Consider the following 55546-nt stretch of genomic DNA (forward strand, 5'->3'; position numbering starts at 1 on the left):
CCGCCGGCGGTCGGCCCCTTGAGGACGAGCGGCGCCTGTCCGTTCCCACGGGTGCTCTCCGCGCGACCGCCGAGCGCGTCGAGGGCGTCGAGCAGGGGCCCCTGCGGTCGCGAGCGCAGGGAGCCGTCGCCGGTGAGCACCGTGATGCCGTCGGCGAGGCCGGCACAGCCGGTGACGAGACGCATCGTCGTCCCGCTGTTGGCGCAGTCGATGACGTCGTCGGGCACGCCCGGCCGGCCGTCGAAACCGGTCACGTCGAGCGCCGTCACGTCCCCGTCGCCGTCGGCGTCGGTCGAGCGCTCCACGGACCCACCGAACGCCTCGACCGACCGCATCGTCGCCTCGGTGTCGGCGGAGACGAGCGGGTTCAGCACCCGTGCCCCGTCGGCGTAGCCGGCGGCGAGAATCGCTCGGTGCGTGTAACTCTTCGAGGGCGGGGCCCGCGTCCGGCCCTCCACCCACGACTTCGAGATGACGGCGTCCATGCGTCGACGGTTCGGCGCCCGTGCCATGAGGCTACCGGAGGTGGCCGTTTTTCGCGGGACGGTCCGGAGACGAGTCGAGGGCGTCGTCGACGACGACACGGTCACGGCGCACCGGGAGGACAATCGTTTTGCCGGCCCCCCGTCAGGGTCACGCATGGACCCGGACCTCTCCGCGCTCGACGAGTTCCTCCGCGAGGAAGGGTACGACGGCTACCTCGTACAAGCCGCGAGCGACGACTCCGACCAGCGGTACCTCTCCGGCTTCGACGCCCCGGACCCGTTCACCACCCTCCACACCCCCGAGGGCACCCACCTGCTCGTCTCCGGGCTGGAGTACGGGCGGGCGACCAAGGAGGCCCGGGCCGACTCGGTCGCCCACAGCGCTCGCGTCGACGCCGAGGCGGACACCCGAAAGAGCGAGGACGACGACGGGACCGACTCCCTCGCCGACCGCACCTCGACGCTCGCCGCCTTCCTCGACAGCCACGGTGTCGAGCGCGTCACGACGCCCTACGAGTTCCCGCTCGGCGCCGCCGACGGCCTCCGGACGCACGGTGTCGGCGTCGACGCCGACCCCGAGGACCGCATCGAACGCATCCGCGCGGTGAAGACCGACGAGGAGGTCGAACACGTCCGTGCCGCCCAGAAGGCGAACGAGGCGTCGATGCACGCCGCCGAAGACCTGATTCGCGCCGCCGACGTCGGCGACGACGGCGTGCTCCGCTACGAGGGCGAGACGCTCACCAGCGAGCGCGTGAAAGAGGAGATCGAGGTCGCGCTCCTACGCGAGGGGTGTGCGCTCGACGAGACCATCGTCGCCTGCGGCGCCGACGCGGCCGACCCCCACGACCGGGGGAGCGGTCCGCTCCGCGCGAACGAGGGTATCATCGTCGACATCTTCCCGCGCTCGAAGACGACGAAGTATCACGCCGACATGACCCGAACGTTCTGCAAGGGCGAGCCGAGCGACACCCTGCGGGAGTGGTACGACCTGACCCACGAGGCGCTCGACGCCGCCCTCGACGCCGTCGAACCGGGGGTCACGGGCGAGGCCGTTCACGACGCCGCCTGCGACGTGTACGAGGAGGCCGGGCTCCCGACGCTACGCTCCGACCCGACGACCGAGACGGGGTTCATCCACTCGACGGGCCACGGCGTCGGTCTCGACGTCCACGAGAAGCCGCGCGTCGCCCCCGACGGCGAGGAGCTGGAGTCGGGCCACGTCATCACGGTCGAGCCGGGACTGTACGACCCCGCCGTCGGCGGGGTCCGCATCGAGGACATCGTCGTCGTCACCGAGGACGGCCACGAGAACCTCACGGAGTACCCGGTCGAGTTCGTCGTCGAGTAGCCGGGCTCGTCCGGAAGTCCGAGAGGTGAAGAGCGGACGCGGACGGGGAGTGAAAGAGGGTGCGAGACGAAGAGGGCAGAACGCGGCTCGAGCCGTCTCAGCAGCCGAGGATGTCGCGCAGCTCCGCCTCGGTGTCCTCGGTGGCGGGGCCCGTCGTCGTCCACCGGACGTCGTCGCCGTCGAGCAGCATCGTGTACCCGTGGGTTTCGTCGCCGTCCAGCGAGAGCGCCGCGCGGAGGCCGCGTTCGTCCGTGTGGAGCGTCAGCGCCGAGGAGTCGTCGGCGTCGGCGGCCCGAACGGCGGGGCCGCCGTCGGTCACCGGTCGTCCGCCGTCCCGGCCGCGCTGGTGGACCTGGACCTCGTGCCACCCCAACTCCGGAGAGTCGCCGGCGAGACTGTCGACGAGCGAGCGCCACGTCGAGGCGTCCTCCGGGTCCGAACCGAACGAGACGTGCACGAGCGACGGCGTGCCGTCGAGGTCGTCCGGGAGGTCGTACCGACGCCCGTCTGACCCGACAGCTGACACGAAGGGGAACTTCACAGCGACACGACGCACGGCGGACGGTTAAGTAAGTGGGCCGATAGCACGTCACCCTGTGGGTAACGTGTCCTTACAAAACGTTCGTGACTGTCGCGGGTCGCGACCGACTTCGGCCTGTAGAGGCCTCGATTCTACCGGTTATTCGATTCGTACTCGGGGTCGAACAACCGAGCCGAGCTCGGACCGGGCTCCTCGCCCTCGACGACCGCGTAGTCGTCGAACGTCTCGGCGCCGGCCTCGCGCAGCACGTCCTCGTCGTACAGCGCGTGTCCGGTGAACTCGTCGGGGTCCCGCGAGAGCACTTCGAGGGTCGCGTCCGCGACGATTTCCGGCGTCCGCCAGTCCTCCGGTTGGCCGAGTTCGAAGTGGCGGGTCGCCTCCGTCTCGATGGCCGCGACCGGCCAGAGCGCGTTGGCGGCGACCCCCTGTCCCGCCAGCTCTCCCGCGAGGGACTTCGCGAGGAACGTCATGCCGAGTTTCGACAGCGCGTATGGGGCCTTCCCGGGTGCGGCGTCGATGGACTGCGGCGGCGACATGTTGAGGACGTGCCCACCGTCGCCATCGAGTAGGTGGGGGAGCGCGGCGTGAGTCGTCGTGTACGCTCCGCGCGCGTTGACGCCCATGAGGAGGTCGAAGCGCTTCGGCGGCGTGTCGGCGACGTTGCCGAAGTGGATGGCGCCGGCGTTGTTGACGACGAAGTCGAGCCGACCCCACTCGTCGACGGTCCGGTCGACGGCGGACTGGACGCTCTCCTCGTCGCGGACGTCGAGTTCGACGTAGATGGACTCGCCGCCGCGCTCGCGAATCTCCTCGGTCGTCTCGACGATGGTACCCGGCAGTCGGTCGTGGCCGTCGACGGTCTTCCCCGTCGAGACGACGCGGACGCCGTGGTCCGCGAGCGCGAGCGCGAGCGCCTTCCCGATGCCGCGACTGGTCCCGGTGACGAACGCGACGCGGTCCTCGAAGTCGAGCGGTCCAGTGGGTGTGTGGCTCATGTCCTCGCGTTGCACGGGTGGGGTCTTGATGGTTCGTCAACGCCGGACACGGTGTCGGGGGTTCACGCCGAGGGCTGGGCACTCGGAGTCGAACCCGATGCTTTTTCCTCGTCGGACCGGATGGACGACACGCCTGCATCACGCAGGCACCTCGTGCCGGAATGCCAGTCCCCACCCGGGACACGGCGTTCCGGCATGGGGACACTCATACCGACTCCACGACCCGGAGCCACGGCCACGTCGGTCCGCTCACCCGCTCGCATCGAACTCCTTTTGGAACGCGACGGGCTACCCGAGCACCATGCAACTGCTGATCGTCGGCGCCGGCGCGATGGGTCGATGGGTCGCCCGCACCGTCGACGCCGACGTGACCTTCGCCGACGTGGAGGCGGCGGCCGCAGACGAGGCCGCCGCCGACTGCGGCGGGTCGTCCGCCCCGGTCGACACCGACCGCCGGTTCGACGCCGTCTGTCTCGCCACACCCATCTCGGCGGCCGCCGACACCGTCGAGTCGTTCGCGCCGAACGCCGAGACGGCGATGTTCGACGTGACGGGGTCGATGGCCGCACCGGTCGCCGCGATGCGCCGGGCGTTCGACGGTGAACGCGTCTCTCTCCACCCGCTGTTCGCCCCCGAGAACGCCCCGGGCAACGTCGCCGCCGTCACCGACGAGGCCGGTCCACTCACGGACGGAGTTCGAGCGGACCTCGAGGACGCCGGGAACCACACCTTCGAGACGACCGTCGACGAGCACGACCGGGCGATGGAGACCGTCCAGTCGAAGGCTCACGCGGCGACCCTCGCCTACGCCCTCGCGGCCGAGGACGTGCGCGAGGAGTTCGCCACGCCCGTCTCGGCCGCGCTCGACGACGTGGTCGAAACCGTCACCGACGGCACCCCGCGCGTGTACGCGGAGATTCAGGAGACGTTCCCCGGGAGCGACGCGGTCGCCGACGCCGCGGCCCGCCTCGCAGACGCCGACCGCGAGGGGTTCGAGGCGCTGTACCGTGAGGCGAGCGAGCGTCGTCGGGGGGAGTCTCCGGCCGACCGCCAGTCGCGAGGTGAGGACCGATGATAGACCGCGACTCCGTCCGCTCGAACGCGAAGTACCTCCGGAACGTCCGCCCGGTCGACCCCGACGAGATAGCGGAGTACGTCGAGGGCCACCCGCATCCGGGCGTCGTCCGCACCGTCCTGCGCGAAGAGGCGTTCGACCTCGGTCTCGTCGAACGCGAGGACGGCACCTTCGTCCCCGTCCCCGAGGAGCCCGTCTCGCCGCCGAACTGGCGCCCCGAGGCGTTCCCGGACGCGTACGCCTTCGCCGTCGAGGACTTGCTCGTCGGCCGTCACGGCGCCAACTGGCACCTCGGGGAATCCGGTGACGCCCTCCGCGAGGCGGTGCGCCGGCTGAAGACCGACTACCTCTACGGCAACGACGTCGAGTACGACGAGACCGCCGCACTGGGCTACGCGCTCTATCACCTGCCGGACTACTACGCGACGACCGGCTACGTCCTCGACGACCTCGCCGAGAACGGGCTCCTGCCCCGCAAACTGCGGGTGCTCGACGTCGGCGCCGGCGTCGGCAGTCCCGCGCTCGGTCTCCACGACTACCTGCCCGAGGACTCGCTGGTCGACTACCACGCCGTCGAACCCAGCGCCGCCGCCGACGTGCTCGACCGCCTCGTGGAGGAGACCACTCGGAACTTCCACACGACGGTCCACCGGACGACGGCGGAGGAACTCGACCTCGACGAACTGGTCGGTGGCGAGGGCGGCGACGCCGCGAGCGCCGACGACGGGGGAGCCGACACCGACGCCGCCGCCTTCGACCTCGTCCTCTTCGGCAACGTCCTCTCCGAACTCGGCGACCCGGTCGCCGTCGTCGAACGCTACCTCGACGTGCTCGCCTCGGACGGGTCGCTCGTCGCAATCGCCCCCGCCGACCTCGAGACGAGCACCGGCCTTCGGGAGGTCGAGCGCGCGGTCGCCCCCGTCGGCGGCGACGTGACGGTCTACTCGCCGACGCTCCGATTGTGGGACGGCGAAACCCCGAGCGACCGCGGGTGGTCGTTCGACGTGCGCGACGACCTCGCCGTTCCGGGGTTCCAACGCCGCCTCGACGAAGGAGCCGGGATGGCCGGGCAGGATGCGGGCTCGGACGCCGACCACGAACCCGGCGAGTTCGTCAACGTCGACGTGCAGTTCTCCTACTCCATCCTCCGCCTCGACGGCGCCCGCCGGCTGGACGTGCGCGCCAGCCCCGAGCGCCACGCGAAGATGGCCGAGATGGAGCGCCACGTCACCGAGCGCATCGACCTCGCCGCGGTGAAGTTGAGCCACGACTTGGCGGCGCGTCGACGCGAGAGCGGCGGGAACCGAGGCGACCGCGACGACGACCCCAATCCCCTGTTCAAAATCAGCGACGGGAGCGAGTCGGTCGAACACTACGCCGTCCTGACTCGCGAGTCGGCGCTGAACCGCGACCTGCTGGAGGCCCCCTACGGCGCCGTCCTCGCCTTCGAGAACGTCCTCTGTCTGTGGAACGACGACGAGGAGGCGTACAACTTGGTCGTCGACGGCGAGACGGTCGTCGACCTGGTGGCCGTCTGAGAGGAGTAGGGGGAGGAGCGCTCGGTCGCTCAGGCCATCCGACCCGCCGTCCGCCCCGTGACGACCCGAGCCGCCCCGTAGCCGCCGACCGCGACGACGACGGCGACGGCGACGACGGCGAACACCGCGGGCGTGGCGCTTCCGACCGCGAGCCGGGCGGCCGCGTTCGACGGGCCCACCGGCAGCAACGTGGCGCCGCCGAACAGCCCCAGCACGCCGACCGAGTAGACGAGTTGGGCGACCTGCCGGTCCGGCGCCGTGAGGGCGACGACCGCGCCGAGTGACGCGACCAGCAGGCCGACGGCCGCCGACAGCAACAGGAGGGCCGGGAGGTTCGCCACGGGCGTCCCGTTCAGTCGGAGCAGCAGCATCCAGAGCCCGGCCTGCAGGGGGACGAGCCCGGCCGCCGCCGCGAGCTTCCCGTCGACGATGCCCGCCAGCGAAATCGGCGCGACCCGCAGGAGTTCGAGCGTGCCGCGGTCGTACTCCTCGGTGATGGAGTCGACCGTCACGGAGCCGGCGATGAACGCCGGGAGGAAGAGGAGGAGGGGAAGGAGCACGGTGTAGGTGAACCCGAAGTAGGGACTCGACGTCGATTCGGGGGGCAGCGAGAGCGGCTCGAAGTCGAGGGCCGCCGAGCGCTCCTCGCGTTCGGCGCGCTCGAACTCCCGGAGCGCGTCGCGAAGCGAGACGACGACGACGGTCGACCGGACGCTCTCATCGGGTGCGACGGCGGTCACGTGGACCCGCCCGTCCCGCACCGCGGTGTCGAGGACGGCGTCGACGCGGCCCTCTTCGAACGCGAGCGTCGCGCTCCGGCGGTTGGGGTAGGGCACCGCGTCGATGCCGGACTCCGTGCCCGCCGCGCGCAGGAGGTCGTCGGTCGCCTCACCCGTCACGGCCACGTCGGCCGTGTACCCCTCGACGCTCCCCGGGTCCGACAGCGAGACGAGGCCGACGACGAGGAAGGAGGAGAAGGAGGCGACGAACAGCTGGATGAGCAGGGCGAGCACGATGGTCTTCTCCGACCGGAGCGAGGCGATTTCGCGGCGGGCGACCGTGACCCGGGGGTCGCGGTAGGCGTCGCCGACGGCGTCGCGGGCGGCGGCGAGCCGACCGCGGACGCGCTCGGTCGCCGAGGGCGACTCAGACAAGGCCGCTCACCACCGTGGCGACCGCGAGGTTGTACCCCGCGTGCAGCAGCGTCGCGAGGACGAACGCGCCCGCGAACGCCTCCCGGCCCCGGCTGGCGCCCGTCGCCGTCGTCGCCGCCGTGACGACGTGGAGCGCGAGCGGCGCGAGCAGGAGCGCCAGTGCGGTCGCCGGCGAGACGGCGGGGCCGATTCCGGCTCCCGCGGACTCGAAGGCGGCGCGACCGACCGTCAGACTCGGGAGGCCGACCACCTGCACCACGGCGAAGAGTTTCTCGCCGAGGAAGAAGCCGGTTCCCGAGAGCGCGCCGAGGACGAGCGCCGTCGGGACGGTCCGGGCGAAGCGGGCCTTCGCGAAGCCGGCGTACACGTGGAGGCTCTTCGCCAACTCCTCGACGGCGGCGATGGCGACGAAGAGGACCGGCAGCGAGAGTTCGAGCGGGAGGACGAACAGCACGGCGACGACGAGCAGTTCGGCGACGAGGACGAACGGAATCGACAGCGCGGCGAGGGTGAGCATCGACCGCTTCCCCCGAATCCGGGCGTCGAGCGCGTCGAGCGCCTTGAGGGGGACCGCGCGCTGCGTGAACATGTCCTCCTCGCGGTAGACGCCGACGCCGAGGAGGAAGAGGACGGCGGCACAGCCGACGAACGGGCCGGCCGAGAAGAGGTACTGCCCCAGCGTCGCGCCGGTGCCCTGGAGGTCCCGGACGACGAGCGTCAGCGGCGAGATGAGCGAGATGGGCGTCACGTCGGCGAACACCGCCGGGACGAACGCGTAGCTCGTGAGAAACACCGACACCGTCACCGTGAGGAACGTCAGCTCCTTGAAAGACCGCGCGAACATCGCCGCGAGGAACGTCGCCGCGAGGTACAGTAGCGCGATTGGAACCACCGCGGCGACCGAGAGGGGGCCGCCGCCGACGAGGAGCGCGACGAGCGCCGAGACGGCTGTGAGCCCGAGCACGTAGGGGAGCGTCTTCCCGGCGACCACCGTCCCGGGGCCGACGGGCGTGACGAGCAGGGGTTCGCCCCGCCGGTTCACGCGTTCGTTGAGGACACTGCCGCCGTACGCCTGCGCGACGAAGTTCATCGGCACGAGGAAGGCGAAAGCGAGCACGAGCGAGCCGAAGGGGAACGGCGGGCTGATATCCGCCGGCGACCCGGTCGACTCGGTACGAAGGACGCCCGAGCCGAGTCCGGGGACCTCGAAGCCGCCGTCGGCACCGGAGTCGGCGGCTGTCCCGCCGCTCTCGGCGTCGTCGGAGTCAGCCGAGCCCGACGCACCGGAGCTCCCGTCACCACCCGAGTCTCCCGAGGCACCCGGCTCGCCCGCGTCGCTGGAGTCTGACGACGCCTCCGACCCGGAACTCCCGTCGTCGACCGACCGACCGCCGGCAGAGGCGAGCGTCGGCGCCGAGTCGCGCTCGGCGTACCGGAGCGTGACCAGCACCGGGAACGCCGCTCCCCGGTTCGGCTCCTCGCCCAGCCGCCGGTCGTTGTAGCGAGCGACCGCGTCCCGGAACGTCGACAGCGCGGCTTGGCCCTTCTGCGAGTCGGCCACGAGCACCGCACCGTCGCGGACGAGCAGGTCGACGCCGCCCCGGAGTTCACCATCGACGACTTCCGCTTCCGCGGGCGGACGCGCCGCGAGCGCCGACGTGTCCGCGACGGGGTCGTGGTAGGGGCTGTCGGCGGCGACGCCGACGCGGTAGAGCCCGCTGTCGACGCCGACGCTCCCGACGCCCGAGGCGACCAGCCCGCCGAAGACGCCCCCTGCGACGAGGAGGACGACTACGGTGACGGCGGCGGTTCGGCGGTCGAACGAGTTCGTCCCCCGGGACACTTCCCAGCGGGCGATGCGCAGGAGGGCGCGGGTCTCCCGCCGGAGTCGACGGCCGGCGCTTCGGCTCCGACTCCGGAGCCTATCGAGCCGCGAGGTGCTCACCGACGGGCCTCCGGCGCGTCGGGGGTGTGGTCCGACGGCGCCCCGTCGGGTGTCCCCCTTTCGGTCTCACCGTCGACCGTCCGCGGGCCGAGCGCGTCGCCGTCGGCGGCGATGTCGAGGAACACCTCCTCCAGCGAGGGTTCGCGGGTACGGATGTCGTCGACGATCCCGCCGGCGCGTTCGGCGGACTCGCGGACGATTTCGACCGCGTCCATCGACTCGACGACGGCGCGGTGGCGTTCGCCGGCCGGCGCCGTCTCCGGCGTCGGCACCGTCGTGTAGACGTGGTACTCGGTGATACCGTACTCCTCGCGAATCTCGGGGACGGTACCGCGGGCGACGACGGCGCCGCGGTTCATCACCATCACGCGGTCGCAGACGTCCTCGACGTGATAGAGGTTGTGCGCCGAGAAGACGACCGTCTTGCCCGCCGCGGCGAGTTCCTTCGTGAACTCGAGCACGTAGTTCGTGGTGAGCGGGTCGAGTCCGGAGGCGGGTTCGTCGTAGATGAGCACGTCGGGGTCGTTGACGAGCGACCGGGCGATGGCGACCTTTCGTTTCATCCCCTTCGATACGTCGCCGAGGCGGCGGTCCCGGTGTTCGAGTTCGAGGCGGTCGAGCGTGTCGGCGACGCGCTCGTCGGCCACCTCGCGGGGCACCTCGTAGAGGTCCGCGAAGAACCGCAGGTAGGAGTGGGCGGTCATGTCCTCGTACAGCGGCGACTCCTCGGGGAGGAAGCCCAGATGCGAGCGCATCGCGGGGTCGGCGGCGTCGTAGCCGGCGACGGTCGTCTCGCCGCTGGTCGGCTCGACGAGTCCGGCGAGCGTCTTCAGCGTCGTCGTCTTGCCCGCCCCGTTGGGGCCGACGATGCCGAATATCTCCCCCGGTTCCACGTCGAAACTGCTCCCCCGCACGGCGACGAACTCCCCGTACACCTTGCGGAGGTCGGTCACGGAAATCACGCTCGCCGGGTTCGGCCACTAAAGGTTAAGTTTGGTGACTGTACTAGAATTTTTAGTGTCGGCGCGGTCGACGGCCGTCGCTAACGCGTCGATTGCGGGAGAATCGTCGGTCGGCGCGACGGTAGTCGTGTGAGTACCGGTAGGTTCAGAGGAGTCGTCGGTCGCGAGACGCCCCGTCGGTCACGTCGCTCGAATCAGTCCGAAGCCTGCGGTTCCTCGCCCGTCTCCGGCTCTCGACCTCGTTGCCAGACGTTGGTGACCGGTGCGCCCGACGGTGGTGTGTGGCTGACGTCCTTCATGGTCCGCTTGTCTGCGTTCATCGTGGGACTCCGTAGCACATTCCTCCTCTTAACGTTTACTACGGGAAGGAGTAAGAAGTCATTATCAGTTCAAAGACCTAATACACCTCTAGGCAGGCGCCACCTACTCGGGAGACCGGCTCTAGAAGACGGGTATGGGACTTCGAATCGGGCGGACCCCCGACGGGCGGCGCCTCGAGGTCGACCGCGTCGTCGCCGCCGACGTCGACGCGGCGTGGGAATTGCTCGTCGACACCGAGCGTTGGCCGGAGTGGGGGCCGAGCGTGCGCGCCGTCGACTACGACGGGGAGTCGAACGATGGAGGGGTAATCGGCCCCGACGCGTCCGGCCGCGTTCGCGTCGGCGCCGTCTGGGTCCCGTTCCGAGTCGAGACGTTCGAGGACGGAACCGGGGACGTCCACGGGTCCGGCGGGAGGGAGAGGCGCCGCTGGACGTGGCGCGTCGCCGGCGTTCCCGCGACCGGCCACCGCGTCGAATCCCTCCCGGACGGGCGCTGTCGAATCGTCTTCGAGGTGCCGCTCGTCGCTGCCCCGTACGCGGCCGTCTGTGAACGGGCGCTCTCGCGTATCGAGTCGTTGCTGACGACGGCGGACGGGAGGGGAAACCCTTAGTCGGGCCGTTCGAGGGCGAAGCGCTCCCGGGTCGTCGCGTAGAGACTGCCCGAGAGCCGCCCGACCGCGTCCAACTTCTCCACGTCGAGTTTCCCGTCGGTCGTGGTCTCGTCGGCGACGTGCGCGTAGACGACCTCGCCGAGCACCATCGTCGACGTGCCCACTTCGAGCGTCTCGTACAGTTCACACTCGAAGGCGACTTTCGCGGCGGCCACGCGCGGAGGGTCGACTGCGACCGACTCGGCCCGGTCGAGTCCGGCGTGGTCGAACTCGCTCTCGCCGTGGGGGAGCGTGGCGCTCGTCTCGTTCATCGCCTCGGCGAGGTCGCGCGTGACGACGTTGACGACGAACTCCTCCGTCTCGATTGCGTTGCGCGGCGAGTCCTTCAGGTCGTCGCCGACGCCGACGGGCGCGAACATGACGACCGGCGGGTCGTAGGCGACGACGTTGAAGAAGCTGTACGGCGCCAGGTTGTCCACGCCGTCGGGCGAACGGGTGCTCACCCACGCGATGGGCCGGGGGACGACGCTTCCGGCAAGGAGCCGGTAGGCGCCGAACTCGTCGGGGGTCCCCTCCATTCAGGCGTCCCCCTCGTGTTCGGGGCCCGACTCGCCACGCCAGTCCTTCGCCGACCCGACCGCGGCGTCGGGCAGGTCGTTCGGCTCGACGGGGAGACCCAACTCTTCGAGGGCCGCCTCGAGGTGGTCGCCGTCGACGAACTCCGCGCCGGCCTCGACGCGGAGCCGCTGGGCGGTCGAGAGCACCTCGCCGCGGCGGTCGTCCGGAATCTCGTACTTGTCGACGACGAGTTCGACGACGAGCCCGTTGTGGTCGCGGGTGTACAGCGAGTGGAACGCGCCGCGGTCGAACTCGGAGAACCGGTGGTCGGCCTCCCGCAGTCGGTCCTTCGTCGCCTCGAACTCGTCGGGGTCGAGCGAGAACGCGAGGTGGTGGACGGCGCCGATACCGGGGCGCTGGGGCCCCTCGTGGCTGTCGCGGTCGTCGCTCACGAAGAACGTCACGACCCGCCCGTCGCCCGAGTCGAAGAAGAGGTGCGTCGCGCTCGGGTCGTCGAGGTTCGGCTGGCGCATCACGAGGCGCATGCCGAGGGTGTCGCGGTAGAACGCGACGGTGTCCGCCTCGTTGCTCCCGACGAGCGTCACGTGGTCGGTGCCGGTCGTCCGGATGACGCTGTCGGGGAACTCGGCCGTCACCTCGGCCTCGCTGGGGGCGTCGTCGTCGGATTCGCTCACACCTCGGGGTACGGACGGGAGGGACATATCTCCCCGGTAACGGTGGTGTCACCGGCACTCCTGCCCGATTCGGGGAGGGTGTCAGGAGTCTCGGCAACCGGTTCCGGAGAACACGGGAACTGTTTGTAGAAATTTACAACACCTTATTAGGGAGCCGTCCGGAGGAGGGGACGAGCGGTGGCTTCGAGCCACCCGAGAGCCAACACATGAGACGCAACCAGCTACTGACGATACTGCTCGTCTGCCTACTCACGGTGCCGACCGTCGCACTGGCGGACACGAGCGGGAGCCCCGACCTGAGCGCGACCGTCCAGAACGGGACGCTCGCCGCCGGCGGGGAGACACAGTTGACCGTCGTGCTCCAGAACAGCGGCGAGGTGACGGAGAGCTCCAACCCGCAGTTCAACGCGGAGGTGACGACGGCGAAGGGCGTCAAAGCGACGCTCCAGTCGGACGACGCACCGGTCACGGTGAAGTCCGGGACGCAGTCCGCCGGGTCGATTCCGAACGGCGGGCTGGCACAGGTGCCCTTCACCGTCACCGTCGACCAGGACGCCGAGCCGGGGACGTACACGCTCCCGGTGAAGGTGCGGTACACGTACACGAGTGAGGTGGACCAAGTCGGGCAGAGCCAGTCTGCGCCCACCTACGACTACGACACGGAGACCGAGACCGAGACCCTCAACGTGAGAGTCACCATCGAGGACCGTGCGCGCTTCCAGGTCGTGAACGCGAGCACCGACGCCCCCGTCGGCGACCGCGGGCCGGTGTCCGTCGCCATCGAGAACGTCGGGAGCGAGCCCGCGCGTAACGCGAACGTCGCCATCGAGTCCTCGAACGGCGACTTCACCTTCTCCGGCACGCCCTCCGCCTCCAGCTACGTCGGTCGCTGGGAGCCCGGGGAGGTCCGCAACGTCACCGTCGAGGGGACGTTCGCGGAGGGCGCCGCGGTGCGGAACTACGCGCTCGGCGCGACGGTGAGCTACGAGAACACGAACGGGGCGGCGACGCAGTCCGACCGGCTGAACTTCGGCGTGACGCCGACGGCCGAGCAGTCCTTCGAGGTGGAGAACGTGCAGTCGTCGCTCCGCGTCGGGAGCGAGGGCGCGCTCGAAGGCGAACTCGTCAACACCGGCGAGACGACGGCACGGAACGTCGTCGTCAGCTTCGACCCCGAGAACGGCAACGTCAACCCGCTGGAGACGGAGTACGCCGTCGGCAATCTGGCGCCCGGCGAACGCGCGAACTTCTCGTTCGACACCGAAGTGACCGACTCCGCCGACGCCGGTCCGCGACTGTTCTCGCTCGACGTGCGCTACCGCAACGCCGCGGGCGAGCGGCGTGAAGGCGAGTCGCTGGACGTGAGCGCGGCCGTCGAACCCGCGCGCAAGAAGTTCCTCCTGCAGGGGGTCAACGCCTCCTTCGAACCCGGCGAGAACGGCGAGTTGCTCGTCGAGTTGACCAACAACGACGACGAGACCGTCCGCGACGTGTCGGCGAAGCTGTTCGTCGACGCGCCGATAACGAGTTCGAACAGCGAGGCGTTCGTCTCCGAGCTCGGCCCCGGCGAGACGACGACGCTGAAGTTCGGCGCCGGCGTCGCCGGCGACGCCCTCGCCGGGAAGACCTACCCGGTGAGCATGGACTTCCGCTACGAGACGCCCGACGGGGACGCGCGAATCTCCGAGACGTACCAGGTACCGGTGCAGGTGACCGAACCCGAGGACGACGGTGGCTTCCTCGACGCCTACGGGCTGATCGTCGGCGGCGGGCTCCTGCTCATGGTCGTCGGCGGGGTCGTCCTCTACTTCCGGAGAGAGTAGATGCGGTATCAGCGGCTGATCGACTGGGTCGACGACCGCATCGTCGAGAGCCCGGGGAAGGTCATCGTCGCGTTCCTGCTCGTCACCGGGGCGATGGCCGTCGGTCTCGGTAACGTCTCGACGGAGTCGGGCACCGCGCAGTTCGCCGCCGGCATCCCGGCCGAGGAGGCGCTCCAGGACGTGAACCGGGAGTTCAGCCCGGCGTTCGAGGAGGATACCGGGAGCACCCAGCTCATCCAGCGCGGCGACAACGTCCTCGCGAAACCCCAACTGCTGTACATGCTGGAGGCACAGGAGGCGATAGAGGAACGCGAGGGGCTCCGGGTCACGTCGACCTCCTCGGCGGCGAGCGTCGTCGCCCGGTCGCTGGACCCGAACGCGACGACCGTCGACCAGCAGATAACCGTCATCGAGGGGACGACACCGACGCAGATCGACCGAGCCGTCCGGCAGGCTGCGCCCCGACTGGAAGGCCTCCTGAGTAACGACTTCAACGAGAAGTCCGCGTCGGCGTCGGCGACCATCGGGGTCGTCACCCACGAGGTGCCCGCCGGCCTCTCCAGCGGGTCGGGACAGGGCGGGTCGAGCCCGCTGACGCCCATCCAGCAGGAGATTCAACGCATCGTCGCCACGACCGGCGGCGACATCACGGTGTTCGGGAGCGGCATCACCGCCGCCGAGTTCTCCACGGTCGTCTCGGACTCGCTCCTCATCGTGACGCCCGCGGCCGTGCTGTTCATCGTCCTCTTTCTCGTCTACGCCTACCGCGACCTGCTCGACCTCCTTCTGGGGTCGTTCGCGCTGCTGATGGCCGTCGTCTGGACGTTCGGCTTCCTCGGCATCGTCGGCATCCCGTTCAGCCAGATGATGATCGCCGTCCCGCCGCTCCTGTTGGCGGTCGGCATCGACTTCGGCATCCACGCGGTGAACCGCTACCGCGAGGACCGCCGACACACCGACTCCGTCGGCGAAGCGATGCGGGAGGCGACGGACCAGCTACTCGTCGCCTTCTTCATCGTCACCGGGACGACCGTCATCGGCTTCCTCTCGAACCTGACGAGCGACCTCGCGCCCATCCAGGACTTCGGGGTCGTCGCCGCCGTCGGCATCGTCTTCACCTTCCTCATCTTCGGCATCTTCCTCCCGGCGGCGAAGGTGTGGATAGACCGTCGACGCGACGGGTGGCCGATTCCGACGTTCAGTCAGCGCCCGCTCGGCGAGGAGGGGTCGGCGCTCTCCGAAGTGCTGCGCGCCGGCGTCGTCATCGGTCGGCGCGCCCCGGCCGCGTTCCTCCTGCTGATGGTGCTGTTCAGCGCCGGTGCCGGCGTCTACGCGACCGGCGTCGACACGTCGTTCAGCCAGGAGGACTTCCTCCCGCCGGAGGAGACCGCGTGGTACCTCCAGGAACTGCCGGAACCGTTCGCGCCGAACGAGTACACGGTCGTCTCGACGCTGAACTTCTTGGAGGACAAGTTCACTACGACACAGGGCGGGAACGTGGTCATCTACTTGGAGACGCGGATGACCGACCCGACCGTGCTGGAGTCGATTCACCGCGCCGGCGACGACCCGCCGGACTCGTTCGTCAGCGAGAACCGTCACGCCGACTCACAGAGCATCGTGACGGTCATCGAGTCGCGGGCGGCACAGGACCCCGAGTTCCGCCGGCTCGTCGCCTCGAACGACCGCGACGGCAACGGCATCCCCGACCGCGACCTCGAGGAGGTGTACGACTACCTCCTCTCCTCCGACTCGCGCGACGAGACCCTTCGTTACCTCGGCGACGACTACCGAAGCGCCCGAATCACCTACGCGGTGAAAGCCGACGCGGGCCAGAAGGAGATAACCGCCGACGCCCAGCACGTCGCAGCGGACTTCCGGGGCGACGCGGTCGCCACCGGCGGCACCGTCGTCTTCGAGGAGATATCGGGGCTCATCTTCGACTCGGCGCTGCAGAGCCTCGTCATCGCACTCGTCGGGACGGTCGCCTTCCTCCTGTTCATCTACTGGGTGCTCGAAGGGTTGCCCTCGCTCGGGCTCGCCAACGTGGTGCCCATCGCCGTCGCGGTCGCCTCCATCGCCGGGACGATGCGCCTGCTCGGCATCTCGTTCAACGCGTTCACGGCGACCATCCTCGCGTTGACCATCGGGCTGGGTATCGACTACTCCGTCCACGTCGTCCACCGGTTCGTGGACGAACGGCGGGAGTACGGGCTGTTCGAGGCGCTCGACCGCACGGTCCGCGGGACGGGCGGCGCGCTCGCGGGGTCGATGCTGACGACGACGTTCGGCATCGGCGTGCTGATGCTCGCCGTGTTGAGCATTCTCGGGCAGTTCGGCCTCCTGACGGCGCTGAGCGTCGCGTACTCCTTCATCGCGTCGCTGCTGGTGCTCCCCTCGGTGCTCGTGGTCTGGGACCGCCTCCGCGGCCACGACCCGGACCTCGCGCTGGACGAGCAGGACGTGCCGACCGCCGCCGGCTCGCCGACGGGGGTGGACGCGTGACCGGCACCGACCACGAGGCCGTCGAGTCGCTCCAGCGTCTCGGGCTGTCGAGCTACGAGGCGAAGGTGTTCCTCGCGCTGCAGAAGCTCGGAAGCGGGACCGCACGCGAGATACACCAACTCGCGGACGTCCCCCGTTCACAGGTGTACGGCGCCGCCGACGACCTGGAGGCGCGGGGGCTGGTCGAGATTCAGCAGTCGACGCCGAAGCGGTACCGGCCCGTCGACCTCGACTCGGCCCGGAAGCGCCTCGGGGAGGAGATCGAGCGCGAGCGCGAGCAGGCGTTCGAGTACCTCGCGGAGGTGCGCTCCGAGCGCGAGGGAACCGAGACGCGCGACGACGTGTGGACGGTCCGGGGCCGAGAGGCCATCTCCGACCGCGTCGCCACGCTCGTCGCCGAAGCCGAACGCCGGGTCGTCTTCGGGACCGCCGACCCCGACCTCGTCACCGAGGAGTTGGTCGCGACCCTCGAATCGCGCGCGGATGCCGGCGTCGACGTGACGGTGCTGAGCGAGAACGCCGAGGTACGGGCGCTGTTCGACGGCGGTCCGGTCGAGCCGGTGGCCGTCGAGCGACCGCCGCCCGGACCGGGAGCGCGCGTCCTCCTCGTCGACGACGACACCGTCCTGATGTCGGTCGTCGCCGACGCCGAACTCCCCGAGACGAGCCGGGAGACGGCCATCTGGAGCGCCGGCACGCCCTTCGGCTCCGTCATCGGGCAGTTCATGGAGGGCGGCATCCGGACCATCCTCGACTTCTGAGGGGCGGTCGACTTTTTCCCCCGGGCCCCGCACACTCTCACGTGACTCGACCGACGGAGTGTCCCGCCTGTGGCGCACGCGACTCATTCACCAGCAGGTACGCGACCGGCGGTGGCTGGCGCGTGGTCGGCTACCGCTGTGCGGTGTGCGGCGAGACGGTCGAAAAGTAGCGGCCGCGCCGGGGTGCCGGGTCAGTCCGCACCCTGCGGCGCGACCCAGCGGCAGGCCGGACACCCCTCGATACCGTCGGTAGTCTCGGTCGGTTCGCGACAGTTCGGACACAGCTGCACGGTGTGCATCGACGCTGAGGAGGCGGGTGAGCGTATTTGAACTTGTCGGCGGGTGTCCCCGCCGGCCGGGTCGGCGGTCCGCCGGCGTCGGCCTCCTCGTCGGGGCGTCCTGGCGCCGCTCGGCGGCCAACCCGTCACGGTCGACCGCGACGCGGAGGAAGAAGCGAGACGTCGACCGTGAGCTACTCGCCGAACGGGTCCTCGTAGTCGTTGCGGATGAAGTAGCGGACCCAGTTGCCCTGGGTGCGGTCGGCCGGGTGGTCGGCGACCTGTTCGTACTGAATCGTCCCCTCCTCGTCGACGACGTACACGCCCGCGATGCCGGTCAGCCCGTGGCTGGTCTGCTCGGTGCCGCTGTACTGCTCCGCGACCTCGCCGTCGGGGTCGGCGAGCAGCTGGACGTCGAGGTCGTAGCGGTCGCGCATCTCCGTGACGCGCTCGAGTTCGCTCGTGACGACCGGCACGATGTCCACGTCGTCGTGGAACCAGAGGTCGTAGGAGACCTCGCTGAACGTCTGGAGCTGTTCGGCACAGAAGCTACACCAGTAACCGCGGTTGACGACGACGACGGTCGGCCCCGATTCGAGGGTGTCCGAGAGGGTGGTCTCGCCGCCGGCGGTGCTCTGCAGCGTGAAGTCGGGCGCGGATTCGCCTTCGAGGCTCACACCCGGCACGAGGGACGGCCGATAAAAAGCTGATTGGGCCCCATGCGAGCCGCGTACACGTCCGTCGTCGTTGAGACGTCCGGAACGTACCGTCCGGAAGACACTTACCGGGTCGTTCGGAGTCATCGACATGTTCCGAGCCCTGTCGGTCGTTCTTCTGCTCCTGTCCGCCGGCTGTGTCGCGGACGGTGGTGGGGGTCCCTCGGTCCAGGCGACTACTGACGGCCCACCCGACTCCACGACGCGGGCGGCAGGAGAGCACCCTTCGACGGACACGGCGAGGAACGCCACCGTCGAGTACGGTGACCTGTCGCCGGCCGAACGCAGGGCGTTCGACACCGCGCTGGGGGGTGAAGCGAACTTCGTCCACCGGTCGTCACTCGACTCGCTCGAGAACCGGGAGGGGTACTTCACCCGAGACGTCGCCGAGCCGTTCCGAGCGCACGAGTACGTCCGCAAGAGCGGCGAACTGTACAGACTGGACTACGAGGCCAGCGGCGGCGACCTGCTCGCGTCCTACGGGGTTCACGCGGAACTTGTTGAACCGCCCGCGAACGCGACCGTCGTCCCGGTCGGGAACCTGCCGTCGGACGCGCAGGGACCGGTCCGAGAAGCGGTCAGGAACGGGTCGTACCACTCACAGACCGGAGAAGGGGTGTCGAGACCGGAGGGACTCGGTGAAGGGATGTACGTCGAGTCCGACGGGGAGGTCTACCGCCTCACCTACAGCGTCGGCGACCTGTGGCCCGACGTGCTACGTGTCGAGCGGGTCGACTAACCACGACAGCCAACGGGTTCAGGACTCGGCGGTCGGACTCGGTCGCCGGTGTCCTCACGGGGTGTCGTCCCGTACGTGTCGCCGCGACTGCGGCCCCGTGGCGGCGGACGGGGGTCCATCACGGTTATTGTAGTTGGCAGAAACGATGGAACCATGTCCGAGCAGACCGCCGCGGAGCTGATAGAAGACTGGCAGACAGGCGCCTTCTTCCTCCTCCTCTGTTGCATCGCGGGTGTCGTTTCGGCGCTTTTCTTCGGGAGTCTTCTCGGTCCTATCGGCGCCTTTGGTGGGTTTTTCGTCGGCACCATCGTCGGGTTCCTCTTCATCTCGGCGAAGCTCTACGGCTGAAGGTGCCCGATAGCTTCGGCGAAGCCGACCCGCCGAACCCTACCGCCGGACCTCGAACCCCTCCTCGCCTTCCGGGTCGTCGTACTCGACTTCGACGCCCTCCACGTCGGCGGCGGGACTCCCCGTGTGACACCACTCCACCATCGACTCGACGGCGTCTTCGGGTCCCTCGAACACCGCCTCGACGCGGCCGTCGGCGAGGTTCCGCACCCAGCCGTCGACGCCCTTCTCGCGGGCCGCATCGCGGGTGTTCACCCGGTAGTAGACGCCCTGTACCCGTCCGGAGACGAAGACGTGTGCGCGGGTTCGTCGGCTCATCGGCGGGGGCTTGGTCCCCCGGCGTCAAAAACGGCCGACCCGCCGAGAGAAGTTCACTCCGAACTGAGTACGTGTCCCTGACGGCTGCGCAGCGGAGCCGACGCTCGCTGGACGATGCCCGAACGAGAACCGGCGAAGGGTTCCCGTTCGTCCGATTCATCATTATCGTTCCTTGCTAATGGATAGCAAAGGCTTTAGTCCGTTTCGACCGAAATCCGCATACCCTGGCCGACAGGCCAAGCCACCACATATGACTGACGACGAACTCATCTGGCGAATCGCTGGCGGGTCCGGGGACGGCATCGCCTCGACCAGTCAGAACTTCGCCAAGGCCCTGATGCGTTCCGGCCTGCACGTCTTCACGCATCGTCACTACCCGTCGCGCATCCGCGGCGGTCACACCTACACCGAGATCCGCGCGCGGGAGGAGCCGACCAAATCCCGCGGCGACGGCTACAACTTCCTGCTCGCGCTGGGCGACTCCTTCGCCCGCAACCCGCAGGACAACGCCTACTACGGGAAGGAGGAGATCAAGCCGCTGTCGGAGAACTTGGACGAGCTCCGCGAGGGCGGGGTCATCGTGTACGACTCCGGCCTGCTCGACCCGAGCGAGATTCCGAACTTCGACGAGCGCGTCGAGGAGAACGGCTGGCACGTGTTCGACCTCGACCTCCGGAGTCTCGCCCGCGAGCACGGCCGCGAGGTCATGCGCAACACCGCCGGCGTCGGCGTCACCTGCGCCATCACCGGCTTCGACCTCGAGTACGTCGAGACGCTGATGCGCGACGCGATGAAGGAGTCCATCCTCGAGCCGAACCTCACGGTGCTCGAGGAGGCCTACGAGATGGTCCAGGAGGAGTACGACGTAGACGCTCCCGACGTGTCCGTCCCGACGGGCGAACACGACGAGGAGCAGCTCCTCATGTCCGGCTCGGACGCCATCGCCTACGGCGCCATCGACGAGGGGTGCCGGTTCATCGCCGGCTATCCCATGACGCCGTGGACCGAGGTGTTCACCATCATGTCCCAGAACCTGCCCGAACTCGGCGGCATCTCCGAGCAGGTCGAGGACGAAATCGCGGCGGCCGCACTGGCCATCGGCGCCTCCCACGCCGGGGTCAAGGCCATGTCCGGCTCCTCCGGCGGCGGGTTCGCGCTGATGTCCGAGCCGCTCGGGCTGGCCGAGATGACGGAGACGCCCGTCGTCCTCGTCGAGGCCATGCGCGCCGGTCCCTCGACCGGGATGCCGACGAAGCCCGAGCAGGGTGACCTCGAACACGTCCTGTACACCTCACAGGGCGACTCGAACCGCGTCGTCTTCGCGCCCGGGACGGTCGCCGAGGCGTACGACGCCTCGCGCAAGGCGTTCCACTTCGCCTACGAGTACCAGATTCCGAGCATCGTCGTCTACGACCAGAAGCTCGGCGGCGAGATGGTGAACGTCCCCAAGAGTCACTTCGACCGCGACCCGAACCCGACGCTCGGCTCGACGCTCACCGAGGCCGAACTCGAGGATGCTCCCCACTCCGAGGACGGGAAGTTCTCGCGGTTCCGCCACGACACGCCCGAGGACAACGGCGTGAGCCCCCGCTCGATTCCGGGCCAGAAGGGCGGCCGTTTCCTCGCGACGGGTAACGAACACATGCCCCAGGGGCACATCAGCGAGGACCCCGACAACCGCGTCATCCAGATGGACCACCGGATGCAGAAGCTCGCGTCCATCCGCGAGGAGCTCGACAGCGACCCCGAGTCGAGCGCGCAGACGTACTACGGCGAGGACGACGCCACGTACGGCATCATGACGTTCGGGAGCCAGCAGGGTACCGTCGAGGAGGCGGTCTCCCGCCTCAACGACGACGGCCACTCGGTGAAGTCCATCGGCGTCACGGACATGATGCCGTACCCCGAGCAGGAGGTCACGGAGTTCATCGAGTCCGTCGACGAGGTGCTCGTCGTCGAGATGAACGCCAGCGCACAGTTCCGGGGGCTCACCCAGAAGGAGCTGGGTCGCTTCGGCGACAAGCTGACGAGCCTCCTGAAGTACAACGGCAACCCCTTCGAGCCCGCAGAGGTCGTCGACGGGTTCAAGGAGAACATCCTCGGGGAGGAGGACCTGCCCCAGCACCAGACCACCTCCGTCCCCGCGGCAGGTGACTGACAATGAGTGCATTCAACGCCATCGACGATGAACGAGAGATCGACCGCGAGGAGTTCACCCCCGCGCTCGAACCCCAGCCGACGTGGTGTCCGGGCTGCGGTGACTTCGGCGTCCTGAAGGCGCTGAAGCAGGCCATGCCCGAAGTCGGCCGGACCCCCGAGGAGACGCTCCTCGTCACGGGTATCGGCTGTTCAGGCAAGCTCAACAGCTACTTCGAGAGCTACGGGTTCCACACCATCCACGGCCGCTCGCTACCCATCGCCCGGGCCGCGAAGCTCGCCAACCCCGGCCTCGAGGTCGTCGCGGCCGGCGGCGACGGCGACGGCTACGGCATCGGCGGGAACCACTTCATGCACACCGCCCGGGAGAACCACGATATGACGTACATCGTGTTCAACAACGAAATCTTCGGGCTGACGAAGGGCCAGACGTCGCCGACGTCGCCGATGGGTCACAAGTCGAAGACCCAGCCGCACGGCTCCGCGAAACAGCCGCTCCGGCCGCTTTCGATGGCGCTCAACTCGGGCGCCTCCTACATCGCTCGGACGGCCGCCGTCAACCCGAACCAGGCCAAGCAGATTCTCCAGGAGGCGATGGAGCACGACGGGTTCGCCCACGTCGACTTCCTCACCCAGTGTCCGACCTGGAACAAGGACGCGAAGCAGTACGTCCCCTACATCGACATCAACGAGTCCGACGACTACGACTTCGACAACACGAACCGCGAGGAGGCCGCGGAGATGATGTTCGAGACGGAGAACAAGCTGCACGAGGGCGAGGTGCTCACGGGTCGCTACTACGTCGACTCCGACCGCCCGTCCTACCAGCAGGAGAAGCAGAACATCGGCGAGATGCCCGACGAGCCGCTCGCGGAGCGGTACTTCGACGAGGACTACGAGTGGGAGCGCTCCTACGACATGTTCCTCGACAAGCACGCGTAAGCGCGCCCGTAGGGACTCTCTTCGACGTTTGCGGACTCTCGCCTTTTTCGAGCGCGACCCGGTAGGAGCGACTCCGAACCCGAACCCACCTCGGCCGACGGGACGGCTCGAACGCGCGAGTGCAGTCGCGTCTGCTACCTCGACCCTCGCGCGTCGGACCGGTCGGCCGAAGTTGACTGGCGACCGCGTCGGGTGACGGCGTTCACACCGACGGGCGTGCCTCGTGACTGGCGGTACGAACCGGACGTCCGCCGCCAGAACGACGGCCAGGACATGGGGTGTCGCTCATCGGAGACCGGCTCGAGCCCTGGTACACCTGCTGACCCGACGGCGCCCCGTGGGACACACACCCGAGAATCGGTTTCACCTTCGCAAGATATTTTTTCCGGCGACGGAAAGAGTCCCTATGAGCACGACGTCGACGGAGGACCGCATCCTCGCCGCCCTGGAACGGGATGCGCAGGCCTCCTACGCGGATATCGCCGAAGCCGCGGGGGTGTCGAAGCCGACGGTACGAAAGTACATCAACAAGCTAGAGGAGGAGGGTGTCATCGTCGGCTACTCCGCGGACGTGGACCCGAAGAAACTCACCGGCCAGAGCATCGCCCTCGTCGGCATCGACGTGGAGTCCGAACGCTACGTGGAGGCGACGCGCGCGCTGAAGGCGCTCGACTCCATCGACGCGCTGTACACCTCGTCGGGCGACCACATGCTGATGGCCGAGGTGCGGGCCGCCGACGGCGACGCCGTCGGCGACGTCATCAGCGACTCCATCCTCGAAGTCGACGGCGTCACCGCGGCCCACCCCTCCTTTCTGCAGGAACGGCTGAAGTGATACCGTCGGCTGTAACTGTTCGGAGTATCTCGGCACGCCGAGGTGCCGAGAAGGTCCACGAACTTACAGCCGACAGTACGAGTCGCAGGCGGTGGCGGCGGGCTTCGGTCCGTTTCGAACCGGCGGGACGCTTATCGACTCCGGGTTCCTGTCCCTTCCCATGAACGACGACCGACTCTTCGGTGCCCCCGACGAGGCCCAAGAGCGCGTCGTCTTCCACGTCGACATGGACTGCTTCTACGCCTCCTGTGAGCGCCTGCGTGAACCCACCCTGGCGGGGAAGCCGGTCGTCGTCGGGATGGGGTACGAGGACGGCGAGAACCACGGCGCCGTCGCCACCGCGAGCTACGAGGCCCGCGAGTACGGCGTCGACAGCGCCCAACCCATCTCGCAGGCGCTCGAGGCGCTCCCCCGGGTACAGGACGCCCGAGAGGACCCGGAGGGCTCCATCCACGAGGCGGGGTACTACCGCACCGTCGACCTGGAGTTCTACCAGGAGGTCGCCGCCGACGTAAAGGAGATTCTCCACGACTGCGCCGACACCGTCCGGGAGGTGAGCGTCGACGAGGCGTACCTCGACGTGACCGAGCGGACCGCGTGGGACGCCGTCCCCGACGACCCCGAACGTACGCTCGCCGAGGGGTACGCCCGGCACGTCAAACAGCGCATCGCCCGCGAGGTCGGGGTTCCGGCGAGCGTCGGCGTCGCGCCGAACATGTCGACCGCGAAGGTCGCGAGCGACCACGACAAACCCGACGGCCTCGTCGTCGTCCGACCCGGTGCGGTCCGCTCCTTCCTCGCACCCATCCCGGTCGACGACGTCCATGGTGTCGGTCCCGTGACGGCCCGCGAACTGGCGTCGATGGGAGTCGAGACGGCGGGCGACCTCGCCGACGCCGACCCGCGCGAGTTGCAGGAGCGCTTCGGCGAGCGGGGCCGGGAGTTCCACGAGCGCGCCCGCGGCCGCGACGACCGGGAGGTGACGCCCACGGGCCTCCCCAAGAGCCTCTCGCGGGAGTCGGCGTTCACCGACCCCACCGACGACGAGGAGCGAAAACGCGAGAAGGTCCGCGCGCTCGCCGGCGACGTAGCCGAGCGCGCCCGCAGTCGCGGGGCGATGTACCGCACCATCGGCATCAAGGTCGTCACGCCGCCGTACGACGTCAACACGCGCGCCTCGTCGCTCCCCGGTCCGGTCGACGACCCCGACCTCGTCGCCGACGTGGCGCTCGACCTCCTCGCGGAGTTCGACGAGGACGCCGTCCGCAAGTTGGGCGTCCGCGTCTCGAAGCTCTCCTTCGACGACGCCGACCAGTCGAGCCTCGACGGGTGGGGTGAGGCCCGCGCCGACGGCGAAGGCGGGGGCGGAGCCGCCGACGCTCGCGAGTCTTCGGAGCACGGAGCGCCCACGGAATCCACCGGGCGTTCGGAGTCCGCCGAACCCACGGAGTCCGCACCGACGGACGAGCGGCGCCCGCCCGGAGGCGGACAGCGGTCACTCGTCGACTTCGATTGACCGTCGGGGACGGTGGCGCCGGCGACAGACTTATTTTCGGCCGGCCGAGTGTTCAGATACATGAAACGTCGGTCCCTCCTCGGTGCCCTCGGCGGCGTCGCCGTCGGCTGGTTCGGGGCCACGCTCCTCGGCGGTCGCGGCGGCAGTAGCGGCGGTGCCGACAGCACCGACGACGTCGACGACGCCGGGAGCGAACTGCCCGCCGAGGCGACGACCACGGCCGAAGCTGCCGATGGCGTCACCGAGACTGCAGTCGAGACGGAGACGACCGTCGGCGAGTCGCCGACCGCCGAACCCACGCCGCCCCCGACACCGACGCCCGAGCGGACGACGACGCCGTCCGGGACGCCGACCGCGACCCCGGAGCCCACGCCGACGGAGACGCCGGCGGCGAGGCGAACGAAGGTGGACCTCGACGTCCGGGGGCACTCCTCCGACCCGGAGACGAGCTACACGGTGCTTCACACCGTCACCAACGACCACGAGTTCCCGGTTCGGGTGACGTTCTGGGTCGGCATCTCCCTTCGCGACGGGTCGAACCTGCGCGAGACGCTCACGGTCGAGCTCGGTCCGGGGGGCGTCGCCAACGACTCGACCACCTTCACCGACTACGAGCCGACGGCGACGGGGTGGAAGGGCGGGCTGGTGTCGGTCGAGCGGTCGTAGCCCGTTCGGCCCGGCCGGACGACCGGGCCTGCACGACAGGCGTCTGACGCGAGGGCAGGAACTATGTACGCGTAAGCAGAGAGACGACCAGAACCGAATGAGCGACGAGGAAACCATCACCGTCGCGGAGATAAGCGACGGGCCGGGCGGGGGGACCGGGACTCCGGGTGCGTCGGTCGACCTGCCGGTCGTCGAGATTCTGACGGGCCGCGGGTTCATCACCGGAAAGTCGGGGTCGGGGAAGTCGAACACGGCGAGCGTCGTCATCGAGAACCTGCTCTCGAACAACTTCCCCGTGCTCATCGTCGACACCGACGGCGAGTACTACGGGTTGAAGGAGGCCTTCGAGATTCTCCACGTCGGCGCCGACGAGGAGTGTGACATCCAAGTCAGCCCGGAACACTCCGAGAAGATAGCCAGCCTCGCGCTCGAACAGAACGTCCCCATCATCCTCGACGTCTCCGGCTACCTCGACGAGTCCGACGCCGAGGAGATGCTGCTCCAGACCGCCCGGAGCCTCTTCGCCAAGGAGAAGAAGCTGAAGAAGCCCTTCCTCATGCTCGTCGAGGAGTGCCACGAGTACATCCCGGAGAAGGGCGGGATGGGCGAGGCCGGCAAGATGCTCATCAAAATCGGCAAGCGTGGCCGGAAACACGGCCTCGGAATCGTCGGCATCAGCCAGCGTCCCGCCGACGTAAAGAAGGACTACATCACGCAGTGTGACTGGCTCTGTTGGCACCGACTCACCTGGAACAACGACACGAAGGTCGTCGGCAGGATTCTGGGAAAGGAGTACGCCGACGCCATCGAAGACATGGACAACGGGGAGTCCTTTCTCATCACGGACTGGTCCGAATCCATCCGTCGGGTGCAGTTCCACCGCAAGGAAACGTTCGACGCCGGCGCGACGCCCGGCCTCGACGACTTCGAGCGCCCCGAACTGAAGTCGGTCTCCGGCGACCTCGTCGACGAACTCTCGGACATCAGCGACGAGAAGGCCCGCCGGGAGTCCGAACTCGCCGACCTCCGCCAGGAACTGGACAGGAAACGCGCGAAGATCGACCAGTTAGAGCGCGAATTGGAGGACGCGAAGGACCTCAAGCGGATGGCCGACAAGTTCTCACAGGCGTTGCTCGGCCGGGCCGAGGCCCCGTACCGACAGGAGTCGCGGTCGGCCCAGAGCGACCAGCGCGAACTGCGCGAGTACGAGCGCGAAGAGGCTGGCGAGCGCGAGCGCACCGACGCGACCGACGACGCGCTCGAACACGCCTCCGGCGCGATGGAGGGCGGCTCTCCGGGCCACTCCGATGGTGATTCCGACGACGGCAGAGCGGGCGACGCCGACGCACAGGTGTCCCGACCGTTCGCCCCCCAGTACAACGCGAACTGGGAAGGGGAAGCGCGAGGACCGACGGGGAACACGGACGGGACGGACTCGGCGTGGACCGACGACGACTGGGTCGATGCCGACGTCGTCGAGAACGAGAGCGAAAATGGGGGCCAGAGTGACGACGCCACCGAGGGCAGTGTCGGCGGCGACCGAGGTGACGGCTGGTTCGCCGAGGGGGCGCGAACCCGCGACGAGGGTTCCACGGACGAGGGTGGTGCCGAGGCCGGCACGGACGTCGGGAGCGCCGACGCGTTCGACCCGGAGGATGCGCTGGACTTCGCGGCCGAGCACGTCGAACTCGGGACCCGAGAGGCCATCGTGGAGAAGCTGTCCGGGCGGGTCGAGTCCCTCCCGGCGATGTCGAAGCGGATGCTCGGACACTACCGCGAGGTCGGCGTCGCCGAACCGGTCGACGCTCACATCGCCGCAGGCGGCGACAGCGACCGCACGCTCGTCTACAGCCGCAACCGGCCTCTCCGGCGCGCCGGGTTCGTCCGCCACGCCGGCCGTGGCCAGTACACGTACGTCCTGCCGGAGCTCATCCGCGAGGCCTACGCCGACCGCCTCGACGACGAGGAGCTCGCCGAGATGACCGCGGCGGTCGAGGCGGCCTTCCTCGACGACACGGCGGATGTCGACGGACCGGGGGAGACCGAGGGTGAGGGGGCCGACGTCGAAGGAGAGACCGTCGCCGAAAGAGCCTCCGGAGACGCCGCGAACGGCCCGACGCTGTGAGGAACACGCTGCCGCCAGCCGACGACAGTTCCGACAGTTCCGGTTCGACGACCGACGGGAGGTCGTCTCGGACCGACGAGGGAGCGAGTGCGGGACCGTCGGAAGACGACGGCAGATGGCGTCTCGCTCCCCACGCCCGAATCATCGTCTACGAGGCCGAAGACGGTGGCGAGCTGTTGACGATTTACGACTGTGCGGCCGCCCAGAAGCCGCCGTCGGCGCAGATTCGGGGGAACCTGGTCCGCGTCAGCGCCCGCCACGAGTCCACCCGGACTCCGACCGGCTACCTCGTCGACCTCCGCGAGCCCGCCCTGCTCGTCAGACAGGACCCCGACCACTGGCGGGTCGACCCGGCGTAGTTCCCCTATCGGGACAGCCACCGGCCCGGTCGTCACGTCGGACGTCCCCCGATTCCGGACAGTTCGGCCGGCTGTGGGTGTGATATATTTTCACACGGCACCTTCCCTACGATGCGCCCGACACGCGGGCTCCGCGCGGTGCGCAGGAGGTACCATGCCTCTCAAGGACATCATCAGGACACGCGACGAGTTGGTGACGGCGACAGAAGACGAGAGCTGCGAGACGCTGGCGAAGCGGATGCACGACAAGAAGGTCGGGTCCGTCGTCGTCGAGCGAGACGACAGACCGGTAGGAATCGTCACGGACCGCGACCTCTGCATCCACTGTGTCGCGGAGGGGAAGGACGCGAAGAACACGCCGGCGAAGGACGTAATGAACTCGAAGGTCCACACCGTCGAGGGTGACACGGGCGTCTACGAAGCCTGCAAGGCGATGCGGGAACACAGCGTCCGTCGGCTCCCGGTCACCGAGAACGGGAGGTTGGCGGGCATCGTCACCGTCGACGACATGCTCGTGCTCCTCGAAGACGAGATGCACGACCTCAGCGACGTCGTCCGGGCGGAGTCGCCGCCGTACGAGAAGCCGGCCTGAGCCGACGACTCGACCCCGGTTCGGCCGAGCAGACCCCGGTCTGTTCGGCCGCACCGGCGGGTCGAACCGAGACGAACGAGGCGAACCGAGTCGAGTGGACTCCTTCTCTCCGTTTTTGTGCCGGGGCCAGCTACAGCGGACTTACGAGGTCTTCGAGCACCGCCCGCGGGTCGTCGGCCTTCGCGACGCCCGAGGCGAGCAGGACCCCCTCCGCACCGAGGTCGCCCGCGGCGTCCACGTCCTCGCCCGTCGAGACGCCGGCGCCGCAGTACACCGCGACGGCGTCGTCGACGGCGTTCGCCGCGGCGACGGCGTCCTCGACGATGTCCGGGTCCGCGGAGGCGACCGACACGTCGCCGCCGATGAGCTCCGGAGGCTCGACCGCCACCGCGTCGGGGCCGAGGGCGGCGACGGCGCCGACCTGGTCGGGGTTGTTCGCACAGACGCAGGTCTCGAGGCCGGCGCGCTCGGCGGCGTCCATCGCCGCGTCGATGTCGGCGAGTTTGAGGCGCTTCTCCGAGTGGTTGATTAGCGTCCCGCTCGCCCCCGCGTCGGCGACGGCCTCGGCGAGCGTGCTCCCGGTGTGGCTCCCGTGCTCGACCGCGGAGACGTGCTGTGCCCACGTCTCGACGCCCGTGTCTGCGACGGCCGGGAGGTGAGCCGCCTGCGGTGCGACCCCGATGCGCGCGCCGGACTCCTCTGCCACGTCGCGGGCGGCAGTGGCGATTTCGACCGGGTCGACGTCGTACGCCTTCAGGTTGACGAGGACGAACATACCTGGAGGGTTCGTCGCAGGGCGCAAAAGGGTTCGTGGTTCGGCGAAATTCGGCGTCGTTCGACGAGGGTCCCTGCCTCGCACTCAGCGACGCTCGACCGCCTCGGCGACCGCCTCCACCGCGTCGATGGAGAGTTCGTGGTCGGCGGCGATGCGCTCGGCCTCGGCGGGGGAGAGCCTCGGCCGGTCTCCCTGCCTCCCGGCCCGACGACCCGTCCCGTTCCCGTGCTCGTGGCGGTGGACCGGCTCCAGCGTCTCGTCGCTCACTTCGAGGTTCACCGCGTCCCAGCGGGTGTAGTGGCCCATCGCGTCGAAGTACGCCTTCGTCGCGCGACGCTCGTCGCGGTCGAACTCGGCCGTCAGGAGGCCCTCCTCACCGACGAGCGGACCGGCCTTCACGACGCCGGCGGGGTTGACGAGCATGCTCCCGCCGGCGGCGACGTTGAAGCCGAGTTCGTCCTCGGTGAACCCCTCCGGGGCGCCCTCGCTCATGTAGGCCGAACAGGAGAGCACGAACGACTGCGTCTCGAAGGCGTACTCCCGGACCGCGGGGTAGATGTCGCAGGTGTCGCGGGCCGCGCCGTCCTCGGCGCGGGATTTGTCGCCGGGGTGGCCGTTCTGCGTCCAGAAGCCGGGCCAGACGGCCGTGTGAATCTCCTCGCCCATCGCACACAGCGCCGCCTTCGACAGCGTCATGTGGTTCTCGTAGCAGACGAGGCCCCCCAAGCGGCCGAGGTCGGTGTCGTGGACCTGCAGACTCGACGGGTCGCCGCGGCCCCAGATGGCCCGCTCCTCGTGGGTGGGCATGAGTTTGCGGTGGACCCGGACGAGTTCTCCCGACCGGTCGAAGAAGAACATGGAGTTGTACAGCGTCTCGCTCCCCGTCCGGTCGCTTCGCTCGTTCGTCCCGAGCACGAGGTGGAGGTCCGCGTCGTCGACGGCGTCGCCGATGACTTCGACCGCCTCGTCGTCGACGGCGAGACTGTTCCGGTTCAACTCGACGACGAGGTCGGTCCACCGCGGGATGGAGACGCTCCCGCGCCAGTAGGGGTAGCCCGGGAAGAACGTCTCCGGGAAGGCGAGCAGGTCGACGTCCTCCCGACCGGCCTCCTCGATGTACGAACAGGTCAGGTCGAGCGTCGCCGCCTTGTCGTGGTAGACGGGTTCGACCTGTGCCGCGCCGAGCGTGAACGACTCTCGTGGCATGTGGTGTCGACTGGCGTGGAGTCGTGAAGGTCCCTCCGGTCGCGGCGAGCGGGGCGGTGGAGTCGGCGCGTCAAAAGGACGGAGAAAGGAGACAGCGAAGGGTGTGACACCGGGAGCGAGCGTCAGGTGGGGACGGAGAGCGCAAGAGAGAGTGAGAGCGCCCGGAGAGAGGAGAGGCTGCCCAGAACGGGGACACGCAGGGGAGTGGGGTGCCGAGAGAGACGGTGAGCGGGGCGGAGTCGGATGGAGGGTTTCCGCGGACTGCAGCGTCAGACCGTCTCGTTCGACTCGGTGTCGTTGCCGGCCATCTCGTCGTCGGCTGTGGCATTGCCCTCGGTGCCGTTCTCGGCGGTTCCGTTTTCGGCAGTCCCGTTTCCGGATTCGGTGCCGGTCGTCTCCTCACCGGTTTCGTTGCCGACGGACCCGTTCCCCGTCTCGTCTTCGGTGGTCTCGTTGTCGCCGACTTCACCCTCGGTGGTTTCGTTGCCGCCGAGTTCGCCTTCGGTGGTCTCCTCACCGCCGACTTCACCTTCGGTCGTCTCCTCGCCACCGGCCGGGTTCTCCTCGCCAGAGGCGTTGCCCGTCTCGTTGCCGCCGCCGGTACTGCCGCCACAGCCGGCGAGGCCGGCCATCGTCGCGACGCCAGCGGCGCCGACTGCCTTCAGCATCGTGCGACGTGAGCGCGTCGAAGAGTTTTCGTCTGTCATCTGGGGTTCACGGGCCGTCTGGCCCGGTCGGAGGGAGACGCGGGACCGAAAAGAGCGTTCTAACCGAAGCGTCGAAACCCACGGTTGGCTCACCGGTGAGACGCCTCGTATCGGAAGAAGACGGGGAGAATACGGGAGTGCTACCGGGTCGGTCAGGTTCGACCCAGCGGGTCAGTCGTCCGCGTGGGCGCCGACGGCGGGACCACCCTCCAGCGTGGGGCGCTCGGCGAGCGCCGCGTCGACCTCGGGGGTGACGCGGGTGAGCACCGCACCGCCGTCACGCTCCCGCTCGACTAGTCCCGCCTCGTCGAGTCGGGAGAGGTGGTGCGAGACCGTACTCGGCGCGCGGTCCAACGCCTCGGCGAGCGCGGAGACGCTCACCGGGCCACGGCGAGCGACTGCGAACAGCACCCCGGCCGCGGCCTCGTCGGCCAGTGCGGCGGTCAGTTCGGGCATCTCGTCGTCCGCCGGGAAGTAGCGGAGTTTCCCGCGAATCTTCTCGCCGAACACCAGGCCCTCGGCCTCGAGGACGCGGGTGTGGTACCGCGCGGTCGAGCGCGACACGTCCGCCCGTTTCGCGACTTCGCTCACGGCGATACCGGGCGCGTCGCCGACGACTTCGAACACCGCGGCGCGGTGGTCGTTCTCCAGCGGGTCGGAGTCGTCGTACCGGCTGTAGCCGCCGACCAGCAGCGGCACCGAGGGGAGCCCCTCCGCACCGCCCGACCGTGCGAGGTCGAGGGCGTGTTCGCCGCGCTCGCGGAGGTCGTCGAACGCGAGTTCGCCCAGCGCGTCGATGCCGGCCCCGTCGACGTGTGCCGTCCCCGCGCTCCCGTGGAGCAGCGCGTCGGTGAACGGAGCGTCCGCGAGCGAGGTGCTCGCCGAGACGCTCTCACCCGCCACCGCACTCACACCTCCACTAGCCGACGCATCGACGAGGTGTGCGCCGGCAGCCTGACCCGCGAGAACCGGGTCGTGTTCGGGCGCACCCGTGTCGGCGGCCATCGCCGCGGCCGGTGCGACGCCGGCGACGACGAGCAGGAGGGCGACCAGCGCGACGAACGGAACGTCACGCATGGCGGGCACCGGCCGCCGTGCGGTCGGATATCGCCACGTTCGAGGTCCGCGTCTGGGGTGGCATTGCCCGGCGTTGGCTATCGACGCTTATAGCCCTCTCGGCCGGCGTGATGGGAGAGTAACAGGAATGCGGGGGGAATAGCCGTTCGTGAGCCATCCCCAGTTGCTGGGACCACTGATGACACTGGGGCGGCGGTAGGGTAGTGTTGTAGCAGTGCTGTAGATGGAACAGTCAACCGCGAGCGAGGGCCTCGTTCGCGGGCTTCGCCCGCTCACATCGAGGCGGCTTCGCCGCCTCGCACTGCCCGAGCGAGCGGCCCTTTTTGGTCGAGCTTTTTGGGCCGAGCGGTGGCCGCGAAGCGGCCACCCGAGGCGTAAAACGGTCGGTGCTAGTCCTTCCGCTTCACCACGTCGCCGAGGGTCGTCGTCGTCGACGAACCGCTCGACCACTCGGTGTCGTCGTCGCTGTCGCCCTCGGTGAGGGAGATACCGAGCTTCCGTTCGAGTTTCTTCTGGACGGCGTCGCTCGGGAGCATGTCGCCGCGCTCCAGTTTGCGGATGAGGCTCGCCTTCTCGTTGAGTTCGCCCGCGAGGTCCTCCTGGCTCAGACCCTTGTTCTCGCGGGCCTGCCGGATACGCTGGTCGTAGTCGGTGGCGACCTCCTCCATGTCGTCGAACATGTCGCGACGGCGGCGCGTGGAGCCGCCGGAGCTCGAACTGGACGAGGACGAAGAACTCGACGAGGAAGACGACGAAGACGACGAGGTGGAGTACTTCGTCGACGTGCTGGACGTCGACTCCGTGCGCACCTCGGTGCCGAAGCCCTTGCAGTTCTCGCAGAGTTCGAGCTCGGCGCCCTCGACTTTCGTGGTGGTGAGTGACCCCTTCTCGGCGCCACACATCTCACACTGGGGCATACCCTCCGGTAACGGTCCTCGGGGTATAAAATACACGACGTGTGTGGTCGGTGCGGGCAGGCGAACCCCTCGGTCCTACGGTTGGCAGGTCGGCGAGACGGCCGGCGATGGACCCCCGGCCGTCGTGGCGCTCAGTCATCCACACCCCCGCGTCAGCGCGTCGCGGACCGATGAAACGGTCCGCTCGCGTTGCGCTCAGTCGTCTTCGAACCGCCACCGCGTCGCGTCCGTCGGGTAGTCCGACCACGCGAGCACCGTCTCCGGACGAATCGCGAAGACGGGCGTCCCGTGTTCGATGCCGTACTTCTCCGCGTAGGCGGCGTCGATTGAAACCAGTCGCTCCGCGTCGGCGATTTCGGGAGTCAACTTCTCCGCGAGGCCCTCGACGATGACCACGTCCTCGCCGCTCTCACAGTGGACCGCGAGCCGGGGGTCGGCATCGACGTTCCGCACCCATCGCGTGCGCTCGCCGCCGCCACAGTGGAACGTTCCGTCGACGACGACCCCCCAGACGGGCCGGGTGTGTGGACGGCTGTCCGGCCCGGTCGTCGCGACCCAGAACGTCCGGTCCTCGCGCAGTCGGGCGAGGACGTGGGACCACGGGAGGAGCCCCTCCTCGTCTTCCGGGATGCCGTACTCCGACTGGGTGGTCGGACGGTCGCGGTGTGCGTTCGGCGGTGTCGACGGGTCGTTGGGGTCGTCCCCGGTCATCGCCGAAGGGGAGGCGACGCGACGTGAAAAGCAGGCGGGTCCGCTCGACTTTCGACTCGCCCGACTCAGCGAAGGTCCGACCACGCGCCCCAGAAGCGCTGGAGCGCCGTGATGTGGCCGACGACGGCGAAGAGGACGAGCAGGAGCCCGACGATGCCCAGATTCAGGGGCCCGACCGAGATGAACGGGCTGGGGACGACGGCGGCGGCGACACCCGCGATACCGATGAGCGCGAGGCGGTCGGCGCGGCCGAGGAGGCCGCCGTACTGGCGACCGAGGCCGACGGCCTGAATCTGCGTGCCGAGATAGGAGGTCATCAGGACGCCCGTGACGGCCGCGAGACCGAGCACGAGGCCTCCGTTCTCCGAAATCCCGAGTGCGAGGCCGACGATGACGGCGATGTCGGCGTAGCGGTCGAGCACGTGGTCGAGCAGGTCGCCGCCGTCGCTGGCGACGTTCTGGCGTCGGGCGAGCGCCCCGTCGAGGAGGTCGAGCCAGCCGTTCAGGAAGACGAACAGCGCGCCGAGCGCGTAGTAAAGGGGGTCGGCGATGGCGAACGCGACCCCGGCGGCGACCGCGAAGCCGAAGGCGATGACGCTCACGCCGTCGGGCGTCAGCCCGACGCTGTCGGCGGCGCCGACGAACGGGTCGAGCAGGCGGTCCGCGAGGGGTCGGAACTGGTCGAGCGTCATCGGTCGGGGTCCGTGGCCTCCGTCCGGTCGGTCTCGTCCGGCCGGCCGTCGTCCGCCGTCGATTCCGTGGCGCCATGGTCGTCGGCTTGTGCTCCGAACCCGGGCTCGCCGAGGTAGTCCACGAAGTCCACCGTGCCGGCGCTCGGCTCGCGCTCGCCACGAATCACGGCCTCGATTGCGGCGGCGACGGTCTCGGGCGATTCGCCGGTCGTGTCGATTTCGTACACCTTCTCGGCGCCGTGGCGCTCGAAGGCTTCGGAGAGAATCACGTCGAGCGCCTCGCTCTCTGCGTTCTCGCGGGCTTTGGCCGTCGAGTCGCCCCGGCCGACCAGCCGGTCTTCGAGCTTTCCGGGCGCACAGCGGAGGACGACGACCCGGTCGGCGTCCAACCGGTGGGCGAGGTGGGATTCGACCACCACGACCTCCTCGGCACCGGCCTCGGGGTGCCACGCGATGTCCTCCTGTTCGCCGATCCACTCGACGACGGCGTCGAGGTCGGCGACGAGGGAGCCGCGCTGCTCGTCGCGCTCGGTCCAGAGGTCGTGGTCGTCGATGATGTCGTTGAGGTGGACCACCTTGGCGTCGAGCAGGTCCGTCGCCGTCGTCTTCCCCGTCCCCGGGGTGCCGGTGACGACGACCCTCACGGCTGGGCCTCCAGCTCCCGGAGCACCGCGTTGAGCGTCTCGACGGCCGCTCTCGTCTGCGCCTCGGTGCCACAGGAGATGCGGACGCAGGTCGGCAGGCCGAACGAGGAGCAGTCGCGGACGATGACGCCCTCGCGCTGGCTGGCGTCGGCGACGGCCGCCGCCGCGCGAGACTCCGTCTCGCTGCCCTTCGAGCCACGCTCGAAGACATCCCCTACCTCGGCAAGCACGAAGTTCCCCCCGCTCTCCCACGTCGGGGCGTCGAGTTCGTCGTACATGTGCTCGCGCGCCCAGCGGGCGGTCTCGACCGTCGTCTCGACGTGCTCGTCGTCGTCGAGCGCGGCGAGGGCGGCTCGACAGGCGACTTCCGAGGCCGCGAACGGTGTGTTCACTCTGGCGTAAGCATCTGCCCACGCCTCGGGGACGACCGCGTAGCCGATACGGAGGCCAGCGAGTCCGTACGCCTTTGAGAACGTCCGCGTCACGGCGACGTTGTCGGAGTCGTCGAGCAGCGTGACGGCCGAGGGTTCCTCGGTGAACTCGCCGTAGGCCTCGTCGACGACGACGAGCGTGTGGTCGTCGACGCCGTTTGCGAGCGCCTCGATTTCGGGGAGCGGGCAGACCGACCCCGTGGGGTTGTGGGGCGTCGTCACGTAGACGATTCGCTCCCCCTCGTAGTGGTCGAGGATACCCTCGGCGGTTTGGGCGAAGTCGTCCTCGGCGGCGAGGGGGTACTCCGCGACCTCCCCGTGGTGGTAGCGCGCGCTCATCCCGTAGTAGGCGAAGCCGGGCGTCGGGACGAGTACCTCGTCGTCGGGGTCGAGCATCGCCCGCGAGAGGTAGTCGAGCGCGCCGTCGGCCCCGGGGCTGACCCACACCTGTTCGGACGCGACGTTCCACTTCTCGGCCAGCGCGTCGGTGAGGTCGGTGTGGGAGGCCTTCGGATAGACGCCGACGTTCGCGGCGGTGTCGCGGATAGCCTCGACGGCCGCCGGGCTCGGCCCGAACGGGTTCTCGTTCGAGGAGAGTTTCACGAGCTCCTCGGGGGCCATCCCGAGTTCGCGGGCGACCTCCTCTGTGCCGCGGCCGGGCACGTACGGGGCGTTCGCGGAGAGGTCCCGTGGTTGCATTTCTTGTCTATTCGTGTGGGCGGGCGGTTCTTAAGGGTGCTCACACGGGATTCGTGAGTGGACGGTGAAGCCGGCGGGAATCGAGCGAGTTTTTTGAGGTGACATACAGTGACTCGGCTCCAAGAGGTAGAGCGTGTGTCTACGACAATTGGTATCGGCAATTTTATAGTCACTTGTCTTATCAGTAAGAGAACTGGACTGAATGACATCAAGCAAGCCGAGGATGTCGTGGAGACAATGGTCGTGTATTATCTACCTCTTGTTGACTCCTTTGCTCACTATCTACGTCTTTCTGCACCTAATCCCGAACAATTGGATTCTCGGTATAGTTACTGATCTGATAGCTATCAATTTCCATATAAAAGCTCTGATTGCTATTATTGAACCTTATCACAAGAAGGAGAGCGATACGTTTCGACAGCCATCAGAGAAGCAGAAAAAGAGGCTTGACCAACTCCGGGAGGTCGCTAACATCAGGGTGAGCGACGTATGGGTATCTAACCAACTGAAGAGATATATGCCTGTGATATTCTTAGGCGGATTCCGATTCAATCGACATCTGATTGCCGACAAGACGTTTTTCTCCCAACATTCTGAGAAGGAACAAGAGGCTATTATGATTTTTGAAGCATACCTTGCGAAGAGATACTATCACGTGCTGACGATGGTAACAGTCACTCTACCACTTCTACTCTACTTTTTTATAATCGCACAAGTAGAACGGCTCCTGATTCCTCAACTTGGGCAGTGGCCGTTTATACTCGGCGCCGTGCTCTCGATTATTCTGTATTCGCTAACTCTCCGACAGTTTGTGTATCGTGGGCTTCGATTGGCCATTGACCATACCGACGCAGAGACTGTGAAAAATGTGGTCGAAAAGGCGGTTGAGAACGAGGGTAAGAACAGAAAGGGTGTAGATGTTAACGCGGCGGATATACTCATCTATCCAACGCCCGCTCAGCGGCTTCGGTATATCCGGGAACAGTAGTGGTCGCTCACGAACTACTCCTGTCGTGAGTCCTGCAAGCGCGGCAGCTCTCTGGAAGCTGAGTCAGTTGGCGACGAGTTGAAACTAAGTCGGAGAAACAGCGCTCCCGAAAGCCCCTGGGCGCTCGACGAAGGAAGGCGACTGGCCCTTTTCGAAACCCCATCCACTGTACAGCCTCACGCCTCCCCACCCCCCGAGCGGTCGGCACAGGGCCGACCGCGGTCCGCCGGAGGATTCGCTTCGTCGCCGGCGGCACAGCCGCCGGCTTCCAGCAGAAGCTTCGGTCCTGCGCGACAGCGAGTCGTCCGAGTCGAGCGCGCGAGGGCTTCTCTGGGGCGCTCCGTCGCAACCGTCGGCCGAACTGGAGTGCCGGCGGAAGTCGTCGGCGCGCTACCCGAAATCGGGCAAGTCGTCCGGCGCCTCGTACTCGGCCTCCCAGTCGATGTACTCCTCCTTCAGCACGTCACACACCACCTGCCCGAGTTCGGTCAGCCCGGCGTTGATAGAGGACACCTGCCCCCAACTCGTCAGCTCCGGATGCAGCTTTCGCTCCTTCCAGTCCTCCGGCAGGCCGGGCGCGTGGTACCCCACGCGGTCGGCGAAGTCGTCCCAGAAGAAGTCGAAGCGCTCCAGCAGGTCCAAATCGAGCACGATGTCCCACTGCTCCTCGGTCACCGACGTGTCCGTGGCCCACTGCTCGAAGGACTCGGCCCACGCGCCCTCACGCAGGAACGCACCGAGTTCCTCCCGGCGGTAGTTCGCGTCGCCGACGACTTCGGCGTCCTCGTACTCGTTGGGGTCCACGGATGCGAGTTCCGGCGGCGGCGGGGTCTCGACGTCGAGGCTCATATCGGGGGATGGGTCGCCCGGCGGGAAAAATCCGCGCTCCGTCGGTGAACTACTCCCCGTCCATCCGCCGGTACACCGCCTCCATCTGTTCGTGGCGGCCGTCGACGGCCTCCTGCCGGAGCGCCTCCTCCTCGGGTGTCGGACACTCAAGTTCGGGGACGGGCGTCGGCGTCCCGTCCTCGTCCAGCGCGACGAAGGTGAAGTAGGAGGTCGTGGTCCGGCGTTCCTCGTCGGTCTTCGGGTTCTCGGCTCTGACGTCGACCTTCACGTCGATGCTCGTCCGGCCGACGTTGAACACGTACGCTTCGACGACCGCGACCTCGCCGAGGTCGATGGGGGCGATGAAGTCGACGTGGTCCATCGACGCCGTCACGCACTGGCGGTTCGAGAAGCGCATCCCGGCGATGGCGCCGCAGATGTCCATCCAGTGGAGGACGGCACCCCCGAGCGCCCGCCCGAGGTTGTTCGTGTCGTTCGGCAGGAGCAGTTCGGTCATCTCGGTGTGGGACTCGGCGAGGGTGGCGGTTCCGGGCCGCTCGAAGTTCGACGGGTCGTCGCTCATAGAGCCGGGTTCGTCCAGCCGGGCCATGAATGCGGGTGATTCGCCGGCGGGAGTGGCGTCACCGGCGACGACGGAGCGGCCGACAGTGGCATCGGGACGGGCGGGTGCGCCGGAAACGAGGCGTTTTAATCCACAGGGCCACGAGAGAGGGTCACATGAAACGGTACGCCGGATTCCTTCTCGGGGTACTCGGGATGGCCGTCACCGCGGGCGTCGCCGCGCCGAACGTCGTCGCCGGCGGGTCGGTGTCACACGGCGTTGCGAGCGGGTTCCTGCTCTCCGCGTCGGCCGCGTTCGTCGGCGCCGCCGCCCGCCCGAAGCTGGTTCCGAACGGGCTCTCGAGCGTCATCCGACTGTCTCTCCCCCTCGCGCTCGCCCTCGTGCTCGTCTGTGCCGCGGTGGGAGCCTCGCTCGCCGTACCGCTGGGACTCACCGTGGCCCTCGCCTGCGGCCTCCTACTGCTCAGGGGCGTGCGCGCGCTCCGTCGTCTGGACGTCCGCCGGAAGCGAACGCCGGAGCACGAGGTGCTGTCCCGCGAGGAGTTCACGCGGGCGGGGTTCGACGACTGACGGTCGGCGCCCGCCGGACGCTCGGGTGTGCCTACTCTCCGTCGCCGATTCGCGGGTCCAACGCGTAGTAGGCCGCGTCCTGCAGGAGGTTGCCGCCGATGCCGACGAACACGACGACGAGCGTCGTCCCGATGATGACCGGCATGTCGCGGTCCATCACCGCCCCGTAGGTGAGCGTGCCGAGGCCGGGGATGTTGAACACGTACTCGATGACGAATACGTTCAGGACGACGATGGCGACGAGTTCGGTCGTGAACAGCGAGAGGATGGGGATGGCGCCGTTGCGAAGGACGTGTCTAGCGACGCGGAGCCGGCTCGCCCCCTTCGCCTTCAGGACCTTGACGAACGTGGCTCCGAGGTACTCCATCGACTGCGCGCGGGTGTAACGCATCAGCCCGGCGTACAACCCCGTCGCGAGCACGAGCGCTGGCGGGAGGAACTGACCGTAGTGAGTGACGTCCCACGCTCCCTGCACGGCGTAGGAGGTGTCGAACGACGGGGTCGCGAGGATGACGTAGACGACGACGAGTTTCGCGAGAAAGAAGTTCGGCACCCCGAGTGCGATGTAGGAGACGACCGACTCGAAACGGTCGACCGCACTCCCGGCCCGCGACGCCGCGTGCATCCCGACGCCGACGCCGACCAGCGAGAGGAGCGTCCCGGGGACGACGTACGCCAGCGTGTAGCGCAGATGCGTCGCGAGCAGCGCCGTGACCGGGGTCCCCGACTGGAACGACCGGCCCCAGTCCAGCAGCGTCACGTTCACCATCCAGTTCACCCACCGAGAGAGCAGCGACTGGTCGAGGTTGCGCGACGCGCGGTAGGCCTCCATCGCCGCCTCTATCTGCGCCGCCGAGGCGCCGCTCCGGGCCATGTTGTGCCTGATGACCGAGAGGTTCGGGTCGGCCACGAGCGCGACGAAGAGGAACGCGACCGTGACGACGGCGTAGGCGGCGACGACCGCGAAGGCGACGCGGTTCACCAGCCAGCGGGCGCGTGTCACGGCGACCTGCCCCCTCCGGCGAGCGCCGCGGACGCGGACGACGGGTCAGTCATACTCACGCACGCGGACCGCGCGGACAATAGTGTTACTGAAGTGTCCGTTTGAGCCACGGGGTCAGTCCGCCGAGCGCGGGTCGACGAGGACCGCGAGGAGGTCTTGCACGAGGTTGCCGCCGATGCCGACGAAGACGACGACCATCGTGGCACCGACGACGACGGGAAGGTCGCGGGCGCTGATGGCGGCCAGAAGCGTCGTGCCGAACCCCGGGAGCGTCAGCACCTGTTCGATGACGACGACTTCGAGCACCAACAGCGGGACGAGCTCACCCGAGAGGAGCGTAAACAGCGGCACGACGGTGTTTCGAAAGACGTGTCTCGTCAGTCGAGCGGGGCTGGCACCCTTGGCTCGGAGCTGTTTGACGAACTGTCTGGGCCGGTAGGCGACGCCCGACCCGCGAGCGTTGCGGAGCACGGTCGCCGCCGTCCCGGCCGTGACGACGAGCGCCGGCACGAGGACCGACACCTCCGGCGCCTCCCGTGCTCCTCGGACGGGACCGAACGTGTACGCGGCGTTTCCCGTGAGGAGGAGCGCCAGCAGGACCGTCAGGAAGAACCCGGGGACGCCGAAGGCGACGTACGTCACGACGGTCGCCACTCGGTCCGACAGACCCCGCCGGCGTCCGACCAGCGAGAGGCCGAGGGGGACGGCGAGCGCCGACAGCACCACCCCGGGGACGAGGTACCGCAGGGTCCGCCCGAGCCCGGCGGCGAGGACGGCCACCACCGGTGCCCCCGACTCGAAGGAGCGACCCCAGTCGAACGTCGTGACGTTCACGACCCACCTGACGTACCGGGTGAGAAGCGGTTCGTCGAGGTTGCGCGCCGCCCGCCAGGCGTCGACCGCCTGAGCGATTTCGGCCGAACTCTTGCTCCGGTGGTGGAGTTCGAAGACGAGGTACCCCTGGTTCGGGTTCGCCGTGGCCGCCACCAGCGCGAACGTGACGGTGACGACGGCGTAGACGGCGACGACCGCGAAGCCGACCCGTCGGAGGACGCGTCGCGTTCGGCGGGCCGGAGCCATGGGACGTACGACCGGCAGCGACCCCCAATAGTGTTGCTGAAACGAGCACTTCAGTAATTGAAAGGTTTTTGACCGCAGGCCGGGTGCGTGGGAAGCATGGCCACGGACACCGACGGCGACCTCGGGTTCGAGCGCATCGACTGGTCCTCGGTCGAGGGTCGTCGCTCCCCGGTCGGTGTCCGGACGCTCGTCTTCGTCCTCGGGACGCTCCTGCTCGTCTCTCTGTACCTCTACGACCGGTTCTACGTCGCCCCCGGCAACGCGCTCCTGCTGTCGTGGGATACGAACGCGCTCGACTGGCCGTTTCTGTTCTCGTTGCTCGCGTTCGGCTGTTACGTACTCTGGCCGCTCGCCGCCAACCCGGTGCGAACGGGGGAGTACTGGCGTCGGCTCCGGACGAACCCGGTCGCCCTCCTCGCCTTCGCGTACCTCGGTGCCTTCTTCGCCCTCGGGACGCTCGGCCCGGTCGTCTTCGGCGACCCGGCTATCAGCCTCGACGCCCAACACCAGCCGCCGGCGTTCCTCACCGGGTCGAACGGGCTCTCGGACGACTGCCTCGGCGCCGTAACGGGCCCGACCGGAAACCCGGTGTGTCACGGGACGCTCGAACACCCGCTCGGCACGGATAGCCTCGGACGGAGCATGTGGCTGCTCGTCCTCTCGGGGATGCGCGTCGCCCTGCAGGTGACCACCATCACGAGCGTCCTCATCGTCCCCATCGCCGTCGCCGTCGGCACCGTCGCCGGCAGTTACGGCGGTCGGGTCGACACGGTGCTGATGCGCTACGTCGACGTTCAGCAGACCGTCCCCGCCCTGCTCGTCTACCTCATCGGCAACTTCGTCTACGGTCGGAGTATCCTCCTGTTCATCGTCGTGTTCGGCCTCCTCAACTGGGGGAGCGTCGCCCGCGTCGTCAGGAGCGAGGTCATCCAGCGCCGCCAGGAACAGTACGTGACGGCCGCGCGCAACGCTGGTGCGGGCCGCCTCGAGGTCATCCGCCGACACATCCTCCCGAACGTGTCGAGCAGCGTCGTCACCGCCCTCACCCAACAGATACCCATCCTCATCCTCACCGAGGCTGCTATCTCCTTTCTCGAACTCAACAACGTCAACCGGGTCTCGTGGGGCGAGACCATCGTCAACGGGCTGAGCCGGTTCCCTCGCGCGTGGTGGACGGTCGTCGTCCCGGTCGCGGTCCTCTGTCTCACCGTGGTATCCTTCGCCCTCGTGGGCGACGCGCTGCGGGACGTACTCGACCCGCGGAACTCCTGACCCCGTCTCGGTCGGTCGCTTCGACCGCCGGACCCACCTCCGGTCCCCTTACCTGAACCCGCTCCAGTCGCCCTCGTCGGGGTCGTCGAGGTGCGGACCGCCGGGGCCGCCCTGCCCGCCGTCCTCCGGGTCGAAGTCGACCTCCGAGGGGGGCCGGCCGGCGGCGTCGAGCACCGTGTCGGAGACGGTGATTCCGCAGTCGGCGCGCACCGCCACGGCGACCGCGTCGCTCGGGCGGGCGTCGAAGACGAACTTCTCCGACTCGCCCTCGACGTACCGCACGATGTCGAGTTTCGCGAAGAACGTCCCCTCGGAGAGGTCGTCGATGCGAACGCCGTCGATAGCGCCACCGAACTCGGTGACGACGTCGACGAGGAGGTCGTGGGTGAGCGGGCGCTCGAACGGCTCGCCCGAGAGCCCGAGCTGGATGGCGCGCGCCTGGTCCTGCGTGACGAAGATGGGGAGGTACTCGTCGCGGGCGGCGAGGACGACGGCCGGCACGCCCGCCCCGTCCGGGCCGACGCCGACCGCGATGCCCTCTACCTGGGCGGTGTGGTCCATGCTATCGCGTTCGCCCCGGAGCTACGAATAGTTACTCCCAGTGTCGTCGGCGCCGTCAGGAAAAGACGAGTCGGGGCCGGGCGCCGGCGACGGCGACGACGGATTACGTCGACCGTCGCAGTCGGACGGTGTCGTCGTCGTAGGAGTCGACGTGGTCGTTACTGATTTCGTTCGAGTCGTCGTCGTCCCAGCCGAGCATGTCCTTCACCTTGTCGGTGAGGTCCTGGTCGTCGTCGTGGTTCCGGTCGACCGTCGCTCGGTCGCCGTTTACGTCCCCGATGGTGCCGATTTCGGTGCCGTCGGCCGTGGTCACGCGCTTGTTCCGGTCGTCGTCGGTGAACTCTCGGGCCATTGCGTTCTGTCGGACACGAGCCAACGAAAGAGTCACGGTGCCTGTTGACACAGGCCCACTACGTGGGGGCGGATAGCTGCGGAACTCGACGGGATCGTGGACCGTCCGCGCGAACCCTCGCGAACGAACGGCGTCGGGGACCGGACTCCTCCCGACGTCACGCCTCCGGTGCGCTGCACGTGAGGTCGTACTTCCCGCCGCGGCCGTCAGTCACCCTCCGCGTCGACGCTCGCCTCGCTACCGGTGGCCTCGATACTTCCCATGTCGGGGGTGCGCCGACCGGCGCGAGCGGATTGGAGTTTACCCAGGGCGACGGCACAGACGTAGATGCCCACGGCGACGAGGACGATGACCCCGCCGGCCGTGACGCCGCCGTAGTAGGCGACGCCGATTCCCAACAGCACCGCGAGTTCCGCGAGGACGACCGAGACGACGAGCGACTCGGAGAAGCTCCGGGACACCTGCGTCGCCCCCGCGACCGGGACCACGAGCATCGCCGCGACGAGGATGACGCCCATTATCTGCATCGCGCCGACGACGACCATCGCCGTCAGCATCACCATCACGCGGTTGTACCAGTTGACGGAGATGCCGGAGACGGCGGCCGCCGTCTCGTCGAAGGTGACGTAGAGGAGTTGGTTGCGCGTGACGGCCACCGTCCCGACGATGACGGCGAAGAGGACGAGGAGGATGGCCGCGCTCTGGGGCGACACCGTCGACAGGTTGCCGAAGAGGAACTGGTTGACGCCGACGGCGAGCCCGCCCGCGTTGAGGCTGATGAGCGTCGTCCCCAGCGCGAACCCGGTCGACAGGACGATAGCCATCGACACGTCGTTGTAGGCGTCGGTGACCTCCGAGATGAGCTCGATGAACAGCGCGGCGATCATCGCCACGACGACGGCGGTGAGGTACGGCGACACCCCGAGGTCGATGACGGCGTTCAGGAACAGGCCGACGGCCACGCCGGCGAACCCGGTGTGCGCCAGCGCGTCGCCGATGAGCGCGAGCTGTCGGTGGACCAGGAACGTCCCGATGAGCGGCGCCATCACGCCGACGCAGAGCCCGACGAGTATCGCCCGGTGCATGAACCGGTAGCGCGGGTTCAGCATCTCGAGGCCCGTGAAGTAGTACACCCAGTCCATGAGCCAGTACCACTGCTCTAAGAGCCACAGCAGGACGCCGAAGACGAGGTCGCCGACGGCACCCAGCGCGCCCTGTAGCGGGAGCGCGAGCAACAGCGAGGGGTCCGCGGCGGCGAGAGTACCGGTCACGGGCGCGGCCGTCACGACGGCGTTCATCCGCTCCCACCCGTGAGAACCCGCGCCTCGGTTCCGAACGCCCGCGCCAGGGCGTCGCTCTCGACGAACTCGTCCGTCGGGCCGTCGAAGTAGAGCTCGCGGTTGAGACAGACGACGCGGTCGGCGTGCTCGACGACCGCCCCGAGGTCGTGCTCGATGAGGAGAACGGTGATGCCCTCGGCGTTGAGCGCCGCCAGCAGGTCGTAGAACGCGTCGACGGACTCGGCGTCGACGCCGACGGTCGGCTCGTCCAGGACGAGCAGGTCGGCCTCGCTCGCCAGCGCCCGCGCGATGAACGCCCGCTGGCGCTGGCCGCCCGAGAGCTGCGTGACGCGCCGGTCGGCGAACGCGCTCATCCCCACTGTCGCGAGTGCGTCGTCGACGACCGCCCAGTCCTCGCCCGACAGCCGGCCGAACCCGACGTGCGGGAACCGACCCATCTTCACCACCTCGCGGACGGTGATGGGCATCTCCTTCGCGGCGCTGGCGCGCTGGGCGACGTAGCCGACCCGCTCGCCGTCGTCGAAGCGGTCGGCCCGCTCGCCGAACAGCCGGGCCGTCCCCGCGTCGGGCTCGAGCAGACCCAGCATCAGCTGCATCAGCGTCGACTTGCCCGAGCCGTTCGGCCCCACGATGGCGACGTACTCCCCCGGGTCGATAGTCAGCGAGACGTCCTCGACCACGGGTGTCGCCGTGTAGCCGAAGGCCACGTCGGCGAGGTGGACGACCGGCTCGCCCGCCGCGGCCGCGTCGCTCTCGGCGGTCGGTCGCTCGGCCGTGCCAGCCGCCGTCGCGGATTCGGTGTCCTGCGGGCTCATGTCGGTTCGAAGTTCCGCCACTGCTCGAGCCAGCCCGCCGATGGGGCCGCGTCCTCGGGGGTCTCGGTGCCGAGGACGATTTCGAGGGTGGGGAGGTTGATGTTGTAGGCAATCTCCTCGTACCCCCAGTTCTCCTCGACCCACTGCTCGCGGACGCCGGCGTACGGCGTCATGGGGAAGTACGCCTCCACGTTCGTCTCGCGGACGAGCTGCTGGGCGGGGCGCTGGGACTCGAAGACGCCGTTGGCGATGTACTTGATGTCGTTCTCGCGGATGACCGCCGCCGCTTCGCGGATGTCCGCGGGTTTGACGTCGCCGCTCGCCGCGAGGCTCGTCACCAGCGGGCGCATCCGCGCGCCGTAGCGTACCCCGATGTACTGGAAGGCGTTGTGCGCGGCCAACTGGACGACGTCACGCTCGGCCGCCTCGAAGACGGCCTCGTAGTCGCCGTCGATACGCTCCAGCACCTCCGACTTGTAGGTCTCGGCGTTCTCGCGGAAGGTGTCGGCGTGCTCCGGCAGGAGGTCGGCGAACCCGTCGGCGATGTTGTCGACGGACTGCTTCGCGCGCAGGGGGTCGAGCCAGAAGTGCGGGTCCTTCCCGCGCTGCGCGCCGACGCCCTCCTCCTCGCGGTCCAGCGACGCCGCCAGGTCGATTAGCTCGACTCCCTTTCGGACGTTGATGAGCGCCGTGTCGACGTCGTCGCCCTCGACCGTCTCGATGGCCCGGTCGGCCCAGGGCTGGAACTCCGCCCCGACGTGGACGAACGCGTCCGCCTCGATGATGCGCTGCGTGATGCTCGCGTTCGGCTCCCAGCCGTGACCGTGGAGCCCTGTGGGAACGAGATTCTCCACCGTCAGCGGGGTGCCGTCGGCGACCTGCCGGCCGAAGTCGTAGAAGCTGAAGAACGACGCTACCGCGACCGGCCCGTCGTCCCCGCCCTCGTCGCCGCCGTCGCCATCGTCTCCGGCCTGCCCGGGCGCACTCGGCAGCGCCGTGCAGCCGGCTACCCCCGCCAGCGCCGCCGCACCACCGGCGCGCAGTGCGTCGCGTCGCGTCGTCGCTCGTTCGTCGTGGTTTCCAGATGACATAATATATATCGAACTCCTCGATTAGTCTCGTCTAATCTTCGATTTGTGTCCCCCGTACTTGTTAGTTGTGTCTCCGAAAATAGCGGCGGTGGGACGACGCCCGTCGGAGGAGCGTCTCACCGCGTCTCGTTTCGTCCCTTCCCACCCGGCGCCGTCAGGCCTCGCTCTTCGACCGACGACGGCGGGTTCGCGTGCCGTCAGGCCGTCCGACGGACGTACCGCACCGCGAACGCCGCGAGCAGGACGGCGAGGCCGCCGAGGAAGAAGAGCAGTCCGGGCGGGAGCCCCATCGCCTGTCCCGCCGCGTCCGCGGCCGTCCCGGTCGCCTCCATCGTGCCGGCACTGCCGCCCTCCGCGCCGCCGGTCGCCCCGAAGCCGAAGGGCGGGCCCTCGGCGAGGAGCGACTCGACGAGCACCGAGCCGACTGCGAGCGCGCCGACGGCGCCGAGCAGGCGCTTGAGCGCCGGGACGAGGCCGGTGCTGTCGGCTTCGCGCCCGGCGAAGACGACGAGCGGGCGGTCGGCGGGGGCGTACACCTTCATCTCGCGACCCTTCTCGGAGTAGACGGTGTCGACGACCGACACCACTTCGGCGTCGTCGAGCTTTCCGAGGTGGTACTGGACGTTCTGGAGGGTAGTGTCGATGCGGTCTGCGAGCCCGCTCGCGGTGTCTGGCTCCTCGTGGAGGGCGGCGAGGAGTTTTCGGGCCGTGCCGGAGGAGAGCGCCGACATGAGCGCGTCGGCGTCGTCGCTGTCGACACCGATGACCCGGGGCTCTGCGTCCCCGGCCCGCTCGATCGCGTCCGCGCTCGGGGAGGAGGGCAGTAGCTTCGCCATGCCACCCGATAGCGCCCCGCGGTATACGAGTCTATCGCCGGGCGAGTGACAGGACGGGACGGGAGGCGACCGCGTCGACGACCGGTCGTCGACCGCGGCGACGAGTTTACCTTCGTGGGCCCGCTTCGGTTCCCCGTGTTCGAGGACTACTCGCGCGCCGACCTGCTCGTCGCCGCCACGTACGTGCTCGCCGGCCTGCTGTTCGCCGCCGCCGCGGTCGTCGACCCGGCGGTGGACCCGGCGTTCGCGCTCGTCGTCGCCCTCCCGCTCGTAACGCTCCCGCCGGTGTTGCTCCGGGACCACGTCGCGAAACAGCGACTCGCCGACGCGGAGTTCGGGTACGACGTGACGCTAGAGGACTGAACTCTTCGGCGACCGACGCCGCGGTTTTCTCGACGGACGGCTACGCGGTCCCCTCGACGACCAGCACCCGCAGGTCGTTCACGTTCGTCCCCGTCGGCCCCGTCTCCAGTAGTGCACCCCTCGAACCGAGGTACGGCAGGGCGTCGTTCCGCGCCAGCGCGTCTCGTGCGCCGGCCACGTCGTCGACGGTGTCGAGGCCGACGAGCGCCCCCGCAACGTCGCTCGCGCCGTCCCGACCGTCGGTGTCGACGCTGGCGAGCGCGACCTCCCACCCCGCCGCTCGGGCGAGCGACCCCTCCGCGAACTCCACGCCCGCCGAGAGCGCGAACTCCTGGTTCGGGCCGCCTTCACCGTCGCCGCGGACGGTGACGGTGGCCTCGCCCCCCGAGAGTACCACGGCGGGTGCCTCGACGGGGTTGCCCGTCGCGACGACCTCCTCGGCGACCGCGGCGTGGGTCTTCGCGGCCTCCCGAGCCTCCCCGCGGACGCGCGAGGAGAGGACGAGGGCGTCGTACCCGCGTTCCACCGCGACCTCGCGGGCGGCGTCGACAGCCGTGAACCCGCTCGCGAGAACGACGTTCTGCACGCGCTCGAAGACGGAGTCGTCGGCCCGGGGGGTCTCGTCGAGGTCGCCGTCGCGGCCCCGCTCGAGTCGATGCCGCACCGCCGCGGGGGCGTCGATGCCGTACCCGGCCAGCACGGCGAGCGCGTCGGCGAACGTCGAGTCGTCGGGCGCGGTCGGCCCGCTAGCGATGACGGAGAGGTCGTCGCCGACCACGTCCGAGAGGACGAGGCCGACGGTCGTCGCCGGGGCTGCCGCGCGCGCGAGGCCGCCGCCCTTTATCGCCGAGAGGTGTTTCCTGACGGCGTTCAACTCGTCGATACTCGCCCCGCTGTCGAGCAGTGCGCGGGTCGTCGTCTGCAGGTCGTCCAGTGTGACTCCCGCGTCCCCTCCCTCGGCGGGTGCCGCGAGCAGCGCGCTCGCGCCGCCGGTGACGACGGCGAGCAGTAGCGTCCGTTCGTCGGCGTCGCGGGCGAGGTCCAACAGGCGGCGGGTGGCGTCGACACCGCGCTCGCTCGGCACCGGGTGGTCGCCGACCGCGACCTCGACGCGCCCGGCGTCGCCGGGGTCGGGGGCGACGACGAGCCCCTCGGTGAGGCGGTCGCCCAACTCCCGGTCGAGGGCCCGCCCGACGCCGACCGCCGCCTTGCCGCCGCCGAGGACGAGCAGTCGGTCGTAGTCGGCGAGATCGTAAGTCTCCGCGCCGACGGTGAGGCGGTCGCCGTCGAGCGCCACCTCGTCGGCGACGACCCGCTCGGGGTCGGCGGCTTCGATGCCGGCCGCGACACAGGCGAGCGCCGTCTCACGGGCCGGCGTCCCGCCGGCCGCGGAGTCGGGATTGAACATATGCGTCGTCGCCCCCGAGACGGGATAAATCGGCGGGACGCTCCGCGGGGAATCGAGTCGGGCCGCCCGGGTGGCTCGACTCGTCCCGCCCTCGCCCGACCCGCCCCGACCGAGCCGCGTGGTATCAGTTGTCGTGAAATTCAGGAATGCGCACGCACTGCCGACGGCACTCGTAACTTATACGGATAGCCGTGGCTCCTCACGCCGTTCTTCGGGTGTGAGCGGGAACCTGTCAGTTCGAGTTGTCTCCGACACAACCCCAGTTGAATCGCAAGACAGCGCCGGGGTCGACCGGTTGCCTGCTAGAGAAAGCTTATATACACGTCCGGCGGCCGGTCGAGTAGGAGATGTTCGCCGTGTTCCGTCGGCTCGCCCTGTTCGCACTGTACCAGACTACCGTCGCCCTGGGAATCCTCCTGCTTCCCGTCGCCGTCCTCGCCCGTCGCGCTGGCGTCAACCTGCCCGTCGGTCGACTCGTCGTCACGATGGGGGAGGCCTACGACGACGCCGTGTCCCCCGAGACGGTCGAGGAGTCCGCCACGAACTGACCGACCGACTCGACCGACCCGACCGACTCGACCGACTCTGCCACGCTGCTTCTCGAGCGCGCTCGCCGCCGCCACGGTTTCTGGTCCGCGCTCGCCGCCGCCACAACGGCTCTCGCCGCCCTCGCTTCCGGCGCCTCTGTCGCGGTCGCTCGCGCGCCGAGTCCGGTCCCTCCCGGCCTCCGGGCGCCGGCAAGGGCGCGTCGAAGGGTTGCCTTTATCAGCGGCGCGGGCCAACCCGCAGTCAATGCGAACACCGAACTCCGGTGACCTCGACCCGCTCAACGGCGACCACTCGAACGTGTTCGGGCCGGAACTCGGCGAGTTCCCCGAGGCCGAGCGCCGGGCGGACCTCGACAAGGACCAACAGATGAAGACCGGAACGACGACCGTCGGCCTCCGCACGGAGGACGCCGTCGTCCTCGCCACCGACATGCGCGCCTCCCTCGGCGGCATGGTCTCCTCGAAGGACGTCCAGAAGGTGGAGCAGATTCACCCGACCGGCGCGCTCACCATCGCCGGCTCCGTCTCCGCGGCACAGTCGCTCATCCGCAACCTCCGCGCGGAGACCAGCCTCTACGAGACCCGCCGCGGCAAGGACATGAGCATGCAGGCGCTCTCGACCATCGTCTCGAACTTCCTGCGCTCGGGCGCGTTCTTCATCGTCTCGCCGCTCGTCGGCGGCGTCGACGACACCGGCCCGCACGTGTACAGCATGGACCCCCTCGGCGGCATGAGCGAGGAGGACTACTCCGTCACCGGCTCCGGGAGCCAGTTCGCCCTCGGTGTGCTCGAACAGCACTACGAGGAGGGCCTCTCCGTCGAGGAGGCGAAGTCCATCGCCGCGAAGGCTATCGACAGCGCCGTCGAGCGCGACCTCGCCTCCGGGAACGGCATCAACGTCGCCGTCGCCACCGAGGACGGCGTCGACATCACCCGCGAGAAGGACATCAAGAGCCTGCTCTGAGGGCGGGACCGCCGAAGCGTATCGTTCGCCGAAGCCACTCGTCTTCTCTCTCCACGAGAATCGGCGACAGCCACATCGCCTCGTCACACGTCCCTCTAGCCATGGGAACGCTCGGTGAGACGCGGAACGTACTCGCGCTTCACGAACGGACGCGGCTCGGGTGGGTCGCCGTCGGACTGGCGCTGGCGCTCGCCCTCGTCAACGGCTACGTCGCCGTCCTGACCGCCGAGGCCGTCTTCGCCGTCGTCGCGCTCACGTTCGTCGTCGGCGTCGTCGTCTACGCCACCGAGTACTGGCGACCGGTGCTCTACCTCCTCGCCGCGGTTCACGTGGGCGCGCTCGGCGTCGTGTGGGTGCTCGACGGGTTTCGATTCCCCCTGCTCGGCGCCGCAACCGGCGCTCTGAGTCTGGCGCTGTTCGGGGTCGTCCTCGCCCTGTTCTACCGCGAGCGCGGCGAGTGAGCCGCCGCGGTCGACGGGCGGGTCGGCCCGGACGGCGCCGCTACCAGTCGGCGAAACTCCCGTCGAGCAGCGTCTCGGTCTGGCGCTCGACGTAGGTCCGCTGCATCCCGGTGACGGCCGTCTCGAAGTCGTCGCCGTCGGCGAGGCGGCTCTTGACCTGCTCGCGCTTCCAGTCGGCGGGGGTGCGAGCGGTCTCGACGCGGGCCTGGAGCGGGGCGACGTAGCGCTCGGCCTCGGCGGCCGAACAGCCCGCCGACTTGAGGCCGTCGGCGGCGTGTGCGAGGATGTCGTCGTAGACGGCGACGAGGTCCGTCGTCTCCTGGCCGTCGTTGGTAATCCAGCGCTGACCGCTGTTCAACCCGTTTCGCATCGCGGCGTAGAAGTTCTCGCGGGCGGTCTCCCACTCCTGGTCGACGACGGGGTGTTGACGGCGGACGAGGCTCTGCATCAGTCCGGCGAACGCCGCCTGGAACGCCATCGAGTCCCGGACGGTCGGCTGGGCGGGGATGGGCCGGAACTCGATGCGGGCGTTCGCGGCCGACCGGGAGGCGCCGCCGAACACCGGGCGAACCCACCGCCAGTAGGTCCCGTGTTTCATCCGCAGGGTGGCGAAGTCGTCGTCGAACCGGTCGCCGGCGCGCTCGACCGGCATCGGGACGAAGATCTCGTCCTCGACGACGCGGTCGACGGCCTCCTCGACCGTCGAGAGGTCCTCGGGGAACGCGACCTTGTCCTGGCCCGTAGCGGTGTTGAGGACGGACTCGAAGACGGCGACGCGGTTCTCGTCCCACGCGTCGGCGAGCAGTGTCTCCGCGTCGACGCCGTCCTCGTAGAGGTCCGGCGGGAAGAACGGGGAGCTGACGCCGAGCGCGAGGAGCGGGCCGGCGATGCGGACGGCGTAGTTGAAGTACGTCGGCAGGTCCGCCGCGTGGGCCATCTGGAAGTGCGGCTGGATGGAGGTGATGAGGCTCTCGGGCATCACCGTGTCCGCGGAGAGGTCGACGTGGGGCGCCTCGACGGAGAACTCGTCGTCCCCCCGACCGTTCGCCATCGCGTGGTAGCGCACGGCGTCCGACATGTTCGTCGCGATGGCGACGCCGTCGTCGACGACGCTGTCGGTGAGGTAGCCGCGGGCCGTCTCGCCCGCCGGGGGGACGGTCCACAGCGCGTCGCTGACGAGGCGCATCCCCTCGGCGGCGGTGCAGTCGAGCGCGGTCGACAGCCGCGCGAGGACCTCGTTCTCCTGGGCGCGCAGGCCGTAGGGGTTGAACGGCTGCGGGCTCGTGGTCATCTCGGCGTTGTGCAGGCCGAGTTCCTTCTCGAAGCCGATGAGTTCGAGCAGTCGCCGAGGGACTCGCATCAGCGAGTACCGGCGCTCGGCGTCGGCCTCGTCGGCCCAGCGGCCGTCGTCGACGGCGTAGAACTCGTACTCGAGGCCGATTATGGACTGGTGGTTGTCGAAGGCACCGTCCCGGAGGCCCGCTTTCACCACCTCGGCGTCCGCCTCGGCCTCCCGTTGGAACTCCTCGGCGTCGACGTCGAGTACGGTCCGAACCCGGCCCGCGAGGTCCTCAGCCATACTGGCCCCTCCGCCCGGCGAACCCTTCAATCCGCGGGTATCCGGTAGAACCGGTCGGGCGGGCGGACGGTTGCGACAGGATTTAGCCGAGAGACAGCGTACCACAGGCATGTCCGACAAACAGACGCCCAATTCCACGAAACACCACCACACGTACGAGTGTCTGGACTGTGGCCACCGCACGCGCTCGTCGACGCAACCCGGAGCGTGCCCCGACTGCGGCGGCGAGATGAAGAACATCGGCGTCGCCTCGGAGCAGTAGCGTACGAAACGGTCGCGAAGGAGGACGACGGCGGAACGGTGTGTTTTTTCCCGGCGGTCGGCTACTCGCCGACGATGGAGTTCGCCGAGTTCGCCGCCCGCGCCCGCGAGATGGAAGCCGAGAGCGCCGACATCGCGACGACGCTACTGGTTCGCGACCTCTTTCTCGCGGCCGAGGGTACCGAGTCGGCGCCGGGGGCCGGTGAGTCGGACGAGGTCGACGACGCCGACGGCCTCACCGACACCGGAGCCGACGGCGCCGACGAACTGCCGATTCTCGCCCGGTTCGTACAGGGTCGCGTGTTCCCCGCGTGGCGGTCGGCGACGCTCGACATCGGCCCGTCGCTCTGCTACGAGGCGCTCGCCCGCGCGGCCGGCACCAACGTCTCCCCGGCCGACGTGGAGGCGCGCCTCGCGGAGGTGGGCGAAATCGGAGCGGTCGCCGCGGGCTACGAGTTCGGCGGCCAGCAGGGACTCGGCGCCTTCGGCGCCGGCGGCGACGACGGCCTCACGGTCCGCGAAGTCGACCGGACCCTTCGGGACCTCGCCGCCGCCGAGGGGGCCGGGAGCGAGGGCCGGAAAGTCGACGCGCTGTTCGGCCTCTTCAACCGCACCTCACCCGACGAGGCGCGCTTTCTCGCCCGACTCGTCCTCGCGGAGATGCGCATCGGCGTCGGCGAAGGAACCGTCCGCGACGCGGTCGCCGAGGCGTTCCTCGTGGAGCAAGGGAACGGCGACGACGAGGCAGACGGCACCGGTGAGGCAGACGATACCGACGTGGCAGACGGTGACGACGAGGGAGGGAGCGACTCGGACACGGACGACGAGGGCGACAGTGCCGGCGACGACGCCGACGAAGCCGGGGCGGACGACCCGACCCTCTCTGCATCCGACGAGGTCGTCGCGGCCGTCGAGCGCGCTCTCCAGGTGTCGAACGACTACGGGATGGTCGCCGTCGTCGCCCGCGACGAGGGGTTGGCGGGGCTGGCCGACGTACGACTCGACGTCGGTCGTCCGGTGCAGGCGATGCTCGCACAGGCCGGCACCGTCACCGACGCGCTCGGCGAGTGGGGGGTGGCCGCCGTCGAGACCAAGTACGACGGTGCCCGGGTGCAGGTCCACTACGACGGCGCGTCGGCGTCGCTTTACTCCCGGAACATGGAGGACGTCACCGACCCGCTCCCCGAGATTCGGGAGTTCGTCGAGGCCGAACTCGACGCTCCGGCGATTCTCGACGGGGAGGTCGTCGCGGTCGACGACACGGGGACCCCACAGCCGTTCCAGGAGGTGCTCCGACGGTTCCGCCGGAAACACGACGTGGGTCGGATGCGCGAGGCGGTCGAACTCCGCCTCCACGCCTTCGACTGCCTGCACGCCGACGGCGACGACCTGCTCGAGGCGCCGCTCACCGAGCGCCACGACCGGCTTCGGCGCCTGCTCCCCGAGGCCGCGACCTCGGACCTGCTGGTTTCGGACGACCCCGACGCAGTCGCCGACTTCGAAGCCGACGCGCTCGAGGCCGGTCACGAGGGTATCATGCTGAAGGACCCCGAGGCGACCTACTCGCCGGGCAAGCGCGGGAAGCACTGGCTGAAGCGCAAACCCGACGTGGAGACGCTCGACCTCGTCGTCACCGGCGCGGAGTGGGGCGAGGGACGACGGGCGCAGTTCCTCGGGACGTTCCTCCTGTCGGCGCGGGTCGAGGACGGTGACGGCGACGCTGGCGCAGACACCACCGGCGACGCTGGCGCCGACACCGCCGACAACGTCGGCTACGAGACCATCGGCAAGGTCGCGACCGGCATCACCGACGAGGAGCTCGCGGCGCTCTCCGAACTGCTCGAGCCCCACGTCGTGTCGAGCGAGGGTCGCGAGGTCGACCTCCGCCCGGAGGTGGTGTTCGAGGTCGGCTAC

At 68.9% G+C, this 55546-nt stretch carries 57 protein-coding genes and 1 pseudogene (2 of these 58 running past the window's edge); 26 read left to right on the forward strand and 32 right to left on the reverse strand.

Annotated features, from left to right (window positions below; translation table 11 throughout):
- On the reverse strand, positions 1–485 hold the start of the coding sequence (gene aroA, locus N5095_RS19185; protein WP_267624785.1) for a 3-phosphoshikimate 1-carboxyvinyltransferase. It extends 871 nt beyond the left edge of the window; the window shows 485 of its 1356 coding nt (coding positions 1–485); it begins with the start codon at positions 483–485; the stop codon falls past the left edge of the window.
- A 154-nt stretch (positions 486–639) separates the two neighbouring features.
- Here aroA and N5095_RS19190 point away from each other — a divergent pair, with 154 nt between their 5' ends.
- On the forward strand, positions 640–1836 hold the full coding sequence (locus N5095_RS19190; protein ID WP_267624786.1) for a M24 family metallopeptidase: 1197 nt from the start codon (positions 640–642) through the stop codon (positions 1834–1836).
- A gap of 97 nt (positions 1837–1933) precedes the next feature.
- Here the strand turns inward: N5095_RS19190 and N5095_RS19195 are convergent, their stop codons facing one another.
- Entirely contained in the window at positions 1934–2377 is a 444-nt protein-coding gene (locus N5095_RS19195) for a hypothetical protein (protein ID WP_267624787.1), read from the reverse strand.
- A gap of 131 nt (positions 2378–2508) precedes the next feature.
- Entirely contained in the window at positions 2509–3372 is an 864-nt protein-coding gene (locus N5095_RS19200; protein WP_267624788.1) for an SDR family oxidoreductase, read from the reverse strand.
- Between the two features lie 301 nt (positions 3373–3673).
- Here N5095_RS19200 and N5095_RS19205 point away from each other — a divergent pair, with 301 nt between their 5' ends.
- Positions 3674–4447: a prephenate dehydrogenase/arogenate dehydrogenase family protein gene (locus N5095_RS19205; RefSeq protein WP_267624789.1), complete on the forward strand. Its 774-nt coding sequence runs from the start codon at positions 3674–3676 to the stop codon at positions 4445–4447.
- A complete protein-coding gene (locus tag N5095_RS19210; protein WP_267624790.1) occupies positions 4444–5985 on the forward strand; it encodes a small ribosomal subunit Rsm22 family protein in 1542 nt (513 codons plus the stop codon). The genes N5095_RS19205 and N5095_RS19210 overlap by 4 nt, the downstream gene beginning before the upstream one ends.
- Positions 5986–6014: 29 nt before the next feature.
- On the opposite strand, the gene N5095_RS19215 is transcribed toward N5095_RS19210, so the two are convergent.
- The 4 genes from N5095_RS19215 to N5095_RS19230 all read right to left on the reverse strand — a co-directional run bounded on the left by N5095_RS19215 (position 6015) and on the right by N5095_RS19230 (position 10366).
- A complete protein-coding gene (locus N5095_RS19215; RefSeq protein ID WP_267625353.1) occupies positions 6015–7028 on the reverse strand; it encodes an ABC transporter permease in 1014 nt (337 codons plus the stop codon).
- A gap of 103 nt (positions 7029–7131) precedes the next feature.
- On the reverse strand, positions 7132–9084 hold the full coding sequence (locus N5095_RS19220; RefSeq protein ID WP_390203555.1) for an ABC transporter permease family protein: 1953 nt from the start codon (positions 9082–9084) through the stop codon (positions 7132–7134).
- Complete coding sequence (locus N5095_RS19225; RefSeq protein WP_267624791.1) at positions 9081–10046, reverse strand: ABC transporter ATP-binding protein; 966 nt, start codon at positions 10044–10046, stop codon at positions 9081–9083. Before N5095_RS19225 ends, N5095_RS19220 begins: the two co-directional genes overlap by 4 nt.
- Positions 10047–10240: 194 nt before the next feature.
- Positions 10241–10366 (reverse strand): DUF7989 family protein, encoded by a 126-nt coding sequence (locus N5095_RS19230; RefSeq protein WP_267624792.1) that lies wholly within the window; start codon positions 10364–10366, stop codon positions 10241–10243.
- Positions 10367–10500: 134 nt separating this feature from the next.
- Here N5095_RS19230 and N5095_RS19235 point away from each other — a divergent pair, with 134 nt between their 5' ends.
- Positions 10501–10977 (forward strand): SRPBCC family protein, encoded by a 477-nt coding sequence (locus N5095_RS19235; RefSeq protein WP_267624793.1) that lies wholly within the window; start codon positions 10501–10503, stop codon positions 10975–10977.
- Here the strand turns inward: N5095_RS19235 and N5095_RS19240 are convergent.
- Together N5095_RS19240 and N5095_RS19245 are read right to left on the reverse strand one after the other, a co-directional pair.
- Positions 10974–11555, reverse strand: a complete 582-nt coding sequence (locus tag N5095_RS19240) for a flavin reductase family protein (protein WP_267624794.1) — start codon at positions 11553–11555, stop codon at positions 10974–10976. The genes N5095_RS19235 and N5095_RS19240 overlap by 4 nt on opposite strands.
- Positions 11556–12230 carry a VOC family protein gene (locus N5095_RS19245; protein ID WP_267624795.1) on the reverse strand — a complete coding sequence of 225 codons (675 nt, stop codon included), beginning with the start codon at positions 12228–12230 and terminating at the stop codon, positions 11556–11558.
- 206 nt (positions 12231–12436) lie between these two features.
- Here N5095_RS19245 and N5095_RS19250 point away from each other — a divergent pair, with 206 nt between their 5' ends.
- From N5095_RS19250 to N5095_RS19260, 3 genes are read left to right on the forward strand one after another with little or no spacing between them, the layout of a single operon-like run.
- Positions 12437–14053, forward strand: coding sequence for a COG1361 S-layer family protein (locus N5095_RS19250; protein WP_267624796.1), 1617 nt, complete (start codon positions 12437–12439; stop codon positions 14051–14053).
- The gene (locus N5095_RS19255) at positions 14054–16558 is read left to right on the forward strand and encodes an efflux RND transporter permease subunit (protein ID WP_267624797.1); all 2505 of its coding nucleotides are present in this window, start codon (positions 14054–14056) and stop codon (positions 16556–16558) included.
- Positions 16555–17319, forward strand: coding sequence for a TrmB family transcriptional regulator (locus N5095_RS19260; protein ID WP_267624798.1), 765 nt, complete (start codon positions 16555–16557; stop codon positions 17317–17319). Before N5095_RS19255 ends, N5095_RS19260 begins: the two co-directional genes overlap by 4 nt.
- A gap of 472 nt (positions 17320–17791) precedes the next feature.
- On the opposite strand, the gene N5095_RS19265 is transcribed toward N5095_RS19260, so the two are convergent.
- Positions 17792–18274, reverse strand: coding sequence for a peroxiredoxin family protein (locus N5095_RS19265; protein ID WP_267624799.1), 483 nt, complete (start codon positions 18272–18274; stop codon positions 17792–17794).
- A 130-nt stretch (positions 18275–18404) separates the two neighbouring features.
- Between N5095_RS19265 and N5095_RS19270 the strand changes: the two genes are divergently transcribed.
- Entirely contained in the window at positions 18405–19052 is a 648-nt protein-coding gene (locus N5095_RS19270) for a DUF7979 domain-containing protein (protein ID WP_267624800.1), read from the forward strand.
- 153 nt (positions 19053–19205) lie between these two features.
- Entirely contained in the window at positions 19206–19400 is a 195-nt protein-coding gene (locus tag N5095_RS19275) for a DUF8144 family membrane protein (protein ID WP_267624801.1), read from the forward strand.
- Between the two features lie 39 nt (positions 19401–19439).
- On the opposite strand, the gene N5095_RS19280 is transcribed toward N5095_RS19275, so the two are convergent.
- Positions 19440–19718, reverse strand: a complete 279-nt coding sequence (locus N5095_RS19280) for an acylphosphatase (RefSeq protein ID WP_267624803.1) — start codon at positions 19716–19718, stop codon at positions 19440–19442.
- 250 nt (positions 19719–19968) lie between these two features.
- On the opposite strand from N5095_RS19280, the gene N5095_RS19285 reads away from it, so the two are divergent.
- The 8 genes from N5095_RS19285 (at position 19969) to N5095_RS19320 (ending at position 28910) form a co-directional block, all read left to right on the forward strand.
- Positions 19969–21876, forward strand: a complete 1908-nt coding sequence (locus tag N5095_RS19285; protein WP_267624804.1) for a 2-oxoacid:acceptor oxidoreductase subunit alpha — start codon at positions 19969–19971, stop codon at positions 21874–21876.
- 2 nt (positions 21877–21878) lie between these two features.
- Entirely contained in the window at positions 21879–22817 is a 939-nt protein-coding gene (locus N5095_RS19290; RefSeq protein ID WP_267624805.1) for a thiamine pyrophosphate-dependent enzyme, read from the forward strand.
- Positions 22818–23223: 406 nt separating this feature from the next.
- Positions 23224–23652, forward strand: a complete 429-nt coding sequence (lrpA1, locus tag N5095_RS19295) for an HTH-type transcriptional regulator LrpA1 (RefSeq protein ID WP_267624806.1) — start codon at positions 23224–23226, stop codon at positions 23650–23652.
- Between the two features lie 160 nt (positions 23653–23812).
- Positions 23813–25168 (forward strand): DNA polymerase IV, encoded by a 1356-nt coding sequence (gene dinB / locus N5095_RS19300; RefSeq protein ID WP_267624807.1) that lies wholly within the window; start codon positions 23813–23815, stop codon positions 25166–25168.
- A 60-nt stretch (positions 25169–25228) separates the two neighbouring features.
- Entirely contained in the window at positions 25229–25834 is a 606-nt protein-coding gene (locus N5095_RS19305; RefSeq protein WP_267624808.1) for a hypothetical protein, read from the forward strand.
- 97 nt (positions 25835–25931) lie between these two features.
- Positions 25932–27959 carry a helicase HerA domain-containing protein gene (locus N5095_RS19310; protein WP_267624809.1) on the forward strand — a complete coding sequence of 676 codons (2028 nt, stop codon included), beginning with the start codon at positions 25932–25934 and terminating at the stop codon, positions 27957–27959.
- Between the two features lie 176 nt (positions 27960–28135).
- Complete coding sequence (locus N5095_RS19315; protein WP_267624810.1) at positions 28136–28318, forward strand: hypothetical protein; 183 nt, start codon at positions 28136–28138, stop codon at positions 28316–28318.
- A 154-nt stretch (positions 28319–28472) separates the two neighbouring features.
- Positions 28473–28910: a CBS domain-containing protein gene (locus tag N5095_RS19320; RefSeq protein ID WP_267624811.1), complete on the forward strand. Its 438-nt coding sequence runs from the start codon at positions 28473–28475 to the stop codon at positions 28908–28910.
- Positions 28911–29040: 130 nt separating this feature from the next.
- Here the strand turns inward: N5095_RS19320 and tpiA are convergent, their stop codons facing one another.
- The 9 genes and pseudogenes from tpiA to hisC all read right to left on the reverse strand — a co-directional run bounded on the left by tpiA (position 29041) and on the right by hisC (position 36769).
- Positions 29041–29685 (reverse strand): triose-phosphate isomerase, encoded by a 645-nt coding sequence (tpiA, locus tag N5095_RS19325; RefSeq protein WP_267624812.1) that lies wholly within the window; start codon positions 29683–29685, stop codon positions 29041–29043.
- A gap of 84 nt (positions 29686–29769) precedes the next feature.
- Positions 29770–30891, reverse strand: coding sequence for a carbon-nitrogen hydrolase family protein (locus N5095_RS19330; RefSeq protein ID WP_267624813.1), 1122 nt, complete (start codon positions 30889–30891; stop codon positions 29770–29772).
- 269 nt (positions 30892–31160) lie between these two features.
- Positions 31161–31598, reverse strand: coding sequence for a hypothetical protein (locus N5095_RS19335; protein ID WP_267624814.1), 438 nt, complete (start codon positions 31596–31598; stop codon positions 31161–31163).
- Between the two features lie 171 nt (positions 31599–31769).
- Complete coding sequence (locus tag N5095_RS19340) at positions 31770–32675, reverse strand: winged helix-turn-helix transcriptional regulator (RefSeq protein WP_267624815.1); 906 nt, start codon at positions 32673–32675, stop codon at positions 31770–31772.
- Between the two features lie 389 nt (positions 32676–33064).
- Complete coding sequence (locus tag N5095_RS19345) at positions 33065–33592, reverse strand: multiprotein bridging factor aMBF1 (RefSeq protein ID WP_267624816.1); 528 nt, start codon at positions 33590–33592, stop codon at positions 33065–33067.
- A gap of 195 nt (positions 33593–33787) precedes the next feature.
- Positions 33788–34303: a pyridoxamine 5'-phosphate oxidase family protein gene (locus N5095_RS19350; RefSeq protein ID WP_267624817.1), complete on the reverse strand. Its 516-nt coding sequence runs from the start codon at positions 34301–34303 to the stop codon at positions 33788–33790.
- A gap of 65 nt (positions 34304–34368) precedes the next feature.
- Positions 34369–34995, reverse strand: coding sequence for a CDP-alcohol phosphatidyltransferase family protein (locus N5095_RS19355; protein WP_267624818.1), 627 nt, complete (start codon positions 34993–34995; stop codon positions 34369–34371).
- Between the two features lie 110 nt (positions 34996–35105).
- A pseudogene (locus tag N5095_RS19360) lies at positions 35106–35639 on the reverse strand (adenylate kinase family protein); the annotation flags it as partial.
- The gene (gene hisC, locus N5095_RS19365; protein WP_267624819.1) at positions 35636–36769 is read right to left on the reverse strand and encodes a histidinol-phosphate transaminase; all 1134 of its coding nucleotides are present in this window, start codon (positions 36767–36769) and stop codon (positions 35636–35638) included. The pseudogene N5095_RS19360 and the gene hisC, both read right to left, overlap by 4 nt.
- A gap of 202 nt (positions 36770–36971) precedes the next feature.
- On the opposite strand from hisC, the gene N5095_RS19370 reads away from it, so the two are divergent.
- The gene (locus tag N5095_RS19370; RefSeq protein WP_267624820.1) at positions 36972–37757 is read left to right on the forward strand and encodes a hypothetical protein; all 786 of its coding nucleotides are present in this window, start codon (positions 36972–36974) and stop codon (positions 37755–37757) included.
- A gap of 390 nt (positions 37758–38147) precedes the next feature.
- Here the strand turns inward: N5095_RS19370 and N5095_RS19375 are convergent, their stop codons facing one another.
- Both N5095_RS19375 and N5095_RS19380 read right to left on the reverse strand, forming a co-directional pair.
- Positions 38148–38606, reverse strand: a complete 459-nt coding sequence (locus N5095_RS19375; protein WP_267624821.1) for a DUF7992 family protein — start codon at positions 38604–38606, stop codon at positions 38148–38150.
- Positions 38607–38655: 49 nt separating this feature from the next.
- On the reverse strand, positions 38656–39168 hold the full coding sequence (locus N5095_RS19380; protein WP_267624822.1) for an acyl-CoA thioesterase: 513 nt from the start codon (positions 39166–39168) through the stop codon (positions 38656–38658).
- 155 nt (positions 39169–39323) lie between these two features.
- Between N5095_RS19380 and N5095_RS19385 the strand changes: the two genes are divergently transcribed.
- On the forward strand, positions 39324–39737 hold the full coding sequence (locus N5095_RS19385; RefSeq protein WP_267624823.1) for a hypothetical protein: 414 nt from the start codon (positions 39324–39326) through the stop codon (positions 39735–39737).
- A 31-nt stretch (positions 39738–39768) separates the two neighbouring features.
- Here N5095_RS19385 and N5095_RS19390 read toward each other — a convergent pair whose 3' ends face one another.
- Positions 39769–40740 carry an ABC transporter permease gene (locus tag N5095_RS19390; protein ID WP_267624824.1) on the reverse strand — a complete coding sequence of 324 codons (972 nt, stop codon included), beginning with the start codon at positions 40738–40740 and terminating at the stop codon, positions 39769–39771.
- 114 nt (positions 40741–40854) lie between these two features.
- Positions 40855–41820, reverse strand: coding sequence for an ABC transporter permease (locus tag N5095_RS19395; protein ID WP_267624825.1), 966 nt, complete (start codon positions 41818–41820; stop codon positions 40855–40857).
- 96 nt (positions 41821–41916) lie between these two features.
- Here N5095_RS19395 and N5095_RS19400 point away from each other — a divergent pair, with 96 nt between their 5' ends.
- On the forward strand, positions 41917–43092 hold the full coding sequence (locus N5095_RS19400; protein ID WP_267624826.1) for an ABC transporter permease: 1176 nt from the start codon (positions 41917–41919) through the stop codon (positions 43090–43092).
- A 48-nt stretch (positions 43093–43140) separates the two neighbouring features.
- Here N5095_RS19400 and N5095_RS19405 read toward each other — a convergent pair whose 3' ends face one another.
- From N5095_RS19405 to N5095_RS19430, 6 genes are all read right to left on the reverse strand, one after another.
- Positions 43141–43653 (reverse strand): bifunctional nuclease family protein, encoded by a 513-nt coding sequence (locus tag N5095_RS19405; RefSeq protein WP_267624827.1) that lies wholly within the window; start codon positions 43651–43653, stop codon positions 43141–43143.
- Positions 43654–43756: 103 nt separating this feature from the next.
- Positions 43757–44005: a hypothetical protein gene (locus N5095_RS19410; protein WP_267624828.1), complete on the reverse strand. Its 249-nt coding sequence runs from the start codon at positions 44003–44005 to the stop codon at positions 43757–43759.
- Positions 44006–44211: 206 nt separating this feature from the next.
- The gene (locus N5095_RS19415; RefSeq protein WP_267624829.1) at positions 44212–45303 is read right to left on the reverse strand and encodes a metal ABC transporter permease; all 1092 of its coding nucleotides are present in this window, start codon (positions 45301–45303) and stop codon (positions 44212–44214) included.
- Complete coding sequence (locus N5095_RS19420) at positions 45300–46121, reverse strand: metal ABC transporter ATP-binding protein (RefSeq protein ID WP_267624830.1); 822 nt, start codon at positions 46119–46121, stop codon at positions 45300–45302. The genes N5095_RS19415 and N5095_RS19420 overlap by 4 nt, the downstream gene beginning before the upstream one ends.
- Positions 46118–47212, reverse strand: coding sequence for a metal ABC transporter substrate-binding protein (locus tag N5095_RS19425; RefSeq protein WP_267624831.1), 1095 nt, complete (start codon positions 47210–47212; stop codon positions 46118–46120). The genes N5095_RS19420 and N5095_RS19425 overlap by 4 nt, the downstream gene beginning before the upstream one ends.
- A 197-nt stretch (positions 47213–47409) precedes the next feature.
- Positions 47410–48048 carry an ArsR/SmtB family transcription factor gene (locus tag N5095_RS19430; protein WP_267624832.1) on the reverse strand — a complete coding sequence of 213 codons (639 nt, stop codon included), beginning with the start codon at positions 48046–48048 and terminating at the stop codon, positions 47410–47412.
- A 135-nt stretch (positions 48049–48183) separates the two neighbouring features.
- Here N5095_RS19430 and N5095_RS19435 point away from each other — a divergent pair, with 135 nt between their 5' ends.
- Positions 48184–48411, forward strand: coding sequence for a hypothetical protein (locus N5095_RS19435; RefSeq protein WP_267624833.1), 228 nt, complete (start codon positions 48184–48186; stop codon positions 48409–48411).
- A gap of 40 nt (positions 48412–48451) precedes the next feature.
- Here the strand turns inward: N5095_RS19435 and N5095_RS19440 are convergent, their stop codons facing one another.
- Complete coding sequence (locus N5095_RS19440) at positions 48452–49819, reverse strand: glycerate kinase type-2 family protein (protein WP_267624834.1); 1368 nt, start codon at positions 49817–49819, stop codon at positions 48452–48454.
- Positions 49820–50166: 347 nt separating this feature from the next.
- Between N5095_RS19440 and N5095_RS19445 the strand changes: the two genes are divergently transcribed.
- The 3 genes from N5095_RS19445 to N5095_RS19455 all read left to right on the forward strand — a co-directional run bounded on the left by N5095_RS19445 (position 50167) and on the right by N5095_RS19455 (position 51792).
- Positions 50167–50367: a hypothetical protein gene (locus N5095_RS19445; protein WP_267624835.1), complete on the forward strand. Its 201-nt coding sequence runs from the start codon at positions 50167–50169 to the stop codon at positions 50365–50367.
- A 244-nt stretch (positions 50368–50611) separates the two neighbouring features.
- Entirely contained in the window at positions 50612–51331 is a 720-nt protein-coding gene (gene psmB / locus N5095_RS19450; protein ID WP_267624836.1) for an archaeal proteasome endopeptidase complex subunit beta, read from the forward strand.
- A gap of 101 nt (positions 51332–51432) precedes the next feature.
- On the forward strand, positions 51433–51792 hold the full coding sequence (locus N5095_RS19455) for a hypothetical protein (RefSeq protein WP_267624837.1): 360 nt from the start codon (positions 51433–51435) through the stop codon (positions 51790–51792).
- Between the two features lie 40 nt (positions 51793–51832).
- Here N5095_RS19455 and N5095_RS19460 read toward each other — a convergent pair whose 3' ends face one another.
- A complete protein-coding gene (locus tag N5095_RS19460; RefSeq protein ID WP_267624838.1) occupies positions 51833–53371 on the reverse strand; it encodes a glutamate-cysteine ligase family protein in 1539 nt (512 codons plus the stop codon).
- A 109-nt stretch (positions 53372–53480) separates the two neighbouring features.
- Here N5095_RS19460 and N5095_RS19465 point away from each other — a divergent pair, with 109 nt between their 5' ends.
- Both N5095_RS19465 and ligA read left to right on the forward strand, forming a co-directional pair.
- A complete protein-coding gene (locus tag N5095_RS19465) occupies positions 53481–53633 on the forward strand; it encodes a rubrerythrin-like domain-containing protein (protein WP_267624839.1) in 153 nt (50 codons plus the stop codon).
- A gap of 74 nt (positions 53634–53707) precedes the next feature.
- Positions 53708–55546 carry the 5' portion of an ATP-dependent DNA ligase LigA gene (gene ligA, locus N5095_RS19470; protein WP_267624840.1) on the forward strand. Its footprint extends 138 nt past the window's final position, so the window shows 1839 of its 1977 coding nt (coding positions 1–1839); its start codon is at positions 53708–53710; its stop codon lies off the right edge, out of view.

Origin of the sequence: Halobium salinum (assembly GCF_026586625.1) — an archaeon.
Taxonomy (GTDB): domain Archaea; phylum Halobacteriota; class Halobacteria; order Halobacteriales; family Haloferacaceae; genus Halobium; species Halobium salinum.

Bases quoted from the DNA above. Each gene is read 5' to 3' on its own strand.
- N5095_RS19375 (WP_267624821.1), bottom strand. From the start codon at position 38,606: ATGAGCCTCGACGTCGAGACCCCGCCGCCGCCGGAACTCGCATCCGTG.
- N5095_RS19335 (WP_267624814.1), bottom strand. From the start codon at position 31,598: ATGACAGACGAAAACTCTTCGACGCGCTCACGTCGCACGATGCTGAAG.
- N5095_RS19400 (WP_267624826.1), top strand. From the start codon at position 41,917: ATGGCCACGGACACCGACGGCGACCTCGGGTTCGAGCGCATCGACTGG.
- N5095_RS19420 (WP_267624830.1), bottom strand. From the start codon at position 46,121: ATGAGCCCGCAGGACACCGAATCCGCGACGGCGGCTGGCACGGCCGAG.
- N5095_RS19350 (WP_267624817.1), bottom strand. From the start codon at position 34,303: ATGACCGGGGACGACCCCAACGACCCGTCGACACCGCCGAACGCACAC.
- N5095_RS19440 (WP_267624834.1), bottom strand. From the start codon at position 49,819: ATGTTCAATCCCGACTCCGCGGCCGGCGGGACGCCGGCCCGTGAGACG.
- N5095_RS19275 (WP_267624801.1), top strand. From the start codon at position 19,206: ATGTCCGAGCAGACCGCCGCGGAGCTGATAGAAGACTGGCAGACAGGC.
- hisC (WP_267624819.1), bottom strand. From the start codon at position 36,769: ATGCAACCACGGGACCTCTCCGCGAACGCCCCGTACGTGCCCGGCCGC.
- N5095_RS19310 (WP_267624809.1), top strand. From the start codon at position 25,932: ATGAGCGACGAGGAAACCATCACCGTCGCGGAGATAAGCGACGGGCCG.
- N5095_RS19255 (WP_267624797.1), top strand. From the start codon at position 14,054: ATGCGGTATCAGCGGCTGATCGACTGGGTCGACGACCGCATCGTCGAG.
- N5095_RS19355 (WP_267624818.1), bottom strand. From the start codon at position 34,995: ATGACGCTCGACCAGTTCCGACCCCTCGCGGACCGCCTGCTCGACCCG.
- N5095_RS19410 (WP_267624828.1), bottom strand. From the start codon at position 44,005: ATGGCCCGAGAGTTCACCGACGACGACCGGAACAAGCGCGTGACCACG.
- N5095_RS19200 (WP_267624788.1), bottom strand. From the start codon at position 3,372: ATGAGCCACACACCCACTGGACCGCTCGACTTCGAGGACCGCGTCGCG.
- N5095_RS19445 (WP_267624835.1), top strand. From the start codon at position 50,167: ATGTTCGCCGTGTTCCGTCGGCTCGCCCTGTTCGCACTGTACCAGACT.
- N5095_RS19190 (WP_267624786.1), top strand. From the start codon at position 640: ATGGACCCGGACCTCTCCGCGCTCGACGAGTTCCTCCGCGAGGAAGGG.
- psmB (WP_267624836.1), top strand. From the start codon at position 50,612: ATGCGAACACCGAACTCCGGTGACCTCGACCCGCTCAACGGCGACCAC.
- dinB (WP_267624807.1), top strand. From the start codon at position 23,813: ATGAACGACGACCGACTCTTCGGTGCCCCCGACGAGGCCCAAGAGCGC.
- N5095_RS19395 (WP_267624825.1), bottom strand. From the start codon at position 41,820: ATGGCTCCGGCCCGCCGAACGCGACGCGTCCTCCGACGGGTCGGCTTC.
- N5095_RS19385 (WP_267624823.1), top strand. From the start codon at position 39,324: ATGAAACGGTACGCCGGATTCCTTCTCGGGGTACTCGGGATGGCCGTC.
- N5095_RS19465 (WP_267624839.1), top strand. From the start codon at position 53,481: ATGTCCGACAAACAGACGCCCAATTCCACGAAACACCACCACACGTAC.
- N5095_RS19330 (WP_267624813.1), bottom strand. From the start codon at position 30,891: ATGCCACGAGAGTCGTTCACGCTCGGCGCGGCACAGGTCGAACCCGTC.
- N5095_RS19280 (WP_267624803.1), bottom strand. From the start codon at position 19,718: ATGAGCCGACGAACCCGCGCACACGTCTTCGTCTCCGGACGGGTACAG.
- N5095_RS19250 (WP_267624796.1), top strand. From the start codon at position 12,437: ATGAGACGCAACCAGCTACTGACGATACTGCTCGTCTGCCTACTCACG.
- N5095_RS19340 (WP_267624815.1), bottom strand. From the start codon at position 32,675: ATGCGTGACGTTCCGTTCGTCGCGCTGGTCGCCCTCCTGCTCGTCGTC.
- N5095_RS19230 (WP_267624792.1), bottom strand. From the start codon at position 10,366: ATGAACGCAGACAAGCGGACCATGAAGGACGTCAGCCACACACCACCG.
- N5095_RS19210 (WP_267624790.1), top strand. From the start codon at position 4,444: ATGATAGACCGCGACTCCGTCCGCTCGAACGCGAAGTACCTCCGGAAC.
- N5095_RS19455 (WP_267624837.1), top strand. From the start codon at position 51,433: ATGGGAACGCTCGGTGAGACGCGGAACGTACTCGCGCTTCACGAACGG.
- N5095_RS19415 (WP_267624829.1), bottom strand. From the start codon at position 45,303: ATGAACGCCGTCGTGACGGCCGCGCCCGTGACCGGTACTCTCGCCGCC.
- N5095_RS19205 (WP_267624789.1), top strand. From the start codon at position 3,674: ATGCAACTGCTGATCGTCGGCGCCGGCGCGATGGGTCGATGGGTCGCC.
- N5095_RS19305 (WP_267624808.1), top strand. From the start codon at position 25,229: ATGAAACGTCGGTCCCTCCTCGGTGCCCTCGGCGGCGTCGCCGTCGGC.
- N5095_RS19430 (WP_267624832.1), bottom strand. From the start codon at position 48,048: ATGGCGAAGCTACTGCCCTCCTCCCCGAGCGCGGACGCGATCGAGCGG.
- N5095_RS19235 (WP_267624793.1), top strand. From the start codon at position 10,501: ATGGGACTTCGAATCGGGCGGACCCCCGACGGGCGGCGCCTCGAGGTC.
- N5095_RS19345 (WP_267624816.1), bottom strand. From the start codon at position 33,592: ATGCCCCAGTGTGAGATGTGTGGCGCCGAGAAGGGGTCACTCACCACC.
- N5095_RS19460 (WP_267624838.1), bottom strand. From the start codon at position 53,371: ATGGCTGAGGACCTCGCGGGCCGGGTTCGGACCGTACTCGACGTCGAC.
- N5095_RS19270 (WP_267624800.1), top strand. From the start codon at position 18,405: ATGTTCCGAGCCCTGTCGGTCGTTCTTCTGCTCCTGTCCGCCGGCTGT.
- tpiA (WP_267624812.1), bottom strand. From the start codon at position 29,685: ATGTTCGTCCTCGTCAACCTGAAGGCGTACGACGTCGACCCGGTCGAA.
- N5095_RS19380 (WP_267624822.1), bottom strand. From the start codon at position 39,168: ATGAGCGACGACCCGTCGAACTTCGAGCGGCCCGGAACCGCCACCCTC.
- N5095_RS19425 (WP_267624831.1), bottom strand. From the start codon at position 47,212: ATGTCATCTGGAAACCACGACGAACGAGCGACGACGCGACGCGACGCA.
- lrpA1 (WP_267624806.1), top strand. From the start codon at position 23,224: ATGAGCACGACGTCGACGGAGGACCGCATCCTCGCCGCCCTGGAACGG.
- N5095_RS19405 (WP_267624827.1), bottom strand. From the start codon at position 43,653: ATGGACCACACCGCCCAGGTAGAGGGCATCGCGGTCGGCGTCGGCCCG.
- N5095_RS19370 (WP_267624820.1), top strand. From the start codon at position 36,972: ATGACATCAAGCAAGCCGAGGATGTCGTGGAGACAATGGTCGTGTATT.
- N5095_RS19240 (WP_267624794.1), bottom strand. From the start codon at position 11,555: ATGGAGGGGACCCCCGACGAGTTCGGCGCCTACCGGCTCCTTGCCGGA.
- N5095_RS19285 (WP_267624804.1), top strand. From the start codon at position 19,969: ATGACTGACGACGAACTCATCTGGCGAATCGCTGGCGGGTCCGGGGAC.
- N5095_RS19290 (WP_267624805.1), top strand. From the start codon at position 21,879: ATGAGTGCATTCAACGCCATCGACGATGAACGAGAGATCGACCGCGAG.
- N5095_RS19320 (WP_267624811.1), top strand. From the start codon at position 28,473: ATGCCTCTCAAGGACATCATCAGGACACGCGACGAGTTGGTGACGGCG.